The following is a 43922-nucleotide window of genomic DNA, read 5'->3' as shown; positions in this document are numbered from 1 at the left end:
GGGGGCGGGCGCGCGCCGGGGCGTCTCCTCGGGCGCCGAACGTGACGAGAGGTCGGACACCTCGGCGGCAGTGCGTTCGACGCCCTGCGGGGATCACCCCGACACACACCCACCCCCACCCCAACCGGCCAGCCTGCTACCCAGTGCTTGCGCACCATCCAGCTAAGCCGCACAAACTCAGCCCCGCCGGCGTTTGAGGCGCGGGGTCCGGGGCGGAGCCCCGATCTGTAAGCCGCACCGGGCAGCGGCGGCGCACCACTCCTGCTTCGCCGCACCACTCCAGCCCCGCCGGCGATTGAGGCGCGGGGTGCGGGGCGGAGCCCCGGGCTTTGAGCCGCACGGCTCTGGCCTGCGCCGCGCAAACTCAGCCCCGCCGGCGTTTGAGGCGCGGGGCGGAGCTCCGGGCCCGGCACCCCCGGCCGGCGAGGCCATGGCGGGAGACGGGCTACGCCCGAGCGGTGTCCTCGCCCGGGGTGGTGGGCGAGGCCGCCGGTTCGGGGGCCTCCTCGAAGTTCACGCGGCCCATGTGCCGGTTCATCGACTTCATCAGGGCCCACACGCCGATGGCGAGGGCCGCGAACACGATGAACCCCAGGAGGCCGGGCGTCACCTTGTTCTTGTCGAAGGTGTCACCCGCCAGCGGGAGGAGCTGGGTCAGTGCTGCCTGCGTAGCGCTCATAGCTACGCATTCTCCCGGATGCCCGCGAAGAGGTCGGACTCGGGGAGGGAAGTGTCGACGAGCGACTTCGCGAGCTCGTACTCCTCCGTGGGCCAGACCTCCTTCTGGACGTCCATCGGGACGCGGAACCAGCCGCCGTCCGGGTCGATCTGCGTGGCGTGCGCGATGAGCGCCTTGTCACGGATCTCGAAGAAGTCGGCGCACGGCACGTGGGTGGTGAGGGTCCGCTCCTTGCGCTCGAACTCCTTCCACCGCTCCAGCCACTCGCCGTAGGGGGACTCCATGCCGCGTGCGAGCAGTGCCTCGTGCAGGGCGATGGTGCGCGGCTTGTTGAAGCCCTGGTTGTAGTAGAGCTTCTGCGGCTGGTAGGCGGGGCCGAACTCGCTCTCGGGGTACTTCTCCGTGTCGGCCGCGCCGTCGAAGGCCACCATCGTGATCTTGTGGGTCATGATGTGGTCGGGGTGCGGGTAGCCGCCATTCTCGTCGTACGTGGTGACGACCTGCGGCTTGAAGGCGCGGATCTTCTTCACCAGCTCGCCGGCGGCCTCGTCGACGTCCGCGAGCGCGAAGCACCCCTCGGGCAGCGGCGGCAGCGGGTCGCCCTCCGGAAGGCCGGAGTCCACGTAGCCGAGCCATTCCTGCTCGATGCCGAGGATCTCGCGGGCCTCGTCCATCTCCTTGGCGCGCACCTCGTGGATGTTCTCCTCGATGTACTTGTCGCCCTGGAGCTTGGGGTTCAGCACGGAGCCGCGCTCGCCACCGGTGCAGGTGACGACCAGCACCGGAACCCCCTCGGACACGTACTTGGCCATGGTGGCCGCGCCCTTGCTCGACTCGTCGTCGGGGTGGGCGTGGACGGCCATCAGTCGAAGCTGCTCGGTCAAGACAGGATCCTCTGCGATTCGGCGCGACGGTCGGCTTCTATAGTGACCGAACTGGGGGACGGAAAATTCCAGGGGTGCCCACCCTCCCCGCAGAGAGGAAACGATCATGAGCGCGGTGCGCGAGGGACTGCCCGAGGGCCGCTACGGCCGGTCGGCGGACGAGCGTGCGGACCGGAAGCTCAAGATCGTCGGGGCGGCGCTGGGTGCCGCGCTGCTGGGTGTGGTCGGCTGGATCGGCTGGGACTACATCGCGGGACAGAGCGTGAGCGCCGAAGTGATCAAGTTCCAGGTGGTGTCGGACACCGAGGTCAAGGTGCACTTGGAGGTCCGCAAGGAGGCCTCGGTCACCGGGGTCTGCTCCCTGAGCTCGCAGGACAAGGAGCACGGCGAGGTGGGCCGCGCCGACTTCACCTTCGCCCAGCCCGAGGGCCGCGTGGACGAGGTGGTGTCCTTGAGGACGACGCACCGTGCCACGATGATCGAGCTGGTCGGCTGCCGGCCCGCGGGTTCCGCCCGCTGAGGCTTGACGACGCGGCCGACGGGGCAATGAGCCCCTGAGGTCCTCCCCCTTTTCTTCCCGAATTGTTAGGCTCGTGGTTTCGCCCGCCGCTGGCGGCTTTGTAGTCCCCTGTACCGACGAGGAGCACCCGTGACCCAGACGAGCGAAAGCGTCACCTGGCTGACCCAGGCGGCGTACGACCAGCTGAAGGCGGAGCTGGACTACCTCTCTGGTCCCGCCCGCACGGAGATCGCCACGAAGATCGCAGCCGCCCGCGAGGAGGGCGACCTGCGCGAGAACGGTGGCTACCACGCGGCCAAGGAGGAGCAGGGCAAGCAGGAGCTCCGGGTCCGCCAGCTCACGCAGCTCTTGGAGAACGCCAAGGTCGGCACCGCGCCCGCGTCCGACGGCGTCGTGGCCCCCGGCACGCTCGTCAAGATCGCCTTCGACGGCGACGAGGACGACACCATGGAGTTCCTGCTGGCCTCCCGCGAGTACGCCTCCTCGGACTTCGAGACGTACTCCCCCCAGTCCCCGCTGGGCAGCGGCGTCCTGGGCAAGGCGATCGGCGAGGACGCCGAGTACGAGCTGCCGAACGGCAAGAAGGCCTCGGTCAAGATCCTGGACGTCAAGCCCTTCACCGGCTGATCACCCTCGGTCACTGCCTGGTTTTCCTGCTGCACGCACGATGCCCGGCCGGGTTCTCCCGGCCGGGCATCGTCGTACGTACGTGCGTACGGGTGCGCGGCCCTACGCCGTCGCCGAGCGGTACTTGCGCACCGCGAGGGAGCGGAAGACCACGATGATCAGCAGCGACCAGAGCACGGACGCCAGGACCGGGTGCTGCATCGGCCAGGCGTCGGGGACCGGGTAGCCCTCGGGGAGGTTGCCGAAGAGCTCGCGGGCCGCCTGGACGGTCGCGCTGAAGGGGTTCCACTCCGCGATGGTCCGCAGGAACGGCGGCATGTTCTCGGAGGGGACGAAGGCGTTCGAGATGAACGTCAGCGGGAAGAGCCAGATCAGTCCGCCCGAGGTGGCCGCCTCCGGGGTGCGCACCGAGAGGCCGATCAGGGCGCCGATCCAGGAGAAGGCGTAGCCGAGCAGGAGCAGCAGCGCGAAGCCGGCGAGGACCTCGCCCATGCTGGTGTGGGTGCGCCAGCCGACGAGCAGGGCCACGATCGCCAGGACGAACAGGGTGAGCGTGGTCTGGACGAGGTCGGCGAGGGTGCGGCCGGTGAGGACCGCGCCGCGGGCCATGGGCAGCGAGCGGAAGCGGTCGATCAGGCCCTTGTGCATGTCGTCGGCGATGCCCGCGCCCGCGCCGGCCGTGGCGAAGGTGACGGTCTGCGCGAAGATGCCCGCCATCAGGAACTCGCGGTAGGCGGCCGGCGACGTGGTGTCGCCGACCATGATCGAGCCGCCGAAGACGTAGCTGAAGAGCACGACGAACATCACCGGCTGGATCACGCCGAAGATGATCATCTCGGGAATCCGGGACATGCGGATGAGGTTCCGCTTGGCGATCACCAGGGAGTCGTTGACGCCCTGGACGATGCCGCCGCGCGGCCGGGGCGCGGTCAGGTCCGTGGTCGGGGAGGTGAGGGTCACTTCGCCGCCTCCTCGCGCGCGGCCTTGCGGCCCTTGGTGTCGGCGGCGGCCGCGCCGTCGCCGTTCTCCTCGGCGATCCGCTCGGCCGCGTGGCCGGTGAGGGAGATGAACACGTCGTCCAGGGTGGGGCGGCGCAGACCTATGTCGTCGATCTCGATGCCCCGGCCGTCCAGTTCCCTGATGACCTCGGCGAGCAGCTTGGCGCCGCCCGACACCGGCACGGTCAGCTTGCGGGTGTGCTCCTCGACGGTGGTCTCGCCCTTGCCGAAGCCGGCGAGCACCTCGCGCGCGGTGGCCATGTGGTCCCGCTCGTGGACGACGACCTCCACGCGCTCGCCGCCCGTACGGGCCTTGAGCTGGTCGGAGGTGCCGCGGGCGATGACCTTGCCGTGGTCGACCACGCAGATGTCATGGGCGAGGTGGTCGGCCTCCTCCAGGTACTGGGTGGTGAGCAGCAGGGTGGTGCCGCCCGCGACCAGTTCCTGGATGATCCCCCACAGCTGCTGGCGGTTGCGGGGGTCGAGGCCGGTGGTGGGCTCGTCCATGAACATGACGGGCGGGCTGACGACGAGGGCTGCGGCGAGGTCGAGTCGCCTGCGCATGCCGCCGGAGTAGGTCTTGGCGGTGCGGTCGGCGGCGTCGGCGAGGTTGAAGCGTTCGAGCAGTTCGTCGGCCCGGGCCTTGGCGGCCTTGGACCTCATCTGGTAGAGCTGGCCGACCATCTGGAGGTTCTCGCGGCCGGTCAGGTATTCGTCGACGGCGGCGAACTGGCCGGAGAGGCCGATGGCCCGGCGGACCTCGTTGGGGTGCTTGAGCACGTCGATGCCGGCGACGACGGCCTTGCCGCTGTCGGGCCGGAGCAGGGTGGTCAGGACGCGTACGGTCGTGGTCTTCCCGGCGCCGTTGGGGCCGAGGAGACCCAGGACGGTGCCTTCGGGGACATCGAGGTCCACGCCGTCCAGAGCCCGTACATCGCCGAAGGTCTTGACCAGACCTTCGGCGTAGATAGCGCCTGGCATAGGGATTCTCCCAGTGTGAATCGGGCCAGTAGAATCAGGAATTTCAGGGCATTTCTCCGCAAATCCTATGGGCGCCGGGTGGCTGTCGCCCGGCCGAACGGGTGGTGCCGACGCCCCGACGGCGTCCGCCGTCTAGCTCATCACCTTGTATCCCGCGGCGTGCAGTTTCCGCGCGACCTCCGCGCAGTGCTCCGGGCCCTTCGTCTCCAGGTGCAGTTCCACCTCCACCTCCGTGAGCCCCAGCCGCGGGTCGGTCCGTACGTGGCTCACGTCCAGTACGTTCGCATCCACCACTGACAACACCCCCAGGAGACCGGCCAGGGCGCCGGGGCGGTCGGCCACGCGCAGCCGCAGGGACAGGTAGCGGCCCGCCGCCGCCATGCCGTGGCGCAGGATCCGCTGGAGCAGCAGCGGATCGACGTTGCCGCCGGACAGGACGGCCACCACCGGTCCGCCGCCGTACAGTTCGGGCTCGCTCAGCAGCGCCGCGACCGTGCTGCAGCCGGCCGGTTCGACCACCAGCTTCGCCCGTTCCAGGCACAGCAGCAGTGCGCTGGAGAGGGCGTCCTCGGAGACCGTGCGCACGTCGTCGACGAGCTCGGAAATGATGCTGAAGGGGATGTCGCCGGGGCGGCCGACCTTGATGCCGTCCGCCATCGTGACGGGCTCGTCGACGGAGACGGGGTGCCCCACCCTGAGCGAGGGCGGGTACGCGGCCGCGCCCGCGGCCTGCACTCCGATGATCCGCACGTCGGGCCGCAGCGCCTTCACGGCGACGGCGACGCCGGCCGCGAGACCGCCGCCGCCGATCCCGACGAGGATGGTCCGCACCTCGGGGCACTGCTCCAGGATCTCCAGGCCCACCGTGCCCTGCCCCGCGATGATGTCGCGGTGGTCGAAGGGGTGGATGAACACCGCGCCGGTACGGTCCGCGTGGTCCTGGGCGGCCGCGAGGGTCTCGTCGACGACCTGTCCGTGCATGCGCACCTCGGCGCCGTACTCCTGGGTCGCGGCCACCTTCGGCAGCGGCGCCCCGACCGGCATGAAGACGGTGGAGCGGACCCCGAGGAGGGTGGAGGCGAGCGCCACGCCCTGCGCGTGGTTGCCGGCGCTGGCCGCGACGACGCCGGCGGCCCGCTGCTCGGGGCGCAGGCCGGCGATGCGGACGTAGGCGCCGCGCAGTTTGAAGGAGCCGGTGCGCTGCAGGTTCTCGCACTTGAGGTGGACCGGGGACCCGGTGAGTGAGGACAGGTGCCGGCTGCCTTCCATCGCGGTGACCCGGGAGACGCCCGAGAGCATCTTCTGAGCCCCCCGGACGTCGTCGAGGACGACCTGCGGGACGGGCTGGGGCACGCGGTAGTTCATGCGGCCAGTCTCGCAGCCCGCGGTCGGGGCGGCTCGGGGCGCGGGGGCGGGCTCCGCGAGGGGGCGGAGGGCCGGCGGCGGCAGGGGCGCGGGAAAAGCGCCGGGGCGGGGCTCGGAGAGGGGCTGCGAGAAGCAGTCCGCGAGGGGCGAAATCTCGCCATCCGGGATGCGGTCGAGACGGTCGCGCGGGCGGGCCGTATCAGTTCTCGTACGAGGCGTACGGGCCGCCGCACGGCCGCGTACTCTGTCCCCCATCCTTGTCGGACCCACGCGAAGAGAGCCCACGGCCATGCCTTCCATCCCGGCCAATTCCGACCTGCCCGCGGCGGCCGACGCGCCCGCCGGAGGCGGTCTCCTCGACTCGCTCCAGCACCAGGTGGCGGTCTTCGCCCGCCGCGCCGAGCAGACCCGCCTGGGCGGTGTGGGCCAGGCCCGCAACTCGATGGACCGCGCCGCCTACCTGCTGCTGAACCGGCTCGACCTGGAGGGCCCGATGGGCGTCAAGGCGCTCGCCGGCGGCATGGGGATCGACTCCTCCACGGTGACCCGGCAGGTCGCGCCGCTGGTCGACAGCGGCCTCGTCAAGCGGACCTCGCACCCCGAGGACGGACGGGCCGTGGTGCTCGCGCTGTCCCCGCGGGGGCTGGCGCGGCTGGAGGAGGTCCGCTCCTCGCGGCGCGAGCTGATGGCGCGCGTGACGGAGGGCTGGAGCGAGGACGAGCGGGAATCCTTCACCGGACTGCTGACGCGCTTCAACCTGTCGCTGTCGGAGCTGATGGCGGCCGTGGCCGAAGCCGGCCCGGCCACCTGAGCGGAGTCCGTCCGTCCTCTTGACCTGGACGGTCCCGCTGCCCGCACTATGTGGACTATGTGGGCGGTTGATCAACAGGCTGGCTCCTACGCGGAGTTCGAGTCCTTCGTCGCGGGCGCGGCGGGGCGGCTCCTGCATGTCGGGGTGCTGCTGACCGGTGAACCGGAGGCCGCCCGCCGGCTGCTGGCGGGCGCGCTGGCCCGTACGTACGCGAACTGGCTGCGGCTGCGCGGGGACGACCCGTACGACTTCACCCGTCAGGAGCTGTGCTCGGCCTTCGCCCGGACCGGCTGGCGCCACCAGGGCGGCACGGGCGTACTGGCGCGGCTGAGCCCGCCGGAGCGGATCGTCCTCGTCCTGCGGCTCTACGAAGGGGTCGCCGAGGAGGTCGTGGCGGCGCAGCTGGGGCTGACGGTCGACCGCGTACGGGTGCTGTGCAACCGGGCCGTGGCCGCGCTGAGGTCCCGGGAGGCGGCGTGAGCGGGCTCCCGGACCGGAAGGAAGCCCAGGTCAGGCAGCTGCTGGAGGGGCCGTACCCGACGGTGCCGGCGGGCCTCGCGGCGGGGGCGGCGGCTCGGGGTGACCGGCTGCTGCGTCGGCGGCGGGCGTGGCGGCGGCTGGGCTGGGCCGTGCTCTTCGCAGCCGCGGTGGCCTTCGTCGTCTGGGCCTCCCTGACCCGCCCCTGGGTCGCCCCGCCGAGCGGCATCTCCCCACCCCTGGAGGGCTGGTAGCCCCACCCTCGGCCAATTCGGCCTCGCCGGCGCCTCGCAGGCCGGCGAGGCCGAACGGCCCGGGTCACCCCCGAAGTCGTCGGCGGGGCCGGGTTTGCCGGCGGGCGGTGCGGCCGGAACGGCCCGGGCGACCCCGAGGACGGTGGTGGGGCCCCGTGGGGGGCGGGGCCCCGGTGGGTCAGCCCAGGGCCTGGGTGAGGTCCGCGATGAGGTCGTCCGCGTTCTCGATGCCCACCGAGACGCGGATCAGGTCCGCCGGGACCTCCAGCGCCGAGCCGGCCACCGACGCGTGCGTCATGCGGCCCGGGTGCTCGATGAGGGACTCGACGCCGCCCAGGGACTCGGCCAGGGTGAAGATCTTGGTGCGGCCGCAGACCGCGACGGCCTCTTCCTCGCCGCCGGCGACCTGGAAGGAGACCATGCCGCCGAAGTTGCGCATCTGCTTGGCGGCGACCTCGTGGCCCGGGTGCTCGGGCAGGCCCGGGTAGAGGACCTTGGTGACCTTCGGGTGCCGCTTGAGCACCTCGACGATCTTGCCCGCGTTCTCCGCGTGCCGGTCCATGCGCACGGCCAGGGTCTTGATGCCGCGCAGCACGACCCAGGAGTCGAACGGGCCGGCCACCGCGCCCATCGCGTTCTGGTGGTAGGCCAGTTCCTCGCCGAGGGCCGCGTCCGCGGTGACCAGCGCGCCGCCGACCACGTCGGAGTGCCCGCCCATGTACTTGGTCAGCGAGTGCACGACCACGTCCGCGCCCAGCGCGAGCGGCTGCTGGAGGTAGGGCGAGGCGAAGGTGTTGTCCACGACCAGCTTGGCGCCGGCCGTCCGCGCGATGTCGGCGACCACCGCGATGTCGGTGATGCCGAGCAGCGGGTTGGAGGGGGTCTCGACCCAGATGACCTTCGTCTTCGGGGTGAGGGCGGCCCGTACGGACTCGGCGTCGGAGGTGTCGGCCACCGACCACTCCACGCCCCAGCGGGAGACGACCTTCGCGAAGAGGCGGAAGGTGCCGCCGTAGGCGTCGTTGGGGATGACCACGTGGTCGCCCGGGGAGAGCAGCGTGCGCAGCAGGCAGTCCTCGGCGGCCAGTCCGGACGCGAAGGCGAGCCCGCGCCGGCCGCCCTCCAGCGCCGCGAGGTTCTCCTCCAGCGCGGTGCGGGTCGGGTTGGCGCTGCGGCTGTACTCGTAGCCACCGCGCAGGCCGCCGACGCCGTCCTGCTTGTACGTGGAGACCTGGTAGATCGGGGGTACGACCGCGCCGGTCTGCGGGTCCGCCGTGTTGCCCGCGTGGATCGCGCGGGTCTCGAAGCTCTGGTGCTCGTGGCTGTCGTCGCTCATGGTCAGATGCTATGCCCAGCCCGGGTCGGGGTCCCCTATTGGCCTGCGGCCCCCTCGGTCTGGTTCGCTGGAGGCATGGAGATTCTGTGGTTGCTGTTCGCGATGCTCATGATCGTGTTCATCGTGGGTCCGTACATCCGGCGCAGGCGCGGCGGCATCCGCCTGGTCACGCCGGACAGCCCTGACGCGGCGGACCCGGCGAACTACGGATTCGACCGGCAGGAGGAGCTCGACATCCGCGTCCCCGGGCCCGACCAGGACCTGATGGACGCCCTCGAGAACGTGCGGCGCACCGGCCGGTGGCAGGCGGCCTCACAGCTGCTCGCCGGGACCCCGCGGGAGGGCGAACGGCGCTGGCAGCGCGTGCAGGCCTTCGGCGGGGCGGCGGCGCTGGAGCTGGTGGCGCAGCCGGGAGTGGGCGCGCAGTGGCTGAAGGCGTGGCGGCTGGAGGCGGAGCAGGACGCGGGCGGCGCGCAGGTGCACGCGGAGCTGCTGGTCCAGCAGGCGTGGCGGCACTCGGGCGGGGTCGGGTCGACCGATCACCGGATCATCCTGGAGGAGGCCAGGGAGGCGTGCCGCAGGGCCGCCCTCGTGACTCCGGAGGATCCGGTTCCCTACATCACGGAGCTGGCGATCGCGCGGGGTCTGGCGTACTCGGAGGCGGAGTTCGACGCCCTGTGGGCGAAGGTCATAGACCGGGCGCCGCAGCACATGGGCGCGCACATCGCGGCGCTGCACTACTGGTGCGCGAAGTGGCACGGCTCGCGGGAGCAGGCGGACGCGTTCGCGCACGCGGCGGCGGCGCGCGCCCCGCAGGGCTCGCTGCTGGCGGCGCTGCCGCTGTTCTCGGTGTACGAGAACACGCCGGAGCTCGTGATGACCGCCTACTACGAGAGCGCGGTCGTGACGCGGGCGGTGGAGGGCGCGCTGTACGCGGTGAACACGGCGCGGCAGGACGACCCGATGCAGGCGCACGTACGGCACCTGCTGCTGATGTTCCTGGTCCGCATGGAGCGCTGGGCGGAGGCGATGGAGCAGGTGGCGTACGTGGACGGGTACGTGGGCGCGCTGCCGTGGTCGGAGTCGGAGGACCCGGCGGCGGCGTACGCGGTGTACCGGGCGCTGGCGGTGGCGGGGTACGAGGCGAACGGCGGGTCGCCCGCGACCCTCCCCCAGTAGCGCGCGACCCGGGACCGGGCGTCCCGCCCGGGGCCGGGGCGTGACCCGTGGGAAAGGGGCGGGCCGGGGAATCCCGGCCCGCCCCTTTCCGTTGTCACTGCCACAAGGAGGGAATCCATGTTCTCGTACCGCCGTACCCCTGAGCTGCCCGCCCGCGAGGAGGCCCTGACGGGCCGCGCGGAGCCGCTCTTCGCCCTGCCCGAGAAGCACACCGTGCTCGGCAATCCGCTGTCCGGTCCGTACCCCTCGCACCTCGAAGTGGCCGACTTCGGCCTGGGCTGCTTCTGGGGCGCGGAGCGCAAGTTCTGGCAGACCCCCGGGGTGTGGACCACGCTGGCCGGCTACCAGGGCGGCTACACCGAGAATCCGACCTACGAGGAGGTCTGCTCGGGGCTGACCGGCCACACCGAGGTCGTCCGCGTGGTCTTCGACCCGTCCCAGGTCTCGTACGCGGCCCTCCTCAAGCTGTTCTGGGAGTCCCACGACCCGACCCAGGGATTCCGCCAGGGCAACGACGTCGGCACCCAGTACCGCTCGGCGCTCTACACCCACTCCCCCGCCCAGCAGGCGACGGCCGAGGCCTCCCGCACCGCCTACCAGCAGGTCCTGGCCTCGTCGGGGTACGGCGAGATCACCACGGTCGTCCTCCCGGCGGCGGACCGCCCCTTCTGGCCCGCGGAGGCCCACCACCAGCAGTACCTGGACAAGAACCCGGGCGGCTACTGCGGTATCGGCGGCACGGGCGTCTCCTGCCCGATCGGCGTGGCCGCAGCCGAATGACGCGGCCGGCGCGCCCCCACCGGGGGCCGCGCCGGTCACCGGTCCGGACGGGCTACAGCTTGATCTGGAAGATGCCCGTGTCGCGTTCGCGGCGGTAGCCGAGGGACGCGTTCACCGTGCGCATCGGGGTGTTGGCGTCGGCCACGGTCGTGGCGATGTGGCGCAGGGCCGGATGGCGGGCGGCGGCCTCGGCGGCCATGCGGAGCTTCACGGCGCGGCCGAGGCCGTGGCCGCGGTGGCCGGGGGTGACGACCGTGTCGTGCTGGAGGGCGCGGACACCGGCGGGGTCCGGGAGGACGAGTTCCGTGTACGCGGCCACCTCGCCGGCCGCGGTGACCGCCGCGACCGTGGTCAGCTCGCCGCCCCGGTCGATGATCAGCTGTTGCAGGGCGTGCAGCCGCCGCGCCGTCCAGACCTGGATCCGCTCGTCCATGTCCCCGCTGGGGGCGTCCTCCATCGCGCCGTGGGCCGTGGCGAGGGCCGGTGCCCAGGCGTCGGGGGCCAGGCCGTGCCAGGTGTGCAGCTCGTAGCCGGGCGTGGCGGGGACCGGCGCAGGACCGGCGGGCAGTTCTTGTTCGTACCAGGCCATCGGCAGGACGTTCTCGAAGCCGAGGGACTCGGCGAACGCCTGCCCCGGCCCGCCCACGTCCACCATGGCGGCGACCGAGGTCCGGCCCTGCGCGATCAGTTCCTCGCGGACCCGCTCCCACAGGGCGGTGCCCACGCCGCGCCGCCGCTCCTGCGGCCGTACGGTCAGCACGTCGAGGAACGCGGTGTGCGTGTTCCCCTCCTCGGTGAACAGGAGCAGGGCCGCCGCGCCCGCGCCCTCGCCCGCCGCCCAGAGCACCGGCCGGCCGCGTGCCGGCGGGACGCACAGCCGCCCGGCGACCTCCCCGCGGGTGGGCGGGGGCAGCTGCGGCTGGTCGGCGGCCCCGGCGGCGGTGAGGAGCGCCAGCCAGGTGTCCACCTCGGCGTCGGTCGGGGGCAGATCGAGGGAGCGGATCATCATGATCCGACCCTAGACGGGCTCCGGACGCGGCATTGAGCGCTTTTCGGCCTCGGTGAAAGCACGGACGGCGGGGAACCCCGAGGGTTCCCCGCCGTCCGTTCGCCGGGTCGGTGGCGTCCGCTTGCGCGGCGTCAGGCGGCCGAGCCGGCCTTCCAGTCCGCCCAGCTCATGTTCCAGCCGTTGAGGCCGTTGTCCGGCTTGATGGTCTTGTCCGGGGAGTTGACCACGGTGACCACGTCGCCGATGAGGGAGTTGTCGAAGAACCAGGCGGCGGGCTGGTTCGGGTCGCCCGCGCCCTTGGCGTCGTTCAGGCCGACGCAGCCGTGGCTGGTGTTGGCGCTGCCGAAGACCGAGTCGGCTCCCCAGTAGTTGCCGTGGATGAAGGTGCCGGACGTGGACAGCCGCATGGCGTGCGGGACGTCCTTGATGTCGTACTCGCCCTTGCCCTCGTCGTTCTTGAAGCCGACGGTCGAGCCGTCCATCCGGGTCTCCTTGAACTTCTCGGAGATCACCATCTGGCCGTTGTACGTCGGGTTCTCCGGGGAGCCCGCCGAGATCGGGATGGTCTTGAGGACCGCGCCGTCCCGGGTGACCGTCATCTTCTTCGTCTTCGTGTCGACCGTGGAGACCTGGCTGCGGCCGATCTTGAAGGTGACGGTCTTGCTCTGGACGCCCTGGACGCCGGGAGCGCCCTGGACGCCCTCCAGAGCCAGCTTCAGCGTGACGGTGGAGTTCGCCTGCCAGTACTGCTCGGGGCGGAAGTCGAGGCGCTGCGGGCTGAACCAGTGGCCGACGATCTCCTGGCCGCTGCTGGAGGAGACCGAGATCCCCGCCTGGACGGCCTTCTTGTCCTTGATCGCCTTGTTGAAGGTGATCGACACCGGCATGCCCACGCCGACGGTCTGGCCTTCCTCCGGGACGAAGGAGGCCACGAAGCTGTTCTCGGGCGAGACGGTGGTGAAGGAGGCGTTCTCGTGGGCCTCGCGGCCGTCCGCGTCCTTCGCCGTCGCGGCCAGGGCGTACTTCGTGGAGCGCTTCAGGGCCGCGTCGGGCTTCCAGCTCTTGCCGTCGGCGGCGATCTTGCCGGTCACGGCCGTGCCCTCGCTGGTCTTCAGCTCGACCAGGGTGAGCGTGCCGTCACTGACGGCGACGTTGGCGGCGTCGTTCAGGCCGACGTTGGTGGCGCCGTCCTTCGGCGTGATGGTTATCTTCGCCTTCGACGCGTCCTTGGCCGCCGCCGCGTCGGCCTCCGCCTGGGACTTGCTGGCCTCGCCGTTGCCCTTCGGCTTGTCGTCGCCCCCGTCGTTGCACGCCGAGAGCACCAGTACACCGCCGAGCACGACGGATATGGCCGCCAGGGACCTTCTCCGTCGCTTGCTGTCCGTCCTCACACGTCACTCCATCGTTGCCGGATACCCCGGGGCTGCCGTCCCGGGGTGGGCCGGGCAGGGGGAATGACCCCCTGCCTCGTCCTGACAACGCGTTAACGGCGCCGGCCGGTTCCACATTCCGTTGGGATGTGGGCAACCACACGGTCAGGCGTTGTCGGGTTCCTCGTCGAACTCCCCATCTTCCTCGTCGAGGTCCCACTCCATCGACTCGGGGTCGTATTCCACGGGCTCACTGCTCCAGGAGGCCTGCGCGAGCTCCACGCCCGGGATGCCCACGACCAGGTCAGTGGGGTCCACCAGGTAGGCGAGGGCCTCCGATTCGTCCTCGCGGACGGCGGACTCGGCGTGGCCGCGTTCCTCGTCCGGCATGAACTCGTCGGCCTTGATGTGTGCGAGCGCGGCTCCGGTGAGTGCCTGAGCATCCGGCACCTCAAGGACCAAATCGACTCGAAGGCGGACATAGCGTGATGTCTCAGAAGGGTTCATACGACGGAGAGTAAGCCCGCGGAAGCCCTGACTTTCCCACGACCCGCCCCTTTCCGTAGCATCACCGCACACGGCCAATTCGCTGCTGCCACAAGGGGGATCGCACCGTGTCCGCACGTCGACCGCTGCTCACCGCTCTCGGAGCGACCACCCTCCTCGCCGCCCTGTGGTTCGTGCCCTCCGCGGGCGCCACCTCACCAGGGGCCGCGGAGAGCCCGTCCGGTGTGCCCGCGGGCGCGAACACCGCGGAGAGCGCAGCCGGCACGCAGAGCGCGGCCGGCACGCAGAGCGCCGACGCCGCGGGCCCGCAGGCCCCGTCCGTCCTGCTCGCCGACACCGGCTCCGTCGACACCACGCCCTACCTGCTGGGCGGCACGCTCTGCCTCGGGGTCGGGGCCGGGTTCGTGACCTTCTCCGTACGCCGCTCCCACGCCGCCTCGCGCCCCCTGTGAGCGCCTCGCGCCCCTGACCGACGGGAAGGGCCGCCCCGGGGAGTTCCCGGAGCGGCCCTTCGCGGCACACCAGAGCCTGTCGTCAGGCGAGCGGGCCCGTCACCGGCTCCACCGCGGCGACGAGGCCGCCCGAGCGGACGAACGCGTCGGCGGCGGCCAGGTCAGGGGCGAGGAAACGATCCGGCCCGGGACCCTGCACGCCCGCCGCGCGGGCGGCCTCGATCGCGGCCAGGCTGGCCGGCGCCGCGGTGAGCCCGTGGCGCAGCTCGATGGCGCGGGTGGCCGCGTACAGCTCGATGGCGATGATCCGCGTCAGGTTGTCGACGGCGGTACGGAGCTTGCGCGCGGCCGACCAGCCCATCGAGACGTGGTCCTCCTGCATGGCGGAGGAGGGGATCGAGTCGGCGGAGGCCGGCACCGCGAGCCGCTTCATCTCGCTGACCAGGGCGGCCTGCGTGTACTGGGCGATCATCAGACCGGAGTCCACGCCGGCGTCGTCCGCGAGGAACGGCGGCAGGCCGTGCGAGCGGTTCTTGTCGAGCAGCCGGTCCGTGCGGCGCTCGGCGATGGAGCCGAGGTCTGCGGCGGCGATGGCCAGGAAGTCCAGGACGTACGCGACCGGGGCCCCGTGGAAGTTGCCGTTGGACTCCACGCGCCCGTCGGGCAGCACCACCGGGTTGTCGACGGCGGCGGCCAGCTCGCGGGAGGCCACCAGGGCGGCGTGCGCCATGGTGTCGCGGCCCGCGCCGGCGACTTGCGGGGCGCAGCGCACCGAGTACGCGTCCTGCACGCGCGGGGCGGTCTCCTCCTGGTAGTGCCGCACGAGCCCCGAGCCCTTCAGGACGGCGGCCATGTTGGCGGCGGAGGCGCTCTGGCCGGGGTGCGGGCGGATGGCGTGCAGCTCGGGCTGGAGGACCTTCTCGGTGCCGAGGAGCGCTTCCAGGGTGAGGGCCGCGGTGATGTCGGCGGAGGTGTAGAGCCTGCCGAGGTCGGCGAGGGCCATGACGAGCATGCCGAGCATGCCGTCGGTGCCGTTGAGGAGGGCGAGGCCCTCCTTCTCGCGGAGCTCGACGGGGGTGATCCCGGCTTCGGCGAGGAGTTCGCCGGCGGGGCGGACGGTTCCGTCCGGGCCCTCGGCGTCGCCCTCGCCCATCAGCGCGAGCGCGCAGTGGGACAGCGGCGCGAGGTCGCCGGAGCAGCCGAGGGAGCCGTACTCGTGGACGACGGGGGTGATCCCGGCGTTGAGCACGTCGGCCATGGTCTGGGCGACGGAGGGCCGTACCCCGGTGTGTCCGGAGGCGACGGTCTTCAGCCGGAGGAACATCAGCGCGCGGACCACCTCGCGCTCGACGCGCGGGCCCATGCCGGCGGCGTGCGAGCGGACGATGTTGCGCTGGAGCTGGGCGCGCAGCTCGGGACTGATGTGCCGGGAGGCGAGGGCGCCGAATCCGGTGGACACCCCGTAGACGGGCTCGGGCTTGGCGGCCAGGGCGTCGACGATCTCGCGGGCGCGGGCGAGTGCGTCGAGCGCCTCGCCGGACAGCTCGACCTTTGCGTTGCCGCGGGCGACGGCGATGACGTCCTCGGCGGTGGTCCCGGAGGTCCCGACCACAACAGTGTGCATATCCATATTCAGCACCCTACGGATTGAATCGCTTCATGTCACTAGGGGAAATTGTCACGATCGCGACCGACGAGTAACCCTTACGCTCACTGCCGCCCGCGGAAGCGGCGTCGCTCCCCCGGGGCCTCCTGGGCGGCGGCGTCCGCGAGCCGGACCACCGCGGTGTCCCGCCCCGCCACCACGGGCCCGGCCGAGCGGGCCGCCTTCGCCTTGTACTGGGCGGCGTCGGCCAGCCGGAACAGCCGCCGGGAGGACTTGACCGGCCCGATCGGGTCCCCGGTGGAGGCCACCCCGCAGGCCACGCCCTCACCCAGCTCCAGCTCGGCGGCCCGGGTGCACAATTCCTCGGTGACCCGGACCACCTCGTCGGCGCTCGGGCCGACCCCGACCAGGCAGAACTCGTCACCGCCCAGGCGTGCCACCAGCGCGCCGGGCAGCATGGCCCCGCAGAGGCTGAGCACCGACCCGAAGCGCTCCAGCAGCCGGTCCCCCATGGCGTGGCCCAGGGTGTCGTTGACCTTCTTCAGTCCGTTCAGGTCGCACACGACGAGGCTGACCACCACACCGGTCCGCCGGTGCTCCTCCAGGGCCTCGTCCAGCCGCATGTCGACGGCCCGCCGGTTCGCGAGCCCGGTCAGCGGATCGGTGAAGGCGAGGCGCCGGGCCTCCTCCAGCCGCTCGTTCTGCGCGAGCCCGGCCGCGATCACGGCGGCGAGCACGGTGGCGAACTCGGCGTCGTCCTCGTCGAAGTCGGGCAGGCCCTCGTCCCGGGCCACGTACAGCTCGCCCCAGGCCCGCCCGCTGAGCACGACCGGCGCGACCACGCAGGTACCGCGGCCGCGGTGGCGCAGGGCCTCCCCGCGCCGCCCCGGCCGGTCGCCGACGGCGCTCTCGACCCAGGCGTGCGGGCCGCCGCCACCGACCCAGCGTTCGTGGAGGAACTCGGTGATCTCGGGGAAGTCGTGCACGGGGTACGACTCGTCCTCGGGGAACTCCTCCTCCCCGGCCCGCCGCTCGCCCTCGTTCACGAGCACGCGCAGGCGCCCCCGCTCCCGCTCCCACGCGGAGATCGCCGCGAACGAGCCGTCCAGCGCCGTGCGCGCCCCCCGCGCCGCCGCCCGCACACTGTCCCGCGGCGTGCAGGCCGCGGCCATCGCCTGCGCGAGGCTCACCACGGCCCGCAGCCGCCCGTCGACTCCCATCACCCCAGGTTAGGGAGTTTTGCCCGATTTGGTACGCGTGACGCCGCTGGGGAGGCGCCCCCCGGGACCCGCCGGACGGGCGGCGGCACCCGGGCGGAGACGGGTGACGGGCGACGGGCGACGGGCGGGCTACTCCCCCGGCCAGTTCGGCTTGCGCTTCTCGTTGAACGCCGCCACGCCCTCCGCCCGGTCCCCGGAGAAGGCCACCGTCCGCCAGGCCGCGTCCTCGATCTCCAGACCGGCCGCCAGGTCCATCCCGTGTCCCAGCCGCAGCGCCCGCTTGGCCGCCCGCAGACCCACCGGGGAGTTCGCCGCCATCCGGGACGCCAGGGCCAGCGCCTCGGCCCTGTCCTGCCCCGCCGGGACCAGCGAGTCCACCAGCCCCAGGGACAGCGCCTCGGCCGCCTCCACCCGGCGGGCCGTGAAGATCAGCTCGGCCGCCCGCGCCGCACCCACCCGGCGCGGCAGCAGCTGCGTACCGCCGCCGCCCGGGATCACGCCCACCGACACCTCGGGCAGCCCGACCACCGCGGTCTCGTCGGCCACGATCACGTCGCAGGCCAGGGCCAGCTCGAAGCCGCCGCCCAGCGCGAACCCGTGCACGGCCGCGACCGTCGGCACCGGAAGCTCCAGCACGCCCCCGTACGCCCCCCGCGTGGTGGGCCGCTGCCGCACCAGCTCGGCGTCCGACAGCGAGTTCCGCTCCTTGAGGTCCGCCCCGACGCAGAAGGCCCGCTCCGCGGTGGAAGACAGCACCACCACCCGCACCGACGGGTCCGCCGCGAGCGCCGCGCAGGCGGCGCCGATCGAGCGGGCCATCTCCGTCGACACCGCGTTCATCGCCTTGGGGCGGTCCATCGCCAGCTCCGCGACGTGCCCGTCGCCCTCCCGACGTACCGCGACGAACTCTCCGAAGCGCTGCTCAGACATGCCTGCGACCCTCCCGGTTAACGAGCGTTATCGCCGCACTCTAGTGCGCGGGGAGGCCACCGGGTCAAGGCTGCGCGGTTCCGGGGCACGGCCGGGCCCCGGCCCGCCGGCGAAGCTCCGGTGCCGTCCGTCCGTACGGGGCCCGCAGGCGCGTCAGGCGGGGTTCTTGGGCTTCCTGCGGGTCAGCGACCAGGGCTCCACCACGCCGAGTCCGCGGACCGGGCGCTGCCACATCGGCTGGAGGGCGAACCGGTAGGACACCTCGTCGGGCGAGGCCTCGGCCTCCTTCTCCGACACCGGGGCGGCCCCGGTCCGGGAGAGCTCCTCGGCCATCGCGCCGTCCACGAGCACCGCGTCCTTGGGGGCTATGGACGTCAGCCGGCTCGCCAGGTTCACCGTGGTCCCGAAGACGTCGCCCATCCGGGTCGTCACCGTGCCGAAGGCGATCCCGACCCGCAGCTCGGGCATCTGCGGGTCGAGCTCCATCGTCTCGATCAGCCGCAGCGCGATCTCCGCCGCCGTCGCCGCGTCGTCGGCGCAGTACAGCACCTCGTCGCCGAGCGTCTTGATCAACCGGCCGCCGTGCGCGGCGACCAGGTCCGCCGCGGTCGTCTCGAAGGACTCGACCAGCTCGCCGAGCTCCTCCTCCTCCAGCCGCCGCGTGAGGCGGGTGAAGCCCACCAGGTCGGCGAAGCCCACCGCGAGCCGGCGGTCGACCATCTCGTCGTCGTCCGCGACCTGCACCACGCGCCCGGTGGCGGCCGCCAGCTGCCGCCGCCACACGTAGACGAGGAACTCCTCCAGCTCGGGCAGGAGCAGCTCCACCAGGGGGTACGTGACCTCCGTGCGGGTCATCCCCGGCTCCGGCGGCTCCGTCAGCCCTTCCAGGAACGAGTCGATCTGCCACTCGGCCAACCGCGCCGTGGTCTGCCCGGTGGACCGGGCCACCTGCACCGCCATCGGCTCGGACAGCAGCCCGGCCTCCACCAGACCGGCGAGCCGGCGCAGGGCCAGTACGTCGGCCTCGGTCAGCGCCTTGGCCTGCCCGATGTCGGCGAAGCCCATGGCCCGCCAGAAACGGGAGGCGAGCTCCATGGACACACCGGCGCTCCGGGCGGCCTGGAACGGCGTGTACCGGCGCTCGGCCCCGAGGATCAGCTGCTCCAGCCGGATGGCGAGGGGATCCGCCGTCGGCTGGACCGTGTGGTCGACCTCGTGGTGCGGCGTGTGCTGGTCACGGCCGATCGGGGTGACCGGGCCGGACGAGGAGCCGCCGGCGCCGTGGGACGCGCTGGACGTAGAGTCGTCGACGGTCAAGGGCCGCCTCCTGTCCATTCCGTGCGCACTGCCCTGCGAACCGGTTGATCACCACGAGCACCGGGATCGCCTAAACCATACGGCAGGTGTGCCGTAGCTCACTCCCCCTCCCCTTTTTGCGACCCGGCCCCCTTGCGGGGTGCCCGGGCCGGGCATGAGGCCGTACCCGCCCGAAATGCTGCTTCCGCACGTTTCTCCGCGCGCCCGGCCCCATAACCACCGTGCCCCGTCAGTGGACGGAGCGCAGGTGGACGACGTCCCCGGCGCCCACCGCCTCGTGCTGTCCCTCGGCCGTACGGATCACCAGCCGGCCGTCGGTGTCCACCGCTTCGGCCGTTCCGGTGAGGGCGCGCCCGCCGGGGAGCTCCGCGCGGACGTGGCGGCCGAGGGTGGCGCAGCCCGCCGCGTAGGTCTCCTGGAGGCCGCTGGCGGCGGGGTCGCCGCCCGCCGCGCGCCAGTTCCCGTACCACTCCTCCAGGGACCGCAGTACGGCCCTCAGCAGCGGGTCCCGGTCGGTCACGGCGGCCTTGGCCAGCGCCAGCGAGCCCGCGGCCGGTACGGGCAGCTCGTCCTCGGTGAGGCTGACGTTGAGCCCGATCCCGACCACGACCCCGTCGGCGACCCGCTCGGCGAGGATGCCGCCGGTCTTGCGCTCCTCGCCCTCCACGGTGACCAGCAGGTCGTTGGGCCATTTGAGGGCGGTGTCCACGCCCGCCGCACGGGAGAGCCCGGTCGCGGTGGCCACCCCGGCCAGCAGGGTCAGCCAGCCCCAGCGCTCCTGCGGCACCGCGTCGCCCGGCTTGAACAGCACGGAGAAGAACAGCCCGGACCGGGCCGGCGCGACCCAGCTCCGGTCCAGCCGTCCGCGCCCGGCGCTCTGCTCCTCGGCGACGAGCACGGCCCCCTCCGGCAGCTCCGGCGCCCGGGCGGCGAGGTCGGTGTTGGTGGACCCGGTGGTGGCGACCACCTCCAGGGAGGTCCACAGCCCTCCCCCGGTCACGAGGGCCCGCCGCAACCCCTCGGCGTTCAGCGGCGGCCGCTCCAGGCTCGACCAACGACTGGCGGGAGCTCCTGCTGATGCATCTGATGGCGTCATGCAACCCACAGTAGGTGTGTCAAACGCCGCACTGCCGAGCGCCATGCCCGCCGATACGCTACGCACCAGTAGCCAGCAGTAGTCAATCAATTGACCAGGCAGTTGACACCATGCAGGGAGCCGCGACCCCGATGTCACATCCGTCAGAGCCGATCGACATGCACACCACCGCGGGCAAGATCGCGGATTTGCAGCGCCGCATCGACGAAGCCACCCACGCCGGGTCCGCGCGTGCCGTGGAGAAGCAGCACGCCAAGGGCAAGCTGACGGCGCGTGAGCGGGTTGCCCTGCTGCTGGACGAGGGCTCGTTCGTCGAGCTCGACGAGTTCGCCCGGCACCGCTCCACCAGCTTCGGGCTGGAGAAGACCCGCCCCTACGGCGACGGCGTCGTCACCGGCTACGGCACGGTGGACGGCCGTCCGATCGCCGTGTTCTCGCAGGACTTCACCGTCTTCGGCGGCGCCCTCGGCGAGACCTACGGCCAGAAGATCATGAAGGTCATGGACTTCGCGCTGAAGACGGGCTGCCCCCTCGTCGGCATCAACGACTCCGGCGGCGCCCGCATCCAGGAGGGCGTCAGCGCGCTGGGCATGTACGGGGAGATCTTCCGCCGCAACGTCCACGCGTCCGGCGTGATCCCGCAGATCAGCCTGATCGTCGGGCCCTGCGCCGGCGGCGCCGTGTACTCGCCGGCCATCACCGACTTCACGGTCATGGTCGACCAGACCTCGCACATGTTCATCACCGGCCCGGACGTCATCAAGACGGTCACCGGCGAGGACGTCGGCTTCGAGGAGCTGGGCGGGGCGCGCACCCACAACAGCACGTCCGGCGTGGCCCACCACATGGCGGGCGACGAGAAGGACGCCATCGAGTACGTGAAGTCGCTCCTCGCGTACCTGCCGTCGAACAACCTGTCCGAGCCGCCCGCCTTCCCGGAGGAGGCGGACACCGAGGTCTCCGACCTCGACCGCGAGCTCGACGCGCTGATCCCGGACAGCGCGAACCAGCCGTACGACATGCACACCGTGATCGAGCACGTACTGGACGACGGCGAGTTCCTGGAGACGCAGGCGCTCTTCGCGCCGAACATCCTGACCGGTTTCGGCCGGGTCGAGGGCCACCCGGTGGGCATCGTCGCCAACCAGCCGATGCAGTTCGCCGGCTGCCTCGACATCAACGCCTCCGAGAAGGCGGCACGGTTCGTACGGACCTGCGACGCCTTCAACGTCCCGGTGCTGACCTTCGTGGACGTGCCGGGCTTCCTGCCGGGCACGGACCAGGAGTACAACGGAATCATCCGGCGCGGCGCGAAGCTGATCTACGCGTACGCCGAGGCCACCGTCCCCCTGATCACCGTTATCACCCGCAAGGCCTTCGGCGGCGCGTACGACGTCATGGGCTCCAAGCACCTCGGCGCGGACCTGAACCTGGCCTGGCCGACCGCGCAGATCGCCGTCATGGGCGCGCAGGGCGCGGTGAACATCCTGCACCGCCGGACCATCGCGGAGGCGGACAATGTGGAGGAGACCCGGGCACGGCTCATCGCCGAGTACGAGGACGCGCTGCTCAACCCGTACACGGCCGCCGAGCGCGGTTACATCGACGCGGTGACCATGCCGTCCGAGACCCGGGCGCACGTGGTCAAGGGGCTTCGGCAGCTGCGCACCAAGCGGGAGTCCCTGCCGCCGAAGAAGCACGGCAACATCCCCCTCTAGCCCTCCAGGAGGTCTCTGTGGTGATCAAGGTCGTCAAGGGCAATCCGACCCCGGAGGAGCTGGCCGCCGCACTGGCGGTGGTCCAAGCGCGCGCGGCGGCGCTGGCCTCGGCTCCGTCGGGCGCCCCGCCGGTCGCGGACGAGTGGTCGACGCCGTCGCGGGTGGCGCGGCGCCGGCTGCCGCGTCCGGGGCCGCGCGCGTGGAGCCGTACGTACTGGCCCGGCTAGCCGAAGATGACGTGAACGCGGGACGGCGCCTGAGTACCCGTACTCAGGCGCCGCACCGGTTCCCGGGGCCAGGATCGGAGCATGCTCTGGTCCGACCCGAAGAACGAGCCGCCCAAGGAAATGCGCGACGCGCAGGCGATGATCCGGCGGCTGAGCGTGGTGCTCGCGCTCGCCATGCTCGTCGTGGTCTACGTCCTGGGTGTGGGCGCGGGCCACTTCTAGGGGCCCGTGCGGGCCCGTACCGAGCCGGTCCGGGGGCCGTACCGGGCCGGTCCGGGGGCCGTACCGGGCCGGTCCGGGGTGTGTTCCGGCAGGTCGCCCGCGCGCCTACGATGACCGGCATGACTGCCACGCCCCAGCCCGCGAACCCGCGCAAGCTCGTCCTCGCCTCCGCCTCCCCCGCCCGGCTGAACCTGCTGCGCCAGGCCGGGCTCGCCCCCCACGTGATCGTCAGCGGTTTCGACGAGGACACCCTGAACCACGACGAGCCCGCCCAGCTGGCCCTGGCGCTCGCCGAGGCGAAGGCGGCGGTCGTGGCGGGCCTGGAGGAGGCCGCGGGCGCCCTGGTGATCGGCTGCGACTCCGTGCTGGAGCTGGACGGCGAGGCGCTCGGCAAGCCCGCCGACGCCGAGGAGGCCACCGCGCGCTGGAAGTCGATGCGCGGACGGGCGGGCGTGCTGCGCACCGGGCACTGCGTGATCGACACGGCGGACGGCCGCCAGGTCTCGGCGACGGCGTCGACGACGGTCCGGTTCGGCGAGCCCACGGACGCGGAGGTCGCGGCGTACGTGGCCAGCGGCGAGCCGCTGCACGTGGCCGGGGCGTTCACGCTGGACGGGCTGTCGGCGCCGTTCATCGACGGCATCGACGGGGATCACGGCAACGTGATCGGCCTGTCGCTGCCGCTGCTGCGCTCCCTGCTGGGCGAACTGGGCGTGTCCATCACGGACCTGTGGGCTTGAGCTCCCCGTACGCGGCCGGGGGCGGGGGCTGCGGCTGTACGCCCCCGTCGTCGTCGCCGGCGCCGTCCCGCGGGGCGGCGTAGAGCGTCAGGGTCAGCACCAGCAGGCACAGGATCAGCGTCGTCGCCGCGAAAGCGGCCCAGCCGACGAGGACGACGGCGAGGACGCCGAGCAGCCCGTGGGTGACGGCGGCCGCGATGAGGACGACGCGGGCGAAGCGGCCCGGGGGGCGGTCGCCGAGCGCGGCGACGGCGGCGAGGACCGCGCACAGCACGAGGAAGACGCCCATGCCCGCCCCCATGGCGTAGGTGGCCTTGGACATGAGGTCCGGATCGCTGCCGGCGATGGACATCGACTGGTTCGCCGTGGTCCGGCCCAGCACGATGTGGACGAGCACGAGCACGGCCGCTTCCGCGACGAGCACGATCGCGGCCAGTCCGGCCACGAGTCTGCGCAGCACGACGCCCCACCCCCCACACGTCACAAGCCTGTTCGACGCCTGGAGGCTACTAACGGGTAGCCCGGCGGGCAAGACATCCGCACCCCCGGGTTCGACGGGCCGTCAACGCGCCGTCCCCGGACTGCCTGTGGGTACGGTGTTGTCCCGGTTCGCCCCGTGGGACCACGGGACCGCCGATCGGGCAACCAATCGGCGAACAAGTGGACAACTCCGCGCCGGCCGGCAAAGAAAATGTGGGCCGTTCGTAGGGACTCGACAAAGAATCACCCGGGGCCGCTGACCGGGGGGACAGAGACCTTGGATACATGACGGGGTTACTGTGCAGTCGGGGATCCCCCTGACCTGGGGCGCCACAAGGGTTCTCGGGTGGTTCGGACCTCGCATCACACTCTGTGTGGGCAAGGTCACCACCGGGGAAGGGTCGAAAGGCCGTGTGGGCTGTCCCTAAACTCAGCTTGTTTCAAGGAGGGAGCCATCGTGCGCAAGGTGCTCATCGCCAACCGTGGCGAAATCGCTGTCCGCGTTGCTCGGGCCTGCCGGGACGCCGGGATCGCGAGCGTAGCCGTCTACGCCGATCCGGACCGGGACGCTCTGCACGTCCGCGCGGCCGACGAAGCTTTCGCGTTGGGCGGTGACACCCCGGCCGCGAGCTACCTGGACATCTCCAAGGTCCTCCAGGCCGCCGCCGACTCGGGTGCGGACGCCATCCACCCCGGATACGGCTTCCTGTCCGAGAACGCCGACTTCGCCCAGGCCGTGCTCGACGCCGGCCTGACCTGGATCGGTCCGCCGCCGCAGGCCATCCGTGACCTCGGCGACAAGGTGGCCGCCCGCCACATCGCCCAGCGCGCCGGCGCACCGCTGGTCGCCGGTACGCCGGACCCGGTCTCCGGGGCCGACGAGGTCGTCGCGTTCGCCAAGGAGCACGGCCTGCCGATCGCCATCAAGGCCGCCTTCGGCGGTGGCGGTCGCGGTCTGAAGGTCGCCCGCACCCTCGAAGAGGTGCCGGAGCTCTACGACTCCGCCGTCCGCGAGGCCGTCGCCGCCTTCGGCCGCGGCGAGTGCTTCGTCGAGCGCTACCTCGACAAGCCGCGCCACGTCGAGACCCAGTGCCTGGCCGACTCCCACGGCAACGTGGTCGTCGTGTCGACCCGTGACTGCTCCCTGCAGCGCCGCCACCAGAAGCTGGTGGAGGAGGCCCCGGCGCCGTTCCTGACCGAGGCTCAGAACGCGGAGCTGTACGCCGCCTCCAAGGCCATCCTGAAGGAAGCCGGCTACGTCGGCGCCGGCACCGTCGAGTTCCTCGTCTCCGCCGACGGCCTGATCTCCTTCCTGGAGGTCAACACCCGCCTGCAGGTCGAGCACCCGGTCACCGAAGAGGTCTCCGGCATCGACCTGGTCCGCGAGATGTTCCGCATCGCCGACGGCGAGGAGCTCGGCTACGGCGACCCGGTCCTGCGCGGCCACTCCATCGAGTTCCGCATCAACGGCGAGGACCCGGGCCGCGGCTTCCTCCCGGCCCCCGGCACGGTCACCAAGTTCAACGCCCCCTCCGGCCCGGGCGTCCGCCTGGACGCGGGCGTCGAGTCCGGCTCCGTGATCGGCCCGGCCTGGGACTCCCTCCTCGCCAAACTCATCGTCACCGGCGCCACCCGCGAGCAGGCCCTGCAGCGTGCGGCCCGCGCCCTGGCCGAGTTCGAGGTCGAGGGCATGGCCACGGCCATCCCGTTCCACCGCGCCGTCGTCGTCGACCCGGCGTTCGCCCCGACCGACGGCAGCCCCTTCACGGTCTTCACCCGCTGGATCGAGACCGAGTTCGTCAACGAGATCCCGGCGTTCACGGCTCCGGCCGCGGAGGACACCGAGGACGAGCCGGGCCGCGAGACGGTGGTCGTCGAGGTCGGCGGCAAGCGCCTGGAGGTCTCCCTCCCGTCCTCGCTGGGCATGACCCTGGCCCGCACGGCCGCCGCGGGCGGCGCCAAGCCGAAGCGCCGCGCGGCGAAGAAGTCCGGCCCGGCCGCCTCCGGCGACACCCTTGCCTCCCCGATGCAGGGCACGATCGTCAAGGTCGCGGTCGAGGAGGGCCAGCAGGTCAACGAGGGCGACCTGGTCGTCGTACTCGAAGCCATGAAGATGGAGCAGCCGCTCAACGCGCACCGCTCCGGCACCATCGTCGGCCTCACGGCCGAGGTCGGCGCCTCCGTCACCTCGGGCGCGACGATCTGCGAGATCAAGGACTGACGTCCGAGAACGCCTGAAACGCCGGCGGGGCTGGATGTTCCAGCCCCGCCGGCGTTCTGCTTCTCCGAGGTCGCTAGCGGCGGCGCATGTCGGCCACGCGGGCCCGCTCCGCCTGGGGCTCCGGCATCATGCCCGCGGCCCGCAGCTGCGCGGTCGGCCCGCCGCGCCTCTGCACCGGCAACGGCGAGTCGCGCCGCGGCCGACGCCCCATCATCCCGTCGCCGCCGGCGGCGGCGCCCGCCACGGTGATCTGGACGCCCTGGTCGGCGAGTGCCTGGAGTTCCGTCGCGGCCCGGTCGTCGTGCGGCGGGGGCTCGTCCGTGACCAGGCGGGTCATCACGTCCGTCGGCACGGTCTGGAACATGGTGTCCGTGCCGAGCTTCGTGTGGTCCGCGAGGACGACCACCTCGGCGGCCGCCTGCACCAGCGCCCGGTCCACGCTCGCGCTGAGCATGTTGGACGTCGACAGGCCGCGCTCGGCCGTCAGGCCGCTGCCCGAGAGGAACGCGCGGGAGACCCGGAGCCCCTGGAGGGACTGCTCGGCCCCGCTGCCGACGAGGGCGTAGTTGGACCCGCGCAGGGTGCCGCCGGTCATCACCACCTCCACCCGGTTCGCGTGGGCCAGGGCCTGGGCGACGAGCAGCGAGTTGGTGACGACGGTCAGCCCGGGCACCCGGGCGAGCCGGCGGGCCAGCTCCTGGGTCGTGGTGCCCGCGCCGACGACGACGGCCTCGCCCTCTTCCACGAGGGAGGCCGCGACATCGGCGATGGCGGTCTTCTCCGCCGTCGCGAGATGGGACTTTTGCGGAAAGCCGGACTCCCGCGTGAAACCGCCCGGCAAGACCGCACCGCCGTGTCGGCGGTCGAGGAGTCCTTCTGCCTCCAGTGCCCGCACGTCCCGCCGTACGGTCACTTCGGAGGTCTGGACGACGCGGGCGAGCTCCCGGAGCGATACCGCTCCGTTGGCCCGCACCATTTCGAGGATCAATTGGCGACGTTCTGCAGCGAACACGAAACTGACAGTAACCCCAACGACCGTCTGCTTTCAGCTCCTTGCGCCGAAATACCGAAGTTGTCCATATGCCAGGGCGACTAGTGGTATACGCGGCCCGATGTCTGGGTGAACGTCCGGCCACGCGACGGCGCACCGCCCCAACACCCTTCAGGTATGGGGCGGTTGGGCCCGATCAGGCCTCTCCGGCGGCCTTCCGCGTGTGCAGCTGGCGCGCCACCTCCGCGATCGAGCCCGACAGCGAGGGGTACACGGTGAACGCGTTTGCGATCTGCTCGACCGTCAGGTTGTTGTCCACGGCGATCGAAATGGGGTGGATGAGCTCGCTCGCGCGCGGGGAGACGACCACACCACCGACGACGATGCCGGTGCCCGGACGGCAGAACAGCTTCACGAAGCCGTCCCGGATGCCCTGCATCTTCGCGCGCGGGTTGCGCAGCAGCGGCAGCTTCACCACGCGGGCGTCGATCTTGCCGGCGTCCACGTCCGCCTGGGTGTAGCCGACGGTGGCGATCTCGGGGTCGGTGAAGACGTTCGAGGAGACCGTCTTGAGGTTCAGCGGGGCCACCGCGTCGCCGAGGAAGTGGTACATCGCGATGCGGCCCTGCATCGCCGCGACCGACGCGAGCGCGAAGATCCCGGTGACGTCGCCCGCCGCGTACACGCCGGGCGCGGAGGTGCGCGAGACCTTGTCGGTCCAGATGTGCCCGGAGTCCTTCAGCCGGACGCCGGACTCCTCCAGGTTCATGTTCCTGGTGTTGGGGATCGCGCCGACCGCCATCAGGCAGTGCGTACCGGTCAGCACGCGGCCGTCGGAGAGGGTGACCTCGACCCGGTCGCCCACCCGCTTGGCGGACTCGGCGCGGGAGCGGCCGACGACGTTCATGCCGCGGCGCCGGAAGACGTCCTCCAGGACGGCGGCGGCGTCCGGGTCCTCGCCGGGCAGCACGCGGTCGCGGGAGGACACGAGGGTCACCCGGGAGCCGAGGGCCTGGTAGGCGCCGGCGAACTCGGCGCCGGTCACACCGGAGCCGACCACGATGAGCTCCTCCGGGAGCTCGTCGAGGTCGTAGACCTGGGTCCAGTTCAGGATCCGCTCGCCGTCGGGCATGGCGTCCGGGATCTCGCGGGGGTGGCCGCCGGTCGCGATCAGCACGGCGTCGGCCGTCAGGATGGTCTCGGTGCCGTCGGCGGCGGTGACGATGACGTCGCGCGTGCCGTCGATGCCCTGCGGGCCGCCGAGCTTGCCCCGGCCGCGCACGACGCGGGCGCCGGCCCGGGTGACGGAGGCGGTGATGTCGTGCGACTGGGCGAGCGCGAGGCGCTTGACGCGCCGGTTCACCTTGCCGAGGTCCACGCCGACGACGCGCGCGGCCTGCTCGATGTGCGGGGTGTCGTCCGCGACGACGATGCCGAGCTCCTCGTACGACGAATCGAAGGTGGTCATCACCTCGGCGGTCGCGATCAGAGTCTTGGAGGGCACGCAGTCGGTCAGGACCGAGGCCCCGCCGAGGCCGTCGCAGTCCACGACGGTCACCTCCGCGCCGAGCTGGGCCCCTACCAGCGCAGCCTCATACCCGCCGGGTCCGCCGCCGATGATCACGATCCGGGTCACGAAAAGTCCGCCTCACGTCTACCCGGCCGGCTGCCGCCCCGGCCGGTGTTCCGGGGGGTCTCCCCGGGGGATGCATTCCGTGCCCCATTGTCCCGCACGGTTCAAGGTGCTTCGCGCCCGGTCCCGTCATCCGTGCGCCATCCGGGCACGCGGTCACGGCCACCCCTCCCGTACCCTCGACCTCATGTCGCTCTACGCCGCGTACGCCGGCAACCTCGACCCGCGGCTGATGACGCGCCGCGCACCCCATTCGCCGCTGCGCGGAACGGGCTGGATCAACGACTGGCGGCTGACCTTCGGCGGCGAGCAGATGGGCTGGGAGGGCGCTCTCGCCACGATCGTCGAGGCCCCGCGCCACCAGGTCTTCGTCGCCCTGTACGACATCGCGCCGCTCGACGAGGACTCGATGGACCGCTGGGAGGGCGTCGGGCTCGACATCTACCGCCGCATGCGGATCCGGGTGCACACCCTGGACGGCGAAGAGGCCGCCTGGTGCTACGTGCTCAACGGCTACGAGGGCGGCCTGCCCTCGGCGCGCTACCTCGGCGAGCTCGCCGACGCCGCCGAGTCCGCGGGCGCCCCGCACGACTACGTGATGGAACTCCGCAAGCGCCCCTGCTGACCCCCTGCGGGCCGCTCCCCCGCCACCGTCGGGGACGATTCGGCGGAAACGACAAGGCAACGATCCGAACACCGTGAGCTGTGCCATCTACGCGCGTAGGCCAGGAGCGGCTACGCTCGTCTGCGTGAACGCATCTGTTACCGACCCCTTCGCCGCCGCCGACGCCGCAGCCGCCCGCCTGCGCGAGCTGACCGGCGTCGAATCCCACGATGTCGCGCTCGTGATGGGCTCCGGCTGGGCCCCCGCCGCGGAGGCGCTCGGCGCCCCCGAATTCGAGTTCCCCGTCACCGAGCTGCCCGGATTCCCGCCGCCCGCCGTCGAGGGCCACGGCGGCAAGATCCGCTCGTACAAGATCGGCGACAAGCGCGCGCTGCTCTTCCTCGGCCGGACCCACTACTACGAGGGCCGCGGCGTCGCCGCCGTCGCCCACGGCGTGCGCACCGCCGTCGCCGCCGGCTGCAAGACCGTGGTCCTCACCAACGGCTGTGGCGGTCTGCGCGAGGGCATGAAGCCCGGCCAGCCCGTGCTGATCAGTGACCACCTCAACCTGACGGCCACCTCGCCCATCGTCGGCGCCAACTTCGTCGACCTGACGAACCTGTACTCGCCGAAGCTGCGCGCGATGTGCAAGGAGATCGACCCGAGCCTGGAAGAGGGCGTCTACGTCCAGTTCCCCGGCCCGCACTACGAGACCCCGGCCGAGATCAACATGATCCGCGTCATGGGCGCCGACCTGGTCGGCATGTCCACCGTGCTGGAGGCCATCGCGGCCCGTGAGGCCGGCGCCGACGTGCTGGGCATCTCCCTCGTCACCAACCTGGCGGCGGGCCTGTCCGGCGAGCCGCTGAACCACGAAGAGGTCCTCCAGGCCGGCCGCGACTCGGCCGCCCGCATGGGCACGCTGCTGACGCAGGTCCTCGCCCGCATCTGATCGACGTACGAGAGGTAAGGCGGAAGCAGTGCAGGAACACGACGACCTGATCACCCGGGCCCAGGCCTGGCTGGCGGAGGACCCGGACCCGGAGACGGCGGCCGAACTCGCGGCGCTCATCGACGCGGGCGACACCGCGGAGCTCGCGGACCGCTTCGCCGGCACCCTCCAGTTCGGCACCGCCGGACTGCGCGGTGAGATCGGCGCGGGCCCGATGCGGATGAACCGCAGCGTGGTCATCCGGGCCGCGGCGGGCCTCGCGGCCTACCTGAAGGCCCAGGGCCACGCCGGCGGCCTGGTCGTCGTCGGCTACGACGCCCGCTACAAGTCGGCGGACTTCGCCCGCGACACCGCCGCCGTGATGACCGGCGCCGGGCTGCGCGCCGCCGTCCTGCCCCGTCCGCTGCCGACGCCCGTCCTCGCGTACGCCATAAGGCACCTGGGCGCCGTCGCCGGCGTCGAGGTGACCGCGAGCCACAACCCTCCCCGGGACAACGGCTACAAGGTCTACCTCGGCGACGGCTCGCAGATCGTCTCGCCGGCGGACGCGGAGATCGCGGCGGAGATCGCCCGCGTCGACACGCTCGCCTCGGTCCCCCGGCCGGAGTCCGGCTGGGAGGAGCTCGGCGACGGGGTCCTGGAGGCCTACCTGGCCCGTACGGACGCCGTCCTGACCCCCGGGTCCGCCCGGGGCGTACGGACCGTCTACACGGCCATGCACGGCGTAGGCAAGGACGTCGTCCTGGCGGCCTTCGCCCGGGCCGGCTTCCCGGCCCCGGTGCTGGTGGCCGAGCAGGCCGAGCCGGACCCGGCCTTCCCGACGGTGGCCTTCCCCAACCCGGAGGAGCCGGGCGCGATGGACCTGGCCTTCGCCAAGGCGGCCGAGGTCAACCCGGACATCGTGATCGCCAACGACCCGGACGCGGACCGCTGCGCGGTGGCGGTCCCCACCGGGGACGGCTGGCGGATGCTGCGCGGCGACGAGGTCGGCGCGCTGCTGGCGGAGCACCTGGTCCACAAGGGCGCGCGGGGCGTCTTCGCGGAATCCATCGTCTCGTCCTCCCTCCTGGGCCGGATCGCGGAGGCCGCGGGCGTCGGCTACGAGGAGACCCTGACGGGCTTCAAGTGGATCGCCCGCGTCGAGGGCCTGCGCTACGGCTACGAGGAGGCGCTCGGCTACTGCGTGGACCCCGAGGGCGTCCGCGACAAGGACGGCGTCACCGCCGCCCTGCTGGTGGCGGAGCTGGCCTCGGAGCTCAAGGAGCAGGGCCGCACCCTGACCGACCTGCTGGACGACCTGGCGATGGCCCACGGGCTGCACGCCACCGACCAGCTGTCGGTCCGCGTCTCGGACCTGTCGGTGATCGCCTCGGCGATGGCCGCGCTGCGGGCGGAGCCGCCGGTGTCCCTGGCGGGGCTGCGGGTCGTCTCGGCGGAGGACCTGACGCAGGGCACGGAGAAGCTCCCGCCCACGGACGGTCTGCGCTACTACCTGGAGGGCGACTACAAGGCCCGGGTGATCGTCCGCCCCTCCGGCACGGAGCCGAAGCTGAAGTGCTACCTGGAGGTGGTCGTCCCGGTCGCCGAGGCCTCCGACCTCGCCTCGGCGCGCACCCGCGGCCAGGAGATCCTGGACGCGATCAAGAAGGACCTGGCCGCGGCGGCGGGCATCTGATCCGTCCGTCGGTCACGGGGCCGGGGCTTCGGCCCCGGCCCGGCCCGGTCCCGCCCCGTCCGGCGGGACCGGGCCTCCGTCGTTTCCGGCGGGGAGCCGGGGAAGCGGCCCGGCGCTGAGCCGGGGACGCGGCCCGCGCTGCGCCGTGCGGGCGGCGCGTCAGGAAGGGGAGGCCGAGGGGCGGACGATTTCGCCCAGCGTCGGGACCGATTCGGGACGCGTGCGCACCGCCTCCGTGCACTCCCAGGCCCGCGGCGGATCCTCGTCCGGTCCGCCCAGGACCACCGGGCCCGGCCCCGCCGACACCGCCTCGTTGCCCGCCAGCGTGCACACGACCTGCGACAGCGCCACCGGCGGCAGGTCCTCCGGCTTGCGGCTCAGCCGCACCGTGCCGGCCGGGTCGCCCGCGCGCGGCGCGGACACCGCGAGGCCGTCCGGGACCCCGGTCGTGAAGCCGGCGTCCCGCTCGTCCGCGCTCGGCGGCTGCTCCAGCGCTTCCAGCAGCGCCTGCGCGACGAGGCTGACGGGTTCCCGTACGGGCATCTTCTCGGGCACCGGGATCACTCGCTCCACGCCCACCAGCTGCGATCCGCAGACCAGTTCCACCGTGGCCCGGAAGCCCTGCACCCCGCTCTGCCCGGTGGGCGCCTGCGGGGTGTCGCACGACACGCGTGACGGCGCCGGTCCCACGTCCACCGGCACGGTCGTGGCCCTGATCCCACAGCCCGACGTCGCGAGCAGGGCGACCGCCACGAGCGGGACCGCCACGGCCGGCACCACCGGCAGGGCCCTACGCATCCAGGTCACCCGAGATCACCTTCCCCACGTCCACCGGCAGCCGCAGCGTGAACAGGGCCCCGCCCCCCGCCGCGTTGGCGGCGGTGATGTCGCCGCCGTGGATGTGCGCGTTCTCCACGGCGATCGACAGGCCCAGCCCGCTGCCGTCCGACTTCGGCCGCGACGCGCTCGCCTTGTAGAAGCGGTCGAAGACGTGCGGCAGGACCTCTTCGGGGATGCCCGGGCCGTTGTCCCGGACCGCGATGACCAGCCATGGCCCGTCCACCGTCACCGACACCCGCACCGGCGAGCCGCCGTGCTTGAGGGCGTTGCCGATCAGGTTGGCGAGGATGACGTCGAGGCGGCGCGGGTCGAGCCGGGCCACGATGTCCCGTTCGGCGTCGAGTTCGACCGCGTCGAGCCAGGCCCGCGCGTCGATGCAGGCCGTGGCCTGGTCGGCGACGTTGACGTCGTCCAGCACCAGCTTGGCCGTGCCCGCGTCGAAGCGGGTGACCTCCATCAGGTTCTCCACCAGGTCGTTCAGCCGCCGCGTCTCGCTGACGACCAGCGCCACCGCCGGCGCGATCATCGGGTCGAGGTCGTCGACCTCTTCCTCCAGCACCTCCGCCACCGCCGTCAACGCGGTCAGCGGAGTGCGCAGTTCATGGGACATGTCCGCGACGAAGCGCCGGCTGGACTCCTCCCGCGCGCTCATGTCGGCGACCTTCTTCTCCAGCGCCTCGGCCGTCTTGTTGAAGGTGTGCGACAGGTCGGCGAGTTCGTCCGTGCCGGACACGTCCAGCCGGTGGTCCAGCTCGCCCTCGCCGAGCCGCCGGGCCGCGTCTCCCAGCCGCTGCACGGGCTTGAGCACCGTACGGGCCGCGGCCTGCGCGAGCAGGGCGGAGCCGAGCAGCGCCAGACCGGTGGCGATCGTCAGCGACCAGGCGAGCGCGTTCAGGTCGTCCCGCTCCTGGGCGAGCGACTTGTACATGTAGCCGGTCGGCCCGCCGCCCACGATCCGGGTGCCGCCGACCAGGTACGGGTTGCCGTTCGGCTTCGTCCGCTGCCAGTACATGTGGTACTCGGCGTCGTTCGCCGCGGTCGTCTTCTGCTCGTCGTTCACGGCGTTGCGGAGGGACTTCGGCACGTCCTGCAGCCCGAAGGAGTCGGGGCCGGCCGCGCCGAACACCTGGCGATGGTCCTTGCGTTCGTGCACCAGCAGGACGCTGTAGCCGGGGCTGCTGCCCGCCATCAGCTCGGCGGTGCGCTGCATCTCCTCCGGCGTCGGGTCGGCGGGCAGCGCGGCGGCACGGTTCTGCATCTCCTGCCGGAAGTCGCCGAGCGCCGCGTCCTGGACGCGGGTGAGCACGGCCTCCCGGTTGAGCCAGTACGCGATCCCGGACGCGGAGACCGCGGCCGTCAGGGCGACCAGCGCGAAGACGATGAGGAGTCGCAGCCGCAGGCTGGTCCAGCGCCGGCCCGCGAGCAACGCGCGGATCACTGCGGGGAGTCCAGGCGGTAGCCGACACCCCGGACGGTACGGATCAGGGTGGGCGAGGACGGCACGTCCTCGACCTTGGCGCGCAGCCGCTGGACGCAGGCGTCGACGAGCCGCGAGTCACCGAGGTAGTCGTGCTCCCAGACCAGCCGCAGCAGCTGCTGGCGCGACAGCGCCTGGCCGGGCCTGCGGCTCAGTTCGAGCAGCAGCCGCAGCTCGGTCGGGGTGAGCTGGAGGTCCTCGCCGTTCTTGGTGACCGTCATGGCCGCGCGGTCGATGACCAGGGAGCCGAAGCTCGCCGAGTCGCTCGACTCGCGCTCGCCGCGGCGCAGGACGGCCCGGATGCGGGCGTCGAGGACCCGGCCCTGGACGGGCTTGACCACGTAGTCGTCGGCCCCGGACTCCAGGCCCACGACCACGTCGATGTCGTCGCTGCGCGCGGTGAGCAGGATGATCGGCAGCTGGTCGGTGCGCCGGATCCGCCGGCACACCTCGAAACCGTCGATCCCGGGCAGCATCACGTCCAGCACGATCAGATCCGGCCGCTGCTCGCGCAGCAGTTTCAGGCCGTCCTCGCCCGTCGCCGCGGTGGCCACACGGTGGCCCTGGCGAGACAGGGAGAGCTCGAGGGCCGTGCGGATGGCGTCGTCGTCCTCGATCAGCAACAGGAAAGGCACGGGCTCATTCTGTCCCACCGACAGTCGGGAGTTCGACCGTCGGGCGGAGGCGATCGCACGGAAGTCGCTGTGACAGGGCTGTGACAGTCGACGGACACCCCGGTTAAGTCGGCGGGGCAGTCTTCTACCAACGCACAACGGACCGAAGCAGAGACACTCCACGACGGGGGGCGCGAGATGAACACGCTGCACAGCACCAACACCAGCGCGGTTGTCACGCGGCTGCACGATGTGAACCGCCGGGCGGGTGTCCGTACGGTGGCGGTCGCCCGTCCCCGGCCGGCCCACGTCGTAGCCATTGACGCAAACCAGTACCAGGCGGTTCCCGCCCAGCACACGCCGTCCTCCACCTCGGAGGCGGAGTTCACGGCCTACGTCCAGGAGCGGCGGGCCGCCCTGTACGCGACGGCCTTCCACCTCACCGGCGACCGCTACGAGGCCGAGGACCTGCTGCAGAGCGCGCTGTTCTCCACGTACCGCGCCTGGGACCGGATCAGCGACAAGGCGGCCGTCGGCGGTTACCTGCGGCGCACGATGACCAACCTGCACATCAGCGCGTGGCGTCGGCGGAAGCTGAACGAGTACCCGACGGAGGAGCTGCCGGAGACGGCCTCCGACACGGACGCGATGCGCGGTACGGAGCTGCGCGCGGTCCTGTGGCAGGCGCTGACCCGGATCCCGGAGCCGCAGCGCACGATGCTGGTGCTGCGCTACTACGAGGGCCGTACGGACCCGGAGATCGCGGAGATCCTCGGGATCAGCGTCGGCACGGTGAAGTCGAGCATCTGGCGCTCGCTGCGCCGCCTGCGGGAGGACGAGGCGCTGAGCTTCGGCCGTGACGAGGCGGAGTCCTTCGAGGAGCTCGTCGCGTAACGCGGCGCACACAGACCATCGGGCCAGGGGGGCCCGTCCTGCGGGGGTGGGACGGGGGCCGCGGGGGGAAAAGGCGGGATCAAGCGGCCGGGGGTCCGCCTGATCCCGCCTTTTCGCATGCCCGGGGCCGGGCCCCGGCCAGGCCGTCTCTTCCGGATCCTGCCTCGCCCGCGCCGCCCGGCACGATCCGAAAGAGACGGCCTAGACCGGAGTGGGGGCGTGGCGGTGGCGGCCGGCGGCGGCCGCTGCGAGCCGGCCGAGGGCCTCGTCGCGGCCGCACGCGTGCGCGCCCAGCGCGATGTGGCGCGCCACGATGCCCCGCTCCGCCCGCATCAGCCGCAGACCGCGCCGCAGCAGGAACAGGGCCGACTTGCGGCCCTCGCGCAGGTCGCGCGCCAGCCGGCGGCGGAAGGTGGTGGACGGCCGCCCGCGCAGGCAGATGGCGTCGGCGAGCAGTCCCAGCTCCTGGCACCGGACGGCGATGTCCGCGGCGAAGATGCCCTCCGCGATGAAGAGCGGCGTCCGCGAGATGTCCAGCGACTCCGCCCCGGTCCGCGAGGACGTCGCGATGTCGTACACCGGGACGTCGGTGCGGCCCACCGCGCACAGCGCCTCGATCGCCGCGACGGCGGCGTCCGCGTCCCACGACAGCGGGGAGTCCCAGTCGATGTCCGAACTGCCCTCGACCAGCGGGAGGGTCGGGTCGTCCGCCTCCTTGTAGAAGTCGTCCAGACGCAGCACGGGCAGACCCGAACGGGCCGCCAGCGAGGACTTTCCGGACCCCGAGGGTCCGGTCAGCAGCACGACACGCGTAGGCAAAGGAGAGGAGGAGCTCACGGAACACAAGTGTGAACCATTCCCCCGCTCAGGGGATGCCTCCGGTGACCGGTTGGTATCGAGGATCACACCTCCACTACGCTGCGTGCGCGTACGACTACGGCGCACTACATTTAGACGAGCACAGGGCGGGAACTCCCATGGCACGCCACGCAGCAGCCTCCTCCGCAAGCAGCCGGCTCCGTTCCGCGGGCCTGACGGTCTCGATGGCGGGCGCCGCGCTCGCCCTGGCCGCGGGGGGTGCCCAGGCCGGTGAACTCGACGTACCGGCCGCTCTGGCGGGGGTCACCGACCCGATCGCGAACCTCAAGGTGAACCCGCTCGCCCACACCGGCGTGGACCCGCTGGACAACGGCGTGGCCACGCAGGTCGCGGACTTCCCCGCCGTCGGCACCGGCATGGTCACCGGCGTGCTGACCCAGGGGCCGTCCGTCGGCGAGCTGCCCACCGCCGCGGTCTCCTCGCTGCTCGGCCCGGTGCTCCCCAAGAAGTAGGGGGCGGGTGCGCGGGTACGCGAAGGCCCCGGCAGCGCGGGGGACGCTGCCGGGGCCGGTCTCGTACGGGCGCGGGTCTAGTAGGACGAGCCGCCCGAGCCCAGCGACCCCGTCGGGTGCCAGACCGTCTTGATCTCCAGGAACGCCGTCATGCGCGACGTGCCCGGGTCGGCGCTCCAGTCGTCCACAGGCTGTGGACGCAGGACGCGCTTGAGGTTGTCGGCCGCCGCGATCTCCAGCTCCTTGGCCAGCGCCGCGTCGGCTCCGGCCAGGTCGATCGCGTTGACGTCCTGGTGGGACGCCAGGTGCGGGCCCATCTCGGCGGCCTTGCCGGACAGGAGGTTGACCACGCCGCCGGGCAGGTCGGAGGTGGCGAGCACCTCGCCCAGGGAGAGGGCCGGCAGCGGGGACTTCTCGGAGGTGATCACGACCGCCGTGTTGCCGGTCGCGATGACCGGGGCGATCACGGAGATCAGGCCCAGGAAGGACGAGTCCTGGGGGGCGATCACGGTCACGACACCGGTCGGCTCCGGGGTGGAGAGGTTGAAGAACGGGCCCGCGACCGGGTTGGCCCCGCCCACGATCTGGCCGATCTTGTCGGTCCAGCCCGCGTACCAGACCCAGCGGTCGATGGCGGCGTCCACGACGGCACCGGCCTTCGACTTGGACAGGCCCTCGGCCTCGCCGACCTCGCGGACGAACTGCTCGCGGCGGCCCTCCAGCATCTCGGCGACGCGGTAGAGGATCTGGCCGCGGTTGTACGCGGTCGCGCCCGACCAGCCGCCGAAGGCCTTGCGGGCCGCGACGACCGCGTCCCGGGCGTCCTTGCGGGAGGACAGCGGCGCGTTGGCCAGCCAGTTGCCCTTCGAGTCGCTCACCTCGTACACCCGGCCGCTCTCGGAGCGGGGGAACTTGCCCCCGACGTACAGCTTGTAGGTCTTGAAGACGCTCAGACGCGCCGACGACGACTCAGACATCGAGGTAGCCCTCCAGGCCGTGGCGGCCGCCCTCGCGGCCGAAGCCCGACTCCTTGTAGCCGCCGAAGGGCGAGGTCGGGTCGAACTTGTTGAACGTGTTGGCCCAGACGACGCCCGCGCGGAGCTTGTTCGCGACCGCGAGGATGCGGCTGCCCTTCTCCGTCCAGATGCCGGCGGAGAGGCCGTACTGGCTGTTGTTGGCCTTCGCGACGGCCTCGTCGGGCGTGCGGAAGGTCAGCACGGACAGCACCGGGCCGAAGATCTCGTCGCGGGCGACGGTGTGCGCCTGGGTGACGTTCGTGAAGAGCGTCGGGGCGAACCAGTAGCCGGCGGACGGCAGCTCGCACGCCGGGGACCAGCGCTCGGCGCCCTCGGCCTCGCCGGTCTCCGCGAGCGCGGTGATCCGGGCGAGCTGCTCGGCGGAGTTGATCGCGCCGATGTCGGTGTTCTTGTCGAGCGGGTCGCCCAGGCGCAGCGTGGAGAGGCGGCGCTTGAGGGAGTCCAGCAGCTCGTCGTGGATCGACTCCTGGACCAGCAGGCGCGAGCCCGCGCAGCAGACCTGGCCCTGGTTGAAGAAGATGCCGCCCACGATGCCCTCGACGGCCTGGTCGATGGGGGCGTCGTCGAAGACGATGTTGGCGCCCTTGCCGCCCAGCTCCAGGGTGACCTTCTTGTCGGTGCCGGCGACGTGGCGGGCGATCTTCTTGCCCACCGCGGTCGAGCCGGTGAAGGCGACCTTGTTGACGTCGGGGTGCTCGACGAGGGCCGCGCCCGCGTCGCCGTACCCGGTGAGGATGTTCACGACGCCCTTGGGCAGGCCCGCCTGGCGGCAGATGTCCGCGAAGAACAGCGCCGAGAGGGGGGTGGTCTCCGCCGGCTTCAGCACGACCGTGTTGCCGGTGGCGAGCGCCGGGGCGATCTTCCACGCGAGCATCAGGAGCGGGAAGTTCCAGGGGATGACCTGGCCGGCCACGCCCAGCGGACGCGGGTTGGCCCCGTAGCCGGCGTGGTCGAGCTTGTCGGCCCAGCCCGCGTAGTAGAAGAAGTGCGCGGCGACGAGCGGGAGGTCCGCGTCGCGGGTCTCCTTGATCGGCTTGCCGTTGTCCAGGGTCTCCAGGACGGCGAGCTCGCGGCTGCGCTCCTGGATGATCCGGGCGATGCGGAAGAGGTACTTGGCGCGCTCGGAGCCGGGCAGCGCGGACCACTTCTCGAAGGCCTTGCGGGCGGCCTTGACGGCGCGGTCCACGTCGGCGGCACCGGCCTGGGCGACCTCGGCGAGGACCTCCTCGGACGACGGCGAGACGGTCTTGAAGACCCTGCCGTCGGCGGCGTCGGTGAACTCCCCGTCGATGAAGAGCCCGTAGGAGGGGGCGATGTCGACGACCGAGCGGGACTCGGGAGCCGGTGCGTACTCGAATACAGATGCCATGGTGATCAGTCCACCGTCACGTAGTCGGGACCGGAGTAACGGCCGGTGCTCAGCTTCTGGCGCTGCATCAACAGGTCGTTGAGCAGGCTGGAGGCGCCGAAGCGGAACCAGTGGTTGCTCAGCCAGTCCTCGCCCACGGTCTCGTTGACCAGGACCAGGAACTTGATCGCGTCCTTGGTGGTGCGGATGCCGCCGGCCGGCTTCACGCCGATCTGGATTCCAGTCTGCTCCCGGAAGTCGCGGACGGCTTCGAGCATGAGCAGGGTGTTCGCGGGGGTGGCGTTGACGCCCACCTTGCCCGTCGACGTCTTGATGAAGTCGGCGCCCGCGAGCATGCCGATCCAGGAGGCGCGGCGGATGTTGTCGTAGGTCGACAGCTCGCCGGTCTCGAAGATGACCTTGAGGCGGGCGGCGGTGCCGTCGGGGCGGACGCAGGCCTCCTTGATCGCCTTGATCAGCTCGTACGTCTCCAGGTAGCGGCCGGCGAGGAAGGCGCCACGGTCGATGACCATGTCGATCTCGTCGGCGCCGGCGGCGACGGCGTCACGGGTGTCCGCGAGCTTGACGGGCAGCGCGGCGCGGCCGGCCGGGAAGGCGGTGGCGACGGAGGCGACCTTGACGTCGGCTCCGTTCAGCGCGGCCTTGGCGGTGGCCACCATGTCGGGGTAGACGCAGACCGCGGCGGTCATGGGCGTCGTACGGTCGGTCGGATCGGGGTTGACGGCCTTGGCGGAGAGCGCCCGGACCTTGCCCGGGGTGTCCGCGCCTTCGAGCGTCGTCAGGTCGATCATCGAGATGGCCAGGTCGATGGCGTACGCCTTGGCCGTCGTCTTGATCGAACGGGTGCCGAGGGAGGCCGCGCGGGCCTCCAGGCCGACAGTGTCGACGCCGGGCAGCCCGTGCAGGAAGCGGCGCAGCGCACTGTCGGACGTCGTCACGTCAGCGAATGCGGTGAGGGTGGTGGGCATGGTCACCACATGAGCATATCTACGCGCGTAGCGACCTGTCACCCCCACCCTCCGATTCATTCGGAACCAAAGGCCCCGCTTATCGCCCCCCGGCCGAGAACGGGAGCGCGTGCGCGGCCCCCGGCGGCAGTCCCTTTTCGGGGGATCCACCATGGAATGAGCACCTCCGTTCCGACACGCGTTCGCCCGTTACGCGCCCATGACAGGAGGCGGATCGTCCGCCCGCACCAGATCCATAGATTTGTCCTCAGCAGCCCGCCACACCTGACCCGGTGACCCAGACCGACCAGACTCGACGCGGCATGCGACTCTCCTCCGTTCTCCTCGCCCACGCCTCAAGGAGTCGTTATGCGTACCGCCCTCCGCACCTCGATAGTCACCGTCGCCCTCGCCGGCGCGGTGCTCGTCCCGACCGCCGGCGCCGCGTTCGCCGCGCCCGCCACGGCCCCGCAGCCGGCCGCGGCGTCGGACAACAGCCGCTACGAGGGCGAGCCCGTCTACGTCGGCGAGGGCCTGGTCGCGGTGCTGCGCAACAAGGAGGAGGGCCCCGAGGCCTGGATCCGCGAGGTCGGCCCCGACTGGAAGCCCGGCGACACCTACATGGTCCACGTCGTGACGAAGCTGGACCGGACCCTGCCCCACGACAAGGCCAAGGGCCTGGACCTCGAACTCACCAAGGCCGCGAGCGCCCACCCCGTGCTCGTCGTCACCGCCGCGGACGGCGGCGCCAAGTCCTACCCGCTGCCCGCCGGCGAGGCGAGCACGGACTGCCGGGTCGGTCCGGTCGGGCAGGCGATCGGCGCGGGCATGACGGCCGAGCTGTACGTCTCCGAGCTGGGCCCGAAGGTGGTCCTCCTGGAGGCCGGCGACGGCGGCCGCGGCTTCGACCAGCTGGACCGCACCCACCCCTCGCTGCCCGAGTCCGCGGGCATCATCGCCCGGATCGTGAACCCGAGCGGTGCCAAGCCCGTCTTCGAGTGGAAGACGCAGGGCGGCAACGACACGGTCGGCCGGGTCGCGTTCCCCGCGTTCCCGAAGGGCTGCAAGCCGAGCTACGCGTTCACCGACGACAAGCCGGTGACGAAGCCCTCCACCCCCGCGCCCACCGCCACCCCCGCTCCGGTCAGGCCGCAGACCGCGGGCCAGACGTCGGTGGTCCCGAAGGGCCCGGTGGCCGCCGGCGCCGAGCTCCCGGTCGCGACCGGTTCGGACACCGCCGACACCGCCGACACCGCCACCCTGGCGGCCGGCGGCGGCCTGATCGCCGCCTTCGGCGCCCTGGTCGCCGGCGTGGTCCTGCGCCGCCGCGCCGCCCGGGGCTGACGTCCCCTCGTCACCTCCCTCCTGCCCTCCCCCGGCGGGCCACCCACCCGGTGGCCCGCCGACCGCCGTCTCCGGAGCACTTCATGGCCCACCGCGCGCGCCCGCTGCTCGCCGCCGTCCTCCTCGCCGCCGCCCTGACCGGCTGCGCCACGGCCCCCTCCACCGCACCCGCGCCCCGGGCGGGCGCCCGGAGCGCCTCCGCGTCCGCCGCCCCGCCCTCGATCTCGCCCGCCACCGCCGCCCCCGCCCCGGTGGCGTCCGCCCCGCTGCCCGCCTCCCCGCCCGTACGCGTACGGATCCCCGCGGCCGGTGTGGACGCCTCACCGCTGCTGGGGCTGGGTCTGGCCGCCGACGGCAGCGTGGAGGTGCCCTCCGTGGCCGACGGCGACAAGATCGGCTGGTACACGAAGGGCGTCACCCCGGGCGAGACCGGGCCGGCCGTGCTGATCGGCCACTTCGACACCGCGCGCGGCCCGGCCGTGCTGAAGGACGTCGCCCGCGTGCGCGTCGGCGAGGAGATCACGGTCTCGCGGGCGGACGGCAGCGCAGCCGTCTTCCGTGTCCGCGAGCTGGAGCAGGTGGCCAAGAAGGCGTTCCCGACCGCCAAGGTGTACGGCGACACCACCCGCCCGGAGCTGCGCGTCATCACCTGCGGCGGGGAGATCACCGACGGCCACCGGCCCGACAACATCATCCTGTACGCCGATCTCGTGGGCTGAGAGGGTGTGGGGCAGAATCGACCCCATGAGCAGCCAGCAGCAGCCGACCGATGAGCCGGTCTACGAGGACCGGGTCTACCGCTCCACCATGGGCGTCGTCTCGGGGGTCCTGCTGCTCGCGCTGACGGCGTGGCTCTGCGGTGACGCCCTGCTGCGCGGTTCGGGGAACACCCCGTGGATCGCGCTGGCGGTGGCCCTGTGCGCCGTCCCGCTGATCGTGGCGTTCACGGTCCGCCCGGCCGTCTTCGCCAACGACGACCGGATGCGCGTGCGCAACCCCTTCCGGATCATCGAGCTGCCCTGGGCGGCCGTGGACGCGGTACGCGCCGGCTACTCGGCGGAGGTGCTGGCCGAGGGGTCGAAGTACCAGCTGTGGTCCGTGCCCGTCTCGCTGCGCGAGCGCAAGAAGGCGAACCGGCAGCGGCTGCGCTACGAGGGGCTGCGGGACCGGGAGCAGCGCGGCGCGGGCGAGAAGCCCCGGATGCCCGCCGAGCCGATGCGGGCCGGTGCGGACCGGATCGTGGACGAGCTGCAGCGGCTGGCCGAACGCGGCGCCGAGCGGGCCGGTGCCCAGGGCGGCGTGCGCGTGCGCTGGTCGTACGAGATCATCGCGCCCGCCGTGGTCGGCGCGCTGGCGCTGATCGTCCTCATCGCCCTCCGCTGACCTGCCCGCGGCGGCGCCGGGTGCTCCCGGCCACACCCCCCGTCAGGGCGGAACCGGCCCTACCGGGTGGCGCGTCCTCGCAGGTGTGCAGCGTCTTGAGGCCGGCGGCAGCGCCGCCACCGCCACCGCGATCCCTCTCCGTCTCCGACTCCTGGCCGGGGTCCTGCTCGCCGCCCATCTCCTGGTCGTCGGCTGGCTGACCCTGCGGGCCCTCGACGTGCCGTGGGCCGCGGCCGCCAATCTGACCCCCCTGGAGGGGATCCGGGCGGACCTCGCCTACGGGCCGCTGGAGGCCGCGCGGCGGATCGGTGAGGGCCTGGCCCTGCTGGCCCCGCTGGGGGTGCTGCTGCCCCTGGTCAACGGGAGGCTCGCGCTGTCGACGCTGTCCGCGTGGTCCTCGACGGCCCGGACCGCGGCGGCGGGCGCGCTGGTCTCGCTGAGCATCGAGATGCTCCAGACCGCCGTGCCGGGCCAGGTCGTCGACGTGGACTCGGTGCTGCTGAACACCGCCGGTGTGCTGCTCGCGCACGTGGCCGTCGTACCGGCGCTGCGGGCCCGGCTGCGGCGTTCCCACAGCCGTTCCCACACGCGCTCACACACCGTTTATCAGGGGACCACCCCGAAGATTTCCAGGGTCGGGCTCGGCCCCTGGACCGACGTTCTGTCGGCGGTCCAGCGGGAGTATTGAGTCATCGCGAGACCGTAGCGGTCTTCACTACCGCGATCCCGACGAAGGAGATTCCCAATGATGCTGTCAAGCCGCAGTGACGGGCTCTTGAGAGCCGTCTCATGCCGCTGTGGCGGCGGGGATCGGAGCGGTCGCTT

The 43922-nt window shown here is 72.2% G+C and carries 46 protein-coding genes; 22 read left to right on the top strand and 24 right to left on the bottom strand.

Annotation, left to right across the window (positions count from 1 at the left end; all coding sequences use genetic code 11):
- Positions 1 to 445: 445 nt before the first annotated feature.
- Both ACFYP3_RS31995 and mca read right to left on the bottom strand, forming a co-directional pair.
- Positions 446 to 679: a hypothetical protein gene (locus ACFYP3_RS31995; RefSeq protein ID WP_388840232.1), complete on the bottom strand. Its 234-nt coding sequence runs from the start codon at positions 677 to 679 to the stop codon at positions 446 to 448.
- A gap of 2 nt (positions 680 to 681) precedes the next feature.
- A complete protein-coding gene (gene mca, locus ACFYP3_RS31990) occupies positions 682 to 1563 on the bottom strand; it encodes a mycothiol conjugate amidase Mca (RefSeq protein ID WP_388840229.1) in 882 nt (293 codons plus the stop codon).
- 106 nt (positions 1564 to 1669) lie between these two features.
- Between mca and ACFYP3_RS31985 the strand changes: the two genes are divergently transcribed.
- Positions 1670 to 2083 carry a DUF4307 domain-containing protein gene (locus ACFYP3_RS31985; protein ID WP_388840226.1) on the top strand — a complete coding sequence of 138 codons (414 nt, stop codon included), beginning with the start codon at positions 1670 to 1672 and terminating at the stop codon, positions 2081 to 2083.
- Between the two features lie 129 nt (positions 2084 to 2212).
- Positions 2213 to 2710, top strand: a complete 498-nt coding sequence (gene greA / locus ACFYP3_RS31980; protein WP_030009952.1) for a transcription elongation factor GreA — start codon at positions 2213 to 2215, stop codon at positions 2708 to 2710.
- Positions 2711 to 2812: 102 nt separating this feature from the next.
- On the opposite strand, the gene ACFYP3_RS31975 is transcribed toward greA, so the two are convergent.
- From ACFYP3_RS31975 to ilvA, 3 genes are all read right to left on the bottom strand, one after another.
- Positions 2813 to 3670: an ABC transporter permease gene (locus ACFYP3_RS31975; protein WP_388840223.1), complete on the bottom strand. Its 858-nt coding sequence runs from the start codon at positions 3668 to 3670 to the stop codon at positions 2813 to 2815.
- On the bottom strand, positions 3667 to 4689 hold the full coding sequence (locus tag ACFYP3_RS31970; RefSeq protein WP_388840220.1) for an ATP-binding cassette domain-containing protein: 1023 nt from the start codon (positions 4687 to 4689) through the stop codon (positions 3667 to 3669). The genes ACFYP3_RS31975 and ACFYP3_RS31970 overlap by 4 nt, the downstream gene beginning before the upstream one ends.
- 132 nt (positions 4690 to 4821) lie before the next feature.
- Positions 4822 to 6054 (bottom strand): threonine ammonia-lyase, encoded by a 1233-nt coding sequence (gene ilvA / locus ACFYP3_RS31965; RefSeq protein WP_388840217.1) that lies wholly within the window; start codon positions 6052 to 6054, stop codon positions 4822 to 4824.
- A gap of 289 nt (positions 6055 to 6343) precedes the next feature.
- Between ilvA and ACFYP3_RS31960 the strand changes: the two genes are divergently transcribed.
- Genes ACFYP3_RS31960 through ACFYP3_RS31950 form a run of 3 tightly spaced genes read left to right on the top strand, consistent with a single transcriptional unit; the run spans position 6344 to position 7596 of the window.
- Positions 6344 to 6865: a MarR family winged helix-turn-helix transcriptional regulator gene (locus ACFYP3_RS31960; protein WP_388840214.1), complete on the top strand. Its 522-nt coding sequence runs from the start codon at positions 6344 to 6346 to the stop codon at positions 6863 to 6865.
- Positions 6866 to 6922: 57 nt separating this feature from the next.
- A complete protein-coding gene (locus ACFYP3_RS31955; RefSeq protein ID WP_388840211.1) occupies positions 6923 to 7345 on the top strand; it encodes a sigma factor-like helix-turn-helix DNA-binding protein in 423 nt (140 codons plus the stop codon).
- Positions 7342 to 7596 (top strand): hypothetical protein, encoded by a 255-nt coding sequence (locus ACFYP3_RS31950; protein WP_388840208.1) that lies wholly within the window; start codon positions 7342 to 7344, stop codon positions 7594 to 7596. The genes ACFYP3_RS31955 and ACFYP3_RS31950 overlap by 4 nt, the downstream gene beginning before the upstream one ends.
- A gap of 178 nt (positions 7597 to 7774) precedes the next feature.
- On the opposite strand, the gene ACFYP3_RS31945 is transcribed toward ACFYP3_RS31950, so the two are convergent.
- Positions 7775 to 8932: a cystathionine gamma-synthase gene (locus ACFYP3_RS31945; protein WP_365483622.1), complete on the bottom strand. Its 1158-nt coding sequence runs from the start codon at positions 8930 to 8932 to the stop codon at positions 7775 to 7777.
- 75 nt (positions 8933 to 9007) lie between these two features.
- Between ACFYP3_RS31945 and ACFYP3_RS31940 the strand changes: the two genes are divergently transcribed.
- Both ACFYP3_RS31940 and msrA read left to right on the top strand, forming a co-directional pair.
- Entirely contained in the window at positions 9008 to 10111 is a 1104-nt protein-coding gene (locus tag ACFYP3_RS31940) for a hypothetical protein (RefSeq protein ID WP_388840205.1), read from the top strand.
- A gap of 117 nt (positions 10112 to 10228) precedes the next feature.
- A complete protein-coding gene (gene msrA, locus ACFYP3_RS31935; RefSeq protein WP_388840202.1) occupies positions 10229 to 10891 on the top strand; it encodes a peptide-methionine (S)-S-oxide reductase MsrA in 663 nt (220 codons plus the stop codon).
- 52 nt (positions 10892 to 10943) lie between these two features.
- Here the strand turns inward: msrA and ACFYP3_RS31930 are convergent, their stop codons facing one another.
- The 3 genes from ACFYP3_RS31930 to ACFYP3_RS31920 form a co-directional block, all read right to left on the bottom strand.
- Positions 10944 to 11900 carry a GNAT family N-acetyltransferase gene (locus ACFYP3_RS31930; protein ID WP_388840199.1) on the bottom strand — a complete coding sequence of 319 codons (957 nt, stop codon included), beginning with the start codon at positions 11898 to 11900 and terminating at the stop codon, positions 10944 to 10946.
- A gap of 131 nt (positions 11901 to 12031) precedes the next feature.
- Positions 12032 to 13291 (bottom strand): Ig-like domain-containing protein, encoded by a 1260-nt coding sequence (locus ACFYP3_RS31925; RefSeq protein WP_388840196.1) that lies wholly within the window; start codon positions 13289 to 13291, stop codon positions 12032 to 12034.
- Between the two features lie 144 nt (positions 13292 to 13435).
- Entirely contained in the window at positions 13436 to 13720 is a 285-nt protein-coding gene (locus ACFYP3_RS31920) for a hypothetical protein (RefSeq protein WP_376620091.1), read from the bottom strand.
- Between the two features lie 164 nt (positions 13721 to 13884).
- Between ACFYP3_RS31920 and ACFYP3_RS31915 the strand changes: the two genes are divergently transcribed.
- A complete protein-coding gene (locus ACFYP3_RS31915; RefSeq protein WP_388840194.1) occupies positions 13885 to 14229 on the top strand; it encodes a hypothetical protein in 345 nt (114 codons plus the stop codon).
- 82 nt (positions 14230 to 14311) lie between these two features.
- On the opposite strand, the gene hutH is transcribed toward ACFYP3_RS31915, so the two are convergent.
- The 5 genes from hutH to ACFYP3_RS31890 form a co-directional block, all read right to left on the bottom strand.
- Positions 14312 to 15853, bottom strand: coding sequence for a histidine ammonia-lyase (hutH, locus tag ACFYP3_RS31910; protein WP_388840191.1), 1542 nt, complete (start codon positions 15851 to 15853; stop codon positions 14312 to 14314).
- Positions 15854 to 15939: 86 nt separating this feature from the next.
- On the bottom strand, positions 15940 to 17055 hold the full coding sequence (locus tag ACFYP3_RS31905) for a diguanylate cyclase domain-containing protein (RefSeq protein ID WP_388840188.1): 1116 nt from the start codon (positions 17053 to 17055) through the stop codon (positions 15940 to 15942).
- Positions 17056 to 17184: 129 nt separating this feature from the next.
- On the bottom strand, positions 17185 to 17985 hold the full coding sequence (locus tag ACFYP3_RS31900; protein ID WP_365483589.1) for an enoyl-CoA hydratase-related protein: 801 nt from the start codon (positions 17983 to 17985) through the stop codon (positions 17185 to 17187).
- A gap of 153 nt (positions 17986 to 18138) precedes the next feature.
- The gene (locus ACFYP3_RS31895; RefSeq protein ID WP_388840185.1) at positions 18139 to 19302 is read right to left on the bottom strand and encodes an adenylate/guanylate cyclase domain-containing protein; all 1164 of its coding nucleotides are present in this window, start codon (positions 19300 to 19302) and stop codon (positions 18139 to 18141) included.
- A gap of 229 nt (positions 19303 to 19531) precedes the next feature.
- On the bottom strand, positions 19532 to 20398 hold the full coding sequence (locus ACFYP3_RS31890; protein ID WP_388840182.1) for a biotin--[acetyl-CoA-carboxylase] ligase: 867 nt from the start codon (positions 20396 to 20398) through the stop codon (positions 19532 to 19534).
- 131 nt (positions 20399 to 20529) lie between these two features.
- Between ACFYP3_RS31890 and ACFYP3_RS31885 the strand changes: the two genes are divergently transcribed.
- The 4 genes from ACFYP3_RS31885 to ACFYP3_RS31870 all read left to right on the top strand — a co-directional run bounded on the left by ACFYP3_RS31885 (position 20530) and on the right by ACFYP3_RS31870 (position 23305).
- Positions 20530 to 22116 (top strand): acyl-CoA carboxylase subunit beta, encoded by a 1587-nt coding sequence (locus ACFYP3_RS31885; protein ID WP_388840179.1) that lies wholly within the window; start codon positions 20530 to 20532, stop codon positions 22114 to 22116.
- Between the two features lie 17 nt (positions 22117 to 22133).
- Positions 22134 to 22343, top strand: a complete 210-nt coding sequence (locus ACFYP3_RS31880; RefSeq protein WP_388840176.1) for an acyl-CoA carboxylase epsilon subunit — start codon at positions 22134 to 22136, stop codon at positions 22341 to 22343.
- An 81-nt stretch (positions 22344 to 22424) separates the two neighbouring features.
- Positions 22425 to 22565, top strand: a complete 141-nt coding sequence (gene mmpB / locus ACFYP3_RS31875; protein ID WP_388840173.1) for a morphogenic membrane protein MmpB — start codon at positions 22425 to 22427, stop codon at positions 22563 to 22565.
- Positions 22566 to 22684: 119 nt separating this feature from the next.
- Positions 22685 to 23305: a nucleoside triphosphate pyrophosphatase gene (locus tag ACFYP3_RS31870; RefSeq protein ID WP_388840170.1), complete on the top strand. Its 621-nt coding sequence runs from the start codon at positions 22685 to 22687 to the stop codon at positions 23303 to 23305.
- Here the strand turns inward: ACFYP3_RS31870 and ACFYP3_RS31865 are convergent.
- Positions 23286 to 23765 (bottom strand): hypothetical protein, encoded by a 480-nt coding sequence (locus ACFYP3_RS31865; protein WP_388840167.1) that lies wholly within the window; start codon positions 23763 to 23765, stop codon positions 23286 to 23288. The two genes, ACFYP3_RS31870 and ACFYP3_RS31865, sit on opposite strands and share 20 nt — an antisense overlap.
- 477 nt (positions 23766 to 24242) lie before the next feature.
- On the opposite strand from ACFYP3_RS31865, the gene ACFYP3_RS31860 reads away from it, so the two are divergent.
- On the top strand, positions 24243 to 26006 hold the full coding sequence (locus ACFYP3_RS31860; protein ID WP_388840164.1) for an acetyl/propionyl/methylcrotonyl-CoA carboxylase subunit alpha: 1764 nt from the start codon (positions 24243 to 24245) through the stop codon (positions 26004 to 26006).
- Positions 26007 to 26079: 73 nt separating this feature from the next.
- Here the strand turns inward: ACFYP3_RS31860 and ACFYP3_RS31855 are convergent, their stop codons facing one another.
- Positions 26080 to 27018 (bottom strand): DeoR/GlpR family DNA-binding transcription regulator, encoded by a 939-nt coding sequence (locus ACFYP3_RS31855; protein WP_388840162.1) that lies wholly within the window; start codon positions 27016 to 27018, stop codon positions 26080 to 26082.
- Between the two features lie 175 nt (positions 27019 to 27193).
- Entirely contained in the window at positions 27194 to 28633 is a 1440-nt protein-coding gene (locus ACFYP3_RS31850; protein WP_362852092.1) for an NAD(P)H-quinone dehydrogenase, read from the bottom strand.
- 184 nt (positions 28634 to 28817) lie between these two features.
- Between ACFYP3_RS31850 and ACFYP3_RS31845 the strand changes: the two genes are divergently transcribed.
- The 3 genes from ACFYP3_RS31845 to ACFYP3_RS31835 all read left to right on the top strand — a co-directional run bounded on the left by ACFYP3_RS31845 (position 28818) and on the right by ACFYP3_RS31835 (position 31861).
- Positions 28818 to 29255 (top strand): gamma-glutamylcyclotransferase, encoded by a 438-nt coding sequence (locus ACFYP3_RS31845; protein ID WP_030290800.1) that lies wholly within the window; start codon positions 28818 to 28820, stop codon positions 29253 to 29255.
- Positions 29256 to 29379: 124 nt separating this feature from the next.
- Positions 29380 to 30186: a purine-nucleoside phosphorylase gene (locus ACFYP3_RS31840; RefSeq protein ID WP_030714268.1), complete on the top strand. Its 807-nt coding sequence runs from the start codon at positions 29380 to 29382 to the stop codon at positions 30184 to 30186.
- 28 nt (positions 30187 to 30214) lie between these two features.
- Positions 30215 to 31861 (top strand): phospho-sugar mutase, encoded by a 1647-nt coding sequence (locus tag ACFYP3_RS31835; protein WP_388840158.1) that lies wholly within the window; start codon positions 30215 to 30217, stop codon positions 31859 to 31861.
- Positions 31862 to 32020: 159 nt separating this feature from the next.
- Here ACFYP3_RS31835 and ACFYP3_RS31830 read toward each other — a convergent pair whose 3' ends face one another.
- From ACFYP3_RS31830 to afsQ1, 3 genes are read right to left on the bottom strand one after another with little or no spacing between them, the layout of a single operon-like run.
- Positions 32021 to 32659, bottom strand: coding sequence for a hypothetical protein (locus tag ACFYP3_RS31830; RefSeq protein ID WP_388840238.1), 639 nt, complete (start codon positions 32657 to 32659; stop codon positions 32021 to 32023).
- Positions 32652 to 34139: an ATP-binding protein gene (locus ACFYP3_RS31825; RefSeq protein ID WP_388840155.1), complete on the bottom strand. Its 1488-nt coding sequence runs from the start codon at positions 34137 to 34139 to the stop codon at positions 32652 to 32654. The genes ACFYP3_RS31830 and ACFYP3_RS31825 overlap by 8 nt, the downstream gene beginning before the upstream one ends.
- Positions 34136 to 34813, bottom strand: a complete 678-nt coding sequence (gene afsQ1 / locus ACFYP3_RS31820; RefSeq protein WP_063754818.1) for a two-component system response regulator AfsQ1 — start codon at positions 34811 to 34813, stop codon at positions 34136 to 34138. Before afsQ1 ends, ACFYP3_RS31825 begins: the two co-directional genes overlap by 4 nt.
- A 177-nt stretch (positions 34814 to 34990) precedes the next feature.
- Here afsQ1 and ACFYP3_RS31815 point away from each other — a divergent pair, with 177 nt between their 5' ends.
- A complete protein-coding gene (locus tag ACFYP3_RS31815; RefSeq protein ID WP_030714274.1) occupies positions 34991 to 35686 on the top strand; it encodes a SigE family RNA polymerase sigma factor in 696 nt (231 codons plus the stop codon).
- Positions 35687 to 35887: 201 nt separating this feature from the next.
- Here ACFYP3_RS31815 and ACFYP3_RS31810 read toward each other — a convergent pair whose 3' ends face one another.
- On the bottom strand, positions 35888 to 36589 hold the full coding sequence (locus ACFYP3_RS31810; RefSeq protein WP_388840235.1) for a uridine kinase: 702 nt from the start codon (positions 36587 to 36589) through the stop codon (positions 35888 to 35890).
- Positions 36590 to 36663: 74 nt separating this feature from the next.
- On the opposite strand from ACFYP3_RS31810, the gene ACFYP3_RS31805 reads away from it, so the two are divergent.
- The gene (locus ACFYP3_RS31805; RefSeq protein ID WP_388840151.1) at positions 36664 to 37017 is read left to right on the top strand and encodes a hypothetical protein; all 354 of its coding nucleotides are present in this window, start codon (positions 36664 to 36666) and stop codon (positions 37015 to 37017) included.
- Between the two features lie 77 nt (positions 37018 to 37094).
- Here the strand turns inward: ACFYP3_RS31805 and ACFYP3_RS31800 are convergent, their stop codons facing one another.
- The 3 genes from ACFYP3_RS31800 to deoC are packed head-to-tail and all read right to left on the bottom strand — an operon-like array spanning position 37095 to position 40391.
- Positions 37095 to 37994, bottom strand: coding sequence for an aldehyde dehydrogenase family protein (locus ACFYP3_RS31800; protein WP_388840148.1), 900 nt, complete (start codon positions 37992 to 37994; stop codon positions 37095 to 37097).
- Complete coding sequence (locus ACFYP3_RS31795) at positions 37987 to 39423, bottom strand: aldehyde dehydrogenase family protein (protein WP_388840145.1); 1437 nt, start codon at positions 39421 to 39423, stop codon at positions 37987 to 37989. Before ACFYP3_RS31795 ends, ACFYP3_RS31800 begins: the two co-directional genes overlap by 8 nt.
- Positions 39424 to 39428: 5 nt before the next feature.
- Positions 39429 to 40391, bottom strand: a complete 963-nt coding sequence (gene deoC / locus ACFYP3_RS31790; protein WP_030714293.1) for a deoxyribose-phosphate aldolase — start codon at positions 40389 to 40391, stop codon at positions 39429 to 39431.
- Between the two features lie 348 nt (positions 40392 to 40739).
- Between deoC and ACFYP3_RS31785 the strand changes: the two genes are divergently transcribed.
- The 4 genes from ACFYP3_RS31785 (at position 40740) to ACFYP3_RS31770 (ending at position 43785) form a co-directional block, all read left to right on the top strand.
- Positions 40740 to 41714, top strand: a complete 975-nt coding sequence (locus ACFYP3_RS31785) for a hypothetical protein (RefSeq protein WP_388840142.1) — start codon at positions 40740 to 40742, stop codon at positions 41712 to 41714.
- A gap of 83 nt (positions 41715 to 41797) precedes the next feature.
- Positions 41798 to 42433, top strand: coding sequence for a class F sortase (locus ACFYP3_RS31780; RefSeq protein WP_388840140.1), 636 nt, complete (start codon positions 41798 to 41800; stop codon positions 42431 to 42433).
- 25 nt (positions 42434 to 42458) lie between these two features.
- Positions 42459 to 43097, top strand: coding sequence for a PH domain-containing protein (locus ACFYP3_RS31775; RefSeq protein ID WP_388840137.1), 639 nt, complete (start codon positions 42459 to 42461; stop codon positions 43095 to 43097).
- Between the two features lie 85 nt (positions 43098 to 43182).
- A complete protein-coding gene (locus ACFYP3_RS31770) occupies positions 43183 to 43785 on the top strand; it encodes a VanZ family protein (RefSeq protein ID WP_388840134.1) in 603 nt (200 codons plus the stop codon).
- Positions 43786 to 43922 lie beyond the last annotated feature (137 nt).

This window comes from Streptomyces sp. NPDC005533, from assembly GCF_042871845.1.
Classification (GTDB): domain Bacteria; phylum Actinomycetota; class Actinomycetes; order Streptomycetales; family Streptomycetaceae; genus Streptomyces.
This window is presented reverse-complemented; position numbering and strand designations above follow the sequence as displayed.

Excerpts from the sequence above, each read along its gene's own strand:
- ACFYP3_RS31995 (WP_388840232.1), bottom strand. The coding sequence starts at position 679 with ATGAGCGCTACGCAGGCAGCACTGACCCAGCTCCTCCCGCTGGCGGGT.
- ACFYP3_RS31985 (WP_388840226.1), top strand. The coding sequence starts at position 1,670 with ATGAGCGCGGTGCGCGAGGGACTGCCCGAGGGCCGCTACGGCCGGTCG.
- ACFYP3_RS31970 (WP_388840220.1), bottom strand. The coding sequence starts at position 4,689 with ATGCCAGGCGCTATCTACGCCGAAGGTCTGGTCAAGACCTTCGGCGAT.
- ilvA (WP_388840217.1), bottom strand. The coding sequence starts at position 6,054 with ATGAACTACCGCGTGCCCCAGCCCGTCCCGCAGGTCGTCCTCGACGAC.
- ACFYP3_RS31960 (WP_388840214.1), top strand. The coding sequence starts at position 6,344 with ATGCCTTCCATCCCGGCCAATTCCGACCTGCCCGCGGCGGCCGACGCG.
- ACFYP3_RS31955 (WP_388840211.1), top strand. The coding sequence starts at position 6,923 with ATGTGGGCGGTTGATCAACAGGCTGGCTCCTACGCGGAGTTCGAGTCC.
- ACFYP3_RS31945 (WP_365483622.1), bottom strand. The coding sequence starts at position 8,932 with ATGAGCGACGACAGCCACGAGCACCAGAGCTTCGAGACCCGCGCGATC.
- ACFYP3_RS31940 (WP_388840205.1), top strand. The coding sequence starts at position 9,008 with ATGGAGATTCTGTGGTTGCTGTTCGCGATGCTCATGATCGTGTTCATC.
- msrA (WP_388840202.1), top strand. The coding sequence starts at position 10,229 with ATGTTCTCGTACCGCCGTACCCCTGAGCTGCCCGCCCGCGAGGAGGCC.
- ACFYP3_RS31930 (WP_388840199.1), bottom strand. The coding sequence starts at position 11,900 with ATGATGATCCGCTCCCTCGATCTGCCCCCGACCGACGCCGAGGTGGAC.
- hutH (WP_388840191.1), bottom strand. The coding sequence starts at position 15,853 with ATGCACACTGTTGTGGTCGGGACCTCCGGGACCACCGCCGAGGACGTC.
- ACFYP3_RS31905 (WP_388840188.1), bottom strand. The coding sequence starts at position 17,055 with ATGGGAGTCGACGGGCGGCTGCGGGCCGTGGTGAGCCTCGCGCAGGCG.
- ACFYP3_RS31900 (WP_365483589.1), bottom strand. The coding sequence starts at position 17,985 with ATGTCTGAGCAGCGCTTCGGAGAGTTCGTCGCGGTACGTCGGGAGGGC.
- ACFYP3_RS31890 (WP_388840182.1), bottom strand. The coding sequence starts at position 20,398 with ATGACGCCATCAGATGCATCAGCAGGAGCTCCCGCCAGTCGTTGGTCG.
- ACFYP3_RS31885 (WP_388840179.1), top strand. The coding sequence starts at position 20,530 with ATGTCACATCCGTCAGAGCCGATCGACATGCACACCACCGCGGGCAAG.
- mmpB (WP_388840173.1), top strand. The coding sequence starts at position 22,425 with ATGCTCTGGTCCGACCCGAAGAACGAGCCGCCCAAGGAAATGCGCGAC.
- ACFYP3_RS31870 (WP_388840170.1), top strand. The coding sequence starts at position 22,685 with ATGACTGCCACGCCCCAGCCCGCGAACCCGCGCAAGCTCGTCCTCGCC.
- ACFYP3_RS31845 (WP_030290800.1), top strand. The coding sequence starts at position 28,818 with ATGTCGCTCTACGCCGCGTACGCCGGCAACCTCGACCCGCGGCTGATG.
- ACFYP3_RS31830 (WP_388840238.1), bottom strand. The coding sequence starts at position 32,659 with ATGCGTAGGGCCCTGCCGGTGGTGCCGGCCGTGGCGGTCCCGCTCGTG.
- ACFYP3_RS31815 (WP_030714274.1), top strand. The coding sequence starts at position 34,991 with ATGAACACGCTGCACAGCACCAACACCAGCGCGGTTGTCACGCGGCTG.
- ACFYP3_RS31805 (WP_388840151.1), top strand. The coding sequence starts at position 36,664 with ATGGCACGCCACGCAGCAGCCTCCTCCGCAAGCAGCCGGCTCCGTTCC.
- ACFYP3_RS31800 (WP_388840148.1), bottom strand. The coding sequence starts at position 37,994 with ATGTCTGAGTCGTCGTCGGCGCGTCTGAGCGTCTTCAAGACCTACAAG.
- ACFYP3_RS31795 (WP_388840145.1), bottom strand. The coding sequence starts at position 39,423 with ATGGCATCTGTATTCGAGTACGCACCGGCTCCCGAGTCCCGCTCGGTC.
- deoC (WP_030714293.1), bottom strand. The coding sequence starts at position 40,391 with ATGCCCACCACCCTCACCGCATTCGCTGACGTGACGACGTCCGACAGT.
- ACFYP3_RS31785 (WP_388840142.1), top strand. The coding sequence starts at position 40,740 with ATGCGTACCGCCCTCCGCACCTCGATAGTCACCGTCGCCCTCGCCGGC.
- ACFYP3_RS31780 (WP_388840140.1), top strand. The coding sequence starts at position 41,798 with ATGGCCCACCGCGCGCGCCCGCTGCTCGCCGCCGTCCTCCTCGCCGCC.
- ACFYP3_RS31775 (WP_388840137.1), top strand. The coding sequence starts at position 42,459 with ATGAGCAGCCAGCAGCAGCCGACCGATGAGCCGGTCTACGAGGACCGG.